The following is a 56101-nucleotide window of genomic DNA, read 5'->3' on the forward strand; positions in this document are numbered from 1 at the left end:
GGCATGTCCATCGAGATGCGCGACACCGACGAGGACGTCTTCCGCGCGGCGGAGGAGCTCGGTATCGACCTGTCCCGGCGTGAGCCGAGCAGCGTCGAGGAAGTCTGACGGGTCCACACGTGCGGCCCGCGCCGGAGGGGCACTCCGGCGCGGGCCCGACACATTTCAGGAGCTTGTGAGCACGGCGAGCCGCTGGGTCGCCCGGGTCATCGCGACGTAGCGGTCGACCGCTCCCTCGATGCCCTCCCCCCACCTTTCCGGGTCGATGAGGACGACCAGGTCGAACTCGAGCCCCTTCGACAGCTCCGGGGTCAGCGACCTTACGCGGGACGTCGCCCGGAACGTGGGATCGCCGATGACGCAGGCGGTCCCGTCGGCGTGCGCGGCGAGCCAGGTGTCGAGGATCGAGCCCAGATCCGAAACGGAACCGTGCTCGACGGGCACCCCGCCGCTGCGGATGGAGGTCGGCACGTTGGCGTCCGGGAGCGCGGCCCTGATGACCGGCTCGGCTTCCGTCATGACCTCTTCCGGCGTCCGGTAGTTGATGCTCAGGGAGGCCAGGTCGATCCGGTCGAGCCCGACCCGTTCGAGCCGTTCCTGCCACGACTCCGTGAACCCGTGCCTGGCCTGGGCACGGTCGCCGACGATGGTGAAGCTCCGGGACGGACACCGGAGCAGCAACATCTGCCACTCCGCGTCGGTCAGCTCCTGCGCCTCGTCCACGACGATGTGCGCGAACGGGCCGGCGAGCCGGTCCGGGTCGGCGCCGGGCAGCGCGGTCTCGTCGATCAGGGCGTCCCGTACGTCCTGTCCGTGCAGCATCGTCACCACGCCTTCACCGTCGTCGTCGGCCGCCAGCAAGTCGTCGACGACCCTGGCCATGCGCTCCCGTTCGGCGGCGACGGAGGCTTCGATGCGGCGCTTACGTCGTGACGCCTCCGGGTCGCCGAGCCGCTGCCGTGCCGCGTCCAGGAGCGGCAGGTCGGACACCGTCCAGGCCTGGGCGTCCTCGCGCTGCAATCTGCGGACCTCATCGGGGCTGAGCCAGGGAGCGCACATCCGCAGGTACGCGGGCACCGACCAGAGGTCTCCGACGAGGTCGGCCGCTTCGATCACCGGCCACGCGCGGTTGAAGGTCGTGAGCAGCTCCCTGTTCTGCAGCAGCGACCTGCGGAGCAGGTCAGGCGAGACGTCGTCGTCGTGCTTGTCCAGCAGGATCGTGAGCAGCTCCTGCCAGATCCGGTCGCGCGCCTCGTTGTGCGGAGTGCCGGGTTCTGCCGCTTCGAACGCCTCGGCCCAGTCCGCGGGGCTCAGCGAGATGTCCGACCAGTGGGTCGTGACCGTCATCCCCTTGGTGGGCGGGTTCTCGTAGAACCTGACGGCCGGCTCGATGGCCTTCACCAGGTCCGCGGACGACTTCAGGCGGGCCACGTCCGGATCGGTCTCGACCGTGGCCGCGGCTCCCTCGGCGACGAGGTCCCGCAGGGTGCAGGTCTGCACGCCCTCCTCTCCGAGACTGGGCAGGACGTCGGCGACGTAGGCCAGGTAGGGCTGGTGCGGGCCGACGAACAGCACGCCGCCCCGGCGATGACCGAGCCGAGGGTCGGAGTAGAGAAGGTAGGCGGAGCGGTGCAGGGCGACGACGGTCTTCCCGGTGCCCGGGCCGCCGTCGACGACGAGAGCGCCCCGGGAGCCCGCGCGGATGATGGCGTCCTGGTCGGCCTGGATGGTGCCGAGCACGTCGCGCATCCGCGGCGAACGGCTGCTGCCCAGGCTGGCGATGAAGGCGGACTGGTCGTCGAGCGCGGCGTGCCCCTCGAACCCGTCCGAGGTGAACACCTCGTCCCAGTAGTCGCTGATCCGGCCGCGGGTCCAGCGATACCTGCGGCGGCTGGCCAGACCCATCGGGTTGGCGTGCGTGGCTCCGAAGAACGGCTCAGCCGCGGGGGAGCGCCAGTCGAGCAGCAGCCGGCGGCCCGCGCGGTCCGTGAGGCCGAGTCGTCCGACGTACACGGGCTCGGGGTCGTCCGCGCTGACCATCCGTCCGAGGCACAGGTCCAGACCGAAGCGACGCAGCGCGCGCAGCCGAGCGCTCAGCCGGTGGATCTCCAAGTCCCGGTCGAGCGCCTGGCGGCCTTTGCCGCCGGGCGCCTTGCGCGCGGCGTCGAGGCGGTCGGACAGGTCGGCGATCGACTGATCGAGGCTCTCCGCGATGGCCGCGAAGTGTTGCTCATCGCCGGCGATCAGCTGCGGGTCGGCCTTGGGGGAGAGGTGGTCGGGAAGGTCAAACGCGCTGGTGGTCAGCGGGTTCACTACGATGGGCTCCGATCTGAGTTCTCTTGCGCGCGGGGCGCCCGAATCGTGGCCATGACCGGCTGGACCCCGAGGCCGTTGCCGGTTCTGGTGGCAAAGGTTCTGGTGGCAAAGGTCTGGCTCGACGATCTCACGCGGACACGGGCGGCTTGTCAGGGTCGAGCAGCAGCTTGGCGGCCACCGTCGCACCGTCGGCGCGGATCATGCCGGCCACGGCGGTCGCTCGTTCGCGGGTCTCGGGGGTCAGGGCCGTCTTGAGCGCGGTCGACAGCGACTCGGCGGTGGGCTCCGGGCCGTCGTGTGCCGCGCCGATGCCCAGCTCGGCCACCCGACCGGCCCAGTACGGCTGGTCCGTCGCCTGGGGGACCACCACCTGGGGCGCGCCGGCCCGGGCCGCCGTCGTCGTGGTGCCCGCGCCGCCGTGGTGCACGACGGCGGCCACCCGGCCGAACAGCGCCTGATGGTTGACCTCGCCGACGACGAAGCAGTCGTCCCGGTCGTCGATCAGCGCCAGGCCGGCCCAGCCGCGGGAGACGAGGACGCGGCGGCCCTGCGCGCGGATCACCTCGATGGCCACCTGGGCGGCGTCCGTCGACGCGCGCATGGGCATGCTGCCGAAGCCCACGTACACCGGCGGCGTGCCGGCGTCCAGGAACGCCGTCAACTCGGCCGGGAGCGGGCGAACGTCCGGCAGGATCCACGCGCCGGTCTGGACGACGTCGAGATCCGGCGTCTCCTGCCACCGGTCCAGGACCGGGTCCGTCGCCAGCAACGGCCGGTCGCCGATGACGTAGTCGCGAACGTCGTCCACCGGGGGCAGGCCGATCGATGCCCGATGGGTGTTGAGCGCCGTACCGAACAGCGCGTTGATGCTCTGGGCGTCCAGCTCCCACAGCACCCGGTTGTCGGTCACGTCCGGCGGGAACGGCCGGCCCGGATACGCCAGTGGCGGGTGGTGCGGCGACGGCAGCGTGAGCTGCTGGAACGTCGCGTGCACGCAACGGATGCCCAGCTTCTCGGCCACCGAACGGGCGCCGGCGGCGGCCGGCATCATGCCGGTCGCCACCAGCACGTCACATCCCTCGGCCGCGGCGAGGACCACGTCGAGCTGGCCGGCGATCAGCTCGGCCGCGCGCCGCGGCAGGTCCGCCGGTGACGGCTGAGCGGTCGTCAGCGCCCGCGCCGACCGGCCGAAGGGCACCATCGGCACGCCGACATCGGCCAGCCGCTGAGCGAAGTCCTCGTCCGGCGGTGCGCACACCCGCACCTCCGCGCCGAGCTCCCGCAACCGCACCGCGAGTGCCACCAGCGGTTCGACGTCCCCGCGCGACCCATACGTCGACAACAACACACGCACTTCTCGTCCCCCCGGTTTGCGCAGCTCCTGGCCTTGGCCGACGATTCTCCGGCACGACCCGGGTCTTGCCGCAAGCCCCCCGGTGCGCTATACGTTGAGAGTGGAAAGGGTGGGGGCTCCTCTTTCCGCTTCCTCAGCCGCTCGGCGGTCAAGCGTCCGGCGTTGCCGGCAAACCGGTCGCGCGTGCCTTGAGCAGGTCTGCGACGTCAGCGAGTCCGACCTCGATGCGTCCGTAGATGCGGGGGTTGAGCAGTCTCGTACCGTCGAAGTCCCCGGCGGATGCGAAGAACGCGACGGGCACGGTCAGCGCCTGGAAGAAGGCGAACAGCGGCCGCAGCGCGTGCTCCAGGACAAGCGCATGGTGGTCGCCTCCGCCCGTCGCGGCAAGGAGGACGGGCTTGTTCGCGAGCGCGTACTGGTCGACAAGGTCGAAGAAGTGCTTGAACATGCCGGGGTACGTGCCTCGGAAAACGGGTGCCGCGGCGATGAGGAGATCGGCATCCTCGGCCAGCCGGAGCGCGGCCTCGACCTCGGGCGTGACGTCGTCGCGCCCGATCGCTCCGGTGAACCCCGGGCCCAGGCGGTACACGTCGATCCGAGACGTCTCCATGGGGAGCATCCCGCCCAGCATGTCGAGCACGACGTCGACGAGACCCATCGTCTTGGACGGCTGATTCGGGCTGCCGTTGACGACGACGACTCGCAGCGCCGCGCCGTCCACGCGCGCGGCCGGTTCCGCGTCGACGACGGACGTGGTCATGCCGCCCTCCCCTCACGCGCCGCGACCTCACGGCGCACGACCGGCGCCACCTCTGTGCCGAGCCGCTCGATCGCCTCGAGGTGCTCCTTCTGCGGAAGCCCGCCGAAGCCCATTTGCATGATGGCGCGGCTCACACCGTACAACTCGTGGTAGGCGAGCAGCTTGTCGATGATCTCTTGCGAACTGCCCACCAGCAAACCGGCCCCCGGCGACGACTGCGCGTCGAACGCGGCCCGCGGAAGCAGCAGCCCTTTGCCCCGTTGGTGGTTGTTGTCCGCCATGCCCTTCGCGAAGTAGGGGTACATGACGTCTCTCGCCTCCTGACTGGTGCGCCCGACGTACCCGTGCGCGTTGATGCTGATCCGCAGCGCGTCCACGTCGTGCCCCGCCTTCGCGGCGGACTCCCGGTAGAGAGCGACGGTCTGCTCGTGGAAGGTGATCGGCCCCAGCAGCAGGGCCAGCGCCATCGGCAGACCGAGCCGGCCGGTGCTGACGGCGGACGCCGGCGACCCGCCGACCCCCACCCAGATCGGGATCGTGGCGCCGTCCGCGCGGGGCGCGATGTCGGCGTCGACCAAGGGGGCGCGGAAGCGTCCCTTCCAGGTCAGCGGGTTCTGCTCGCGGATCTTGAGCAGCAGGTCGAGGTTCTCGCGGAAGAGGTCGGCGTAGTCACTCAGGTCGTATCCGAAGAGCGGGAAGGATTCCGTGTAGGAGCCGCGTCCCGCGATGATCTCGGCTCGGCCGGCCGACAGCAGGTCGATCGTCGCGAACTGCTCCCAGACGCGTACGGGGTCCTCCGAGCTCAGCACGGTGACGGAACTCGTCAGCCGGATGCGCTTCGTCTGCTCCGCCGCGGCCGCCAGCAGGATGGCCGGTGCGGATCCGACGAAGTCGCTGCGATGGTGCTCACCGACGCCGAACACGTCGAGACCCACCTCGTCGGCGACTTTCGCCTGCTCGATCGTCTCGCGGACGCGTTGCCGCGGAGATGGGAGGGCACCGGTGGTGAGATCCGCGGTGATCTCACCGAAGGTCATGATTCCGATCTCGAATGCCATCTCTGTTCCTAGGTCGTCGGTGATGCGGACGGTGGGCAATAACTTGTCTGCGCAAGCAGATATTCCGGCCGATGATTTGCCTGCGCAGACAGCATCTGGATAGCGTGCCGCCATGGCGACCGACCGTCTGGGAGACCTTGAGCAGGAAGCTTGGGAAGGGTTCCTGCGGGCGCACGAGCGGCTCTGGCGTGCTATGGAGGCGGGGCTCGCTCCGCTGAACGTGAGCATGGCCGAGTACAGCGTGCTGTCTCTGCTCTATTCCGCCGGCCCCGAAGGCAGGCGGATGTCGTACCTCGCCCAGCGCCGCCTGATGTCCAGCGGCGGGTTCACCCGCCTCGCCGACCGGCTCGAAAGCCGCGGGCTGATCGAGCGACGGCGGTCACCCGTTGACGGGCGCGCCTTCGATGCGGTTCTGACCAGTGATGGGCGGGCGCTCATGCGCAAGGCGCGGCGCCGGCATCACAGCGATCTGCGCGAACTGTTCTTCGACCGGCTCGACGACGACGACCTCCGTCGTCTGGCCGACATCTGGGCCCGCCTCGATCCCGCCGTCGAGACTGACCGCGGCGACGACGCGTAGCCGTGTGATCGGGTGCTACGCGGCCAGCCCGGTCCGGAGAGCGGCGGCGACCTGGACGACGCGCTCGGCCTGGTGGCGGGCGGCGTTACGGGTCTGGTCGCTGATCGGGTTGTTGCCCTGCGCGTCGACGTGGGAGGTGCCGTAGGGGTTGCCGTCGATGAACTTCACCGGGTCGGTGTAGCCGGGCGAGACGATCAGGCCGCCGAAGTGGTGGATGGAGTTGTACAAGGCCAGCAGCGTGGATTCCTGGCCGCCATGGGCGGTGGCGGTGGTGACGAACCCGCTGTAGACCTTGTCGGCCAGCAGGCCCCGCGCCCACAGCCCGCCCAGGGCGTCGATGAACTGCTTGAGCTGTGAGGAGACGTTGCCGAAGCGGGTGGGCGTGCCGAAGATCACGGCGTCGGCCCAGGCGACGTCGTCGGCGGTGGCCACGGTGACTCCGGCGCTGGCGGCGGCGTGTGCGGCCCAGGCTTCGTTGGAGGCGATCGCCGCCTCCGGGGCCAGTTCCGCGGCCTTGCGGAGCCGTACTTCCGCGCCGGCCTTCTCGGCGGCCTGGGCGACCTCCTTGGCGATCTCGGCGCTGAAGCCGGTGGCGGAGTAGTAGATGACAGCGACCTTGACGGGCGTGGTCATGAGGGGTTCTCCCATCGATGACTGGCGAGGAGGAAAGGCTCGAAGTTAGTTGAAACTTAAATCTCTTTGATTGAAATGTCAACTAGTTCGGGACGCGGCGGCCGATCACCGCTGTGGGTCGCGCGGGCCCGCTAGGCGGGTACGGCACTGTTCTTCTGGCCGGCCAGTGGCGGGCTCGCTGGTGCTGTGACCGGATAGTTCGCCGGTTTGGTCAGGCTGCGGCTGCCAGGGAGGCGCTGCCTTTGCGGCGCCGGTCGGCGTCCACAGGTGATCGTCGCGACGGAATGGCAGCCGTGGAAGTACCTCGCGCCGTGGGCGCGGACGGGTCGCCGGCAGGCGGGCGGGCTTGCCCTGCTCGCCCGGCGGGAGCGCCGCGGTGGGGCGGATCACTGGAGGGCCCGAATCCGGCGAGAGCGAAGAGCCGGTCCGGGAGCGTTCCAGGGCCTCCTCGATCCGGATCGCGTCCGGGTCGGGCGATTCGTTTCAGGGCTGGTGTGCTGGAAGGTGCTGCCGCGGAGCGGCAGCGGGCACCGTAAGGCTTCCCCGCCGATGTGGACGCGGCCCAAGGCAGGCGGCGAGTTTGCGGATCGACCAGCGGGTGAAGGGCCGGCCGAGCTTGGTGCGGCGGGTGGTGGCCGTCCGGACGTCACCACCCATCCGACCGCTCCCGTCGCCCAAGCCGTCACGAACCCATGTGGTCGCGGCGCTGGCCTTCGATGATCCGATCGAGCCAGTCGCTCAGCAGTTGGCTCTCGGAAGGGCTGAGGACCTTCAGGTCCCCGAGAGCGGCCCTCAGGGTGATGGCGCCGGCCACGACGTCGTCCCCGGTCCGCGTGGAGCCGGTCGTGGCGGGTTCGGTGATCGCGTGGATGACCGCTTCGCGGACGATCCGGGCGGCGTCCATGTCGCGTTCCGCCTCTGGTGTGGCGATCAGGGCCAGCGTGGTGCCCCGTCCGGCCGCGTGGATCACGCGCGCCGCCCGCTCCTCCGGCACGCGGAGCCGACCGGCCAGGGCGACGCGGTGCACCAGCCCGGCGAGGATCTCCGCGGCCTGCTTGGCCCCGTCGGGCTCGGTACCCGGTCGTGGGCTCCCGTAGATGAGCGAGTACAGCGTGGGCTCGGCGAGGCCGAACCCGACATGCAGCTCCCAGCCGCGCCGCAAGTCCTCCACGGGGTCGCCGCTGGGCGTCAGGTTTCGCTTCTCGGCGAGGTACGCCATGAGCCCTCGACTGGCCACGGCATCCAGCAGACCCTGCTTGTCGCCGAACAGCCGGTACAGGATCGGCGCCTGCACGCCGGCGGCCTTGCAGACCGCCCTGGTGGAGACGGCGTCCCTTCCCTCGCGCGCCAGCAGGTCCGCTGCGGCGTCGAGGATCGCTTCACGCTTGTCGATGCTGGACATGTAGCGATGCTAACAGGCCTTCCCCTTAATCGGTAACAATAAGTGCTAACACTCTCTTGTTATCGGTGAAGAACTGGTGCTAACTTGCAATCGTTAGCGCTTGAACGAGGAGGATGTTCATGAATACCGCATCACGCATCGCCATCGTCACCGGGGGCTCGCGGGGGATCGGCCGCGCCGTCGCCTCCAGGCTCGCCGCGGCGGGCCTGGACGTCGCCGTCGTCTACGCGTCCAACGCCAAGGAGGCGGACGCCGCCGTCGACGAGATCGAGGCGGCCGGCAGCCGCGGGATCGCGCTGCAGGCCGACGTGGCCGACGAGGTCGCGGTCGCCGTCGCGTTCGACACCGTCGAGGAACGCCTCGGCCCCGTCGACGTCGTGGTCAACGCAGCGGGTGTGATGGCGCTGCAGCCGACCCGTGAGCTGGACCTGGCCCAGCTGGACCGGCAACTGCGCATCAATGTCCGGGGCACGTTCGTCGTGGCCAGGCAGGCCGCGCGCCGCATCCGGTCCGGTGGCGCCATCGTCGCCTTCTCCACCAGCGTCACCCGACTGCACCATCCGGCCTTCGGCGCGTATGCCGCGAGCAAGGGGGCGGTGGAGGCCCTCGTTCCGATCCTGGCCAGGGAACTGGGCGGCCGAGACGTCACGGTCAACGCGGTGGCACCGGGCCCCACGGCCACGGAGCTGTTCTTCGACGGCAAGTCACAGCAGGACATCGAGCGGATCGCCGGCCTGAGCCCGATGAGGCGGCTCGGCACCCCGCAGGACATCGCGGAGGTCGTCGCCTTCCTGGCCGGCCCCGGCCGATGGGTCAACGGCCAGATCGTGTTCGCCAACGGCGGCGCAGCCTGACTCCGCACTCGACCATCTAGGAGGAACCCCCCATGGAGACGCGTACCAGCATCACGGCGCACCCCGCCGTAGATCGGCCCACCGCCGGCCGGTTCGTAGCCTTCACCGCCATCGCGGCCGTGGTGGCGGCAGTCGCCGCCTACACCAGCACAGCCCTGGGCCTGCAGGCCTGGGTCATGTTCGCGGGCTGGGTGGCGTGGTTCACCCGGCCCACCTCTGCCCGCCTCGGCGTCCACGCCGTCATCTGTCTATGGCTCGGCATGGTGCTCGCCGTGCTCGGCCACACCATCGTCGAGCTGACCGGCCCCTTCGCGGGCGCCGCGGCGTTGCCGCTCGCGGTCCTGGTCCTGGCCACGGTCGTTGTCGGCCTGCGCACGACGCCCGTACTCGACAACATGCTCGCCTGGTTCGTGGGCCTGGTGACCTTCTTCGCCGCGGAACCGGAGCAGGTGCTCCCGGGACTGCTCACCCTGATCGCCGGTAGCGCCCTGGGCGCCTTCGCCGGCTTCGCCTGCCAGCGGCTGCAGCACCGGTTCGCCACGTAGGGGCCCGAGCGGGGGGACGGAGCCCGTTCCCCCGTTCGCCTGACAGCCAGGAAGGACAGCTCAGCCATGCTTCTCATCCCACGTACCGGCGGCCGCCACAGCGCCGTCGCCGTTCTCCTCAGCGCCCTGGTCCTGGTGGCCGGTTGCGGCACACCAGGACCCGGCATGTCGCAGGACCTTCCGGGGCCGGGCACGTCGCAGAACACCCCAGCCCAGGTCGCGGGCGGCCTGGTCCCCGGAGAGGTCACCGAGATCGCCGGCGGCCTGACCATGCCTTGGGGCCTGACGTTCCTCCCGGACGGCTCCGCCCTGATGTCCGAACGGTCGACGGGACGGATCGTGCACATCCGGCAGGGCCGGGATCCCGAGCCGATCGGCGCGGTTCCCGGGGTCGAGGTGAGCTCCGAGGGCGGCCTGCTCGGGCTGGCCGCCTCGCCGTCCTTCGACAGGGACCGCACCGTCTACGCGTATGTGTCGGCCTCGCCCACCAACCGCGTCGTGGCGCTGCGCCTCGCCCCCGACCTGCGCTCCCTGCGCCAGGAACGGGTGATCCTGGACGGCATCGAAACCGCCGACCGCCATCACGGCGGGCGCCTGCGCTTCGGGCCGGACGGCAACCTCTGGATCGGCACCGGCGACGCCTTCTCGCCCGAGAACGCGGCCGACGACGAGTCACTGAACGGCAAGATTCTGCGGATTCGGCCCGACGGATCCGTGCCGCCGGACAACCCCTCGGGAACCGCCGTCTACTCCACCGGCCATCGCAACGTGCAGGGCATCGCGTTCGGCCCCGACGGCACCGCCTACGCATCCGAACTCGGTCACCGCACGTGGGACGAGCTGAACGTCCTGCGCCCGGGACGCGACTACGGATGGCCCGAGTCCGAAGGGCAGGACGGCTCGCACGGCGAACGCCCGATCTTCACCCTTCACCCCGACGACGCCTCGCCGTCCGGCATCGCCATCGCCGGTGGGGCCGTCTGGATGGGCGCGCTCGGCGGACAGCGGCTCTGGCGCCTGCCCGTCGACGGACCCCGGGCGGACGGCGAGCCCGTCGCCTACTTCACCGAGCGCTACGGACGGATCCGCACAGTGGAGCCGGCACCCGACGGCTCCTTGTGGATCACGACCTCCAACACCGACAGAGCGACGTGGGGTGGCACCGACGCCCGGCCGGGCGACGATCGCATCCTGCGCGTCGAACTCGTCCGCCCCACCTCCTGATTTCCTTCGAACGGAGAATCGTCATGTCCACCATCCTCATCACCGGAGCCTCCACCGGCATCGGCAACCTCACCGCCCAGGCACTCACCCGCGCCGGGCACACCGTGTGGGCCAGCATGCGCGACCCGTACGGACAGGACGACGTCCACCGCCGAGAACTGCTCGACTTCGCCGCACGGCACGGCGCGACCCTGCACGTCGTCGAACTCGACGTCACCTCGCAGGAATCAGCCGACGCGGCCGTCGGCACCGTCCTGCGGGACGGCGGCGACCTCGACGTCGTGATACAGAACGCGGGGCACCTCTACGTCGGATACACCGAGGCGTTCACCGCCGAGGACATCGCCCGCCTCTTCGACATCAACGTCATCGGCGCCCACCGGGTGAACCGCGCGGTCATGCCTCATCTGCGCAACCGCGGCGGCGGCACCCTGCTGTACGTCGGCAGCACCATCATCGTCACCACGCCGCCCTTCCTCGGCCCGTACGCGGCCTCCAAGGCGGCTTTCGACACCCTGGCGGTGGCCACGTCGTACGAGGCCAACCCGTTCGGTGTCGAGACCTGCATCGTCATGCCCGGTGCGATCACCAAGGGCACCCAGCACTTCCCCAACGCCACCCGAGCCGGCGACTCAGCCGTCTCGGCCGCCTACGCCGAACTCGACCCGCTGGTCGCGCGCAATGAGGAGGTGACCTCCGCGCTCTTCGTCCCCGGAGTCGACCCGAGCCCCGTCGGAGTCGCCGAGGAGATCACCCGGATCCTCGCCCTCCCGCACGGCGCCAAGCCTTTCCGCAGCGTCGTCGACTACACCGAATCCGGCGTGGAGGCGGTCAACGACGTCGCTCGCGCCACACGCGAGAACTTCGTCCGGCGCATGGGGTTCGGCGAGCTGCTGACCCCGCGGAAACAGCGGCACGCCGCCGGCGGGCCCGGCACCGGATCGGCGTGACCGGCCGTACCTGACGCGCCGGGCCCCCTGGACGACAGGCGGACAGCTGCGCGGGCCCCCTCCGGAAGCGGAGGTTCGTGAGGCGGGCCGACGCCGGTCAGGTGAGGCCCGCGTCGTGGGCGAGGAGCGCGATCTGGGTGCGGTTGTCCAGGGCGAGCTTGGTCAGGATGCTGGAGACGTGGGCCTTCACCGTCGTGACGCCCATGGCAAGGTCGGCGGCGATGTCGGCGTTCGTCCGGCCCTGGGCGATCGCCAGGGCCACCTCGTGCTCACGCGGGGTGAGGGCGGCCAGCGCGGCGCGGGCCCGCTCGTAGGCGCCGGCCTGAGCGACGGTGCGGTCCATCAACCGCCGGGTGATGCGCGGGGACAGGATCGGGTCTCCCGCGGCGACGCGAGTGATCGCCTCCACGATCTGCGGTGGCGGGGTGTCCTTGAGCAGAAACCCGGCGGCACCGGCGCGGAGCGCGTACAGGACGTTCTCGTCGGTGTCGAACGTGGTCAGCACGATCACCTCGGGCGGCCGGGCGCGGGCGCGTAGCCGGCGGGTGGCGGTGATGCCGTCCACGCGAGGCATGCGCAGGTCCATCAGGACGACGTCGGGGGCGTGGGCGTCGGTGGCGGTGACGGCCTCCTGACCGTCGGCCGCCTCGGCGACGACGGTGATGCCGGCGGCGCCGTCGAGCATCATGGACAACCCGGCGCGGACCAGGGCGTCGTCGTCGACCAGGAGCACGCGGATCACGCCGGCCATGGTAGCCGGGCCTGGAGCCGGAACTCTCCGTCGGTGCTGTGGTGGTCCAGCTGCCCGCCGGCCAGCCGTACCCGCTCGGTGAGCCCGACCAGCCCCAGCCCGCTGCCGGGCCCGCTGCCGGGCCCGCTGCCGGGCCCGCTGCCGGTCGCGAGGGAGTCCGCGTCGGCCGAGGGCAGCGGGTTGCGGATGTCGATCACCAGGGGCGTGCCGGGAGCGCCGCGCAGCACAACCTCGATCGGCTGGCCGGGGGCGTGTTTGCGGGCGTTGGTCAGCCCCTCCTGCACGACGCGGTACGCGGTCAGCGACGCCGCCGCCGGCAGGGTGGCGACGTCGGTGACCTCCTCGCGGAGCCGTACCGGCTGGCCGGCCTGCCGTGCGTCGCTGATCAGGGCGGGCAGATCGGTCAGACCTTGCCGGGGCTCCAGCTCGTCCAGGTGGTCGTCCTGCTCGCGGAGCAGGTTGATCACTTCGCGCAGCTCCTCCAGCGCCTGGTGGACACCGGCGCGGACCACCCCGGCGGCCCTGGCGACCTGGTCGGGGGAGGAGTCGGGGCGGTATTCCAGTGCCCCGGCGTGGGTGGCCACCAGGGACAGGCGGTGGGCCAGCACGTCGTGCATCTCTCTGGCGAGCCGGCGGCGTTCGGCCATGCGGGCCTCGGCGATCCGCCTGCCCTGCTCGGCCTCGGCGCGGCGGGCGCGTTCGCGCAGGGAGTGGAGCAGGGCGCGGCGGGAGCGGGCCAGCGCGCCCCAGCCGAGCAGCGCACCGTAGGAGGCGCAGATCAGCAGCAGCCACCAGCGCAGGGAGATGCCGGAGCTCGGCCGCCACAGCCCCTGGACCAGGTGGGCCAGGACGCCCGCGGCCGCCATCGCCGCCGCGACGGGGAAGCGCCTGCGCTGGGCCACCTGGAGCGCCCCCATCGTCGCCGCCGGCGTGGCCACCGGAGAGAGCGTGGCCAGGAGGGTGGCGGCCAGCGCCCCGGAGGCCGGCCACCGCAGCTGGGCGAGCGCGGTGGCCAGGCTCACCGCCGCGACCGCGACGTCCAGCCCCCAGGTGGGCCGGCCGGCCAGGCCCCACAGCGTCACGGCGTTCAGCGCGCCCACCACAAGGACCACGCCGGCCACCGCCAGGCGGTACGGGGGTCGGATCTCGCTCACCGGGCCAGGTTAGTGGCCGGTACGGGGGACCCATCACCTACCAAAGGAGGACCCGTACCCCGCCGGGGGAGGACAGGGCGCGACCGCGCGCCCGATGCGGCGGACCAGGCCGGCGGGCGAGGCTGACCGGCATGAACACCTCACTCAGAAGACTTCTGCTCACCCTGATCGGCGCGCCCGCGGCCGCCCTGGCCGTCTGGGCCCTGGCGGTGCCGGTGGCCGGGACGGCCCTGACCGTTCGGGCGGGCGGCGGCACGCAGCCGGTCGGGCCGGTATCGGTCGTGATGGCGAGCCTGCTGGCCGGGCTGGCGGGCTGGGCGCTGCTGGCCGTCCTGGAGCGGTTCGCGTCCAGGCCCGGCCGGGTCTGGACGGTCGTCGCCCCGGTCGTGCTCGTCCTGTCGCTGTTCGGCCCGGTAGGCGGCGCCGTCGGTATCGGCGCGACGCTGGTGCTGGTCCTGTTGCACCTGGTCGTCGGCGCCGTGCTCGTTCCGGGGCTGGCGCGGCGATGAACATGCCGGTCGCCGGACACGACACGCTCGGGGCTCCCCGAGCTCAGGGACAGGAGACATGACATGACGGTCCTCGCCAGAGCGATCGAGGCCAGCCGCCGCTACGGCGACGTGCTCGCGCTCGACCGCGTTTCGCTCGACATCAGGGCAGGCGAGCTGGTCGGGCTGCTCGGCCCGAACGGCGCGGGCAAGTCCACCCTCATCAATCTCTTCGTGGGGCTGCGCCGGCCGACGTCGGGCGCGATGGAGCTGTTCGGCGGCTCGCCGCAGGACCCGGCCCTGCGCCGCGGCATCGGTGTGACACCGCAGGAGACCGGGTTGCCGGAGTCGTTACGCGTGGGCGAGATCGCCGACTTCGTCTCCGCGCACTTCCCCGAGCCCCTCGGCACGGCGGAGCTGCTGGCCAGGTTCGGCCTCAGCGACCTGGTGAGGCGGCAGGTCGGGGGACTGTCCGGCGGGCAGCGGCGGCGGCTGGCGGTGGCACTCGCGTTCGCGGGCCGGCCGCGACTGGTGTTCCTCGACGAGCCCACGACCGGGCTGGACGTCGAGGCCAGGCGGGCGCTGTGGGACGGCATCAAGGCCTTCCACGAGGACGGCGGCACCGTGCTGCTCACCAGTCACTACCTGGAGGAGATCGAGGCTCTGGCCCACCGGGTCGTGGTGGTCGGCCACGGCCGCGTGCTGGTCGACGACACCGTGCGGGCCGTCCGCGACATGGTGGCCGCGCGGCGCGTCTCCCTCGTCGCCGATGACCTGCCCGAGCTGCCCGGCGTGCTCGGCTCCGAACGCGCGGACGGCCGGATCGACCTGGTCACCACCGACCCCGACCGGCTGGTCGTGGAGCTGGTGCGCAAGCGCGTGCCGTTCTCCGGCCTGGAGATCAGGCCGGCCACGCTGGAGGAGGCCTTCCTCGCCATCACCTCGAAGGAGCCCGCGAATGTCTAGCCTGGTCCTCGCCCATACGCGCTATCTCATGATCGAGCAGATCAGGGTCCCGATCGGCATCCTGGCCAGCTCCTTCTTCCCGGCCATCTCGATGCTGGCGTTCGTGGTGCCGTTCGCGGGCCAGGACGTGAGGAGCGCGACGACGGCGACAGGCTCGCTGATGTTCTTCGGCGCCATGTCCGCCGCGCTGACGGGGCTCAGCTCCACGGTCTCGCAGGACCGCGAAGGGCCGTGGAATCCGTACCTGCGCACGCTGCCCGCGGGCCCGGTCCCGCGCTTCGCCGGGCGAATCCTGTCGACACTCGCCGTCATGCTGATCTCGGTGATTCCCGTGCTGGTGATGGCCGCGCTGTTCACGGAGGCGACGATCACGCCGACCGGGCTGCTGCTGGGGCTGGGCGCACTGGTCGCGAGCATTGTGCCCTTCATGCTGATGGGGTTGTTCGTCGGCTTCATGCTGGTGTCGAAGGCCGCGACGGCCGTGTCGCAGCTCCTGTTCTTCCCGATGGCCATCCTCGGGGGGCTGCTGCTGCCGCCGCAGATCCTGCCGGGGTTCCTGCAGGTCGTCTCGCCGTACGTGCCCACCCGGGGCGCGGCCGAGCTGATCTGGTGGGCGATCGCCGGGATCGGCCCGAGCGCGGTGTCGCTGGTCATGCTGGCCGTCTGGACCGTTGTCATGGCGGCCGCCGCCGCCTGGGCCTACCGCCGCGACGAGGGCAGGCGATTCTCCTGACCCGCCCCGCTACCGCGGTGGGAAGGGGCGGACCAGCTCCTTTCGACTCGGTGACGGCGATGCCGCCGGTCCTGTCGGTTCAGGGAACTTACGCGCCGTCGGAGTACGGCACGCACCCAGCCGTGGGTTCGATCCGATGCCGATGAGGTCTTCGGCCTCATTCGCGGCACAGCGCGGAATCTAGGCTCCTGGCCACACCCCTGTCCCTCCGGAGGCCTCCATGCCTGGGCCCCTGCACACGGCGCGGTGGAGGCCGGCCGCCGAGCCAGGCCATGTCCCGCAATCAGGAGGCGAACCGACGAGTGACCACGATGGAGCACGTCGAACGGCTACGCGAACATGGAGTGCCGTTCCGGAGTTCTCTTGACGCCGGACGGAACCTGGTGCGGCCGGCGTTGCCGGGCGTGCTGGTGCACGTGCCGCTGGTCACGCTGTCCTTTGCGGCGCTGATGCTGACGGCCGGTGGGTCCGCGGCGCTGGTCGACCAGCGGTTCCAGGTGATCGGGACGTCCGACGTCGCGCTGCTGACCTGGACGCTGGTGCCCGCGGCGGTCGTGCTCGCCGGGAGCCTCCTGGTGTTCCCCGCGACAGTGATCATCGCCGCGGGTCATCTGGTCGATCGGCAGGTTTCGCCCGTCGAGGCGCTGCGGGCGACGGTGCGACGGCTGCCCTCGCTGCTGGTCCTGCTCCTGGTGGCCGCGTTGGCGGCGGGGGCGACCTGGGCCGCGAGGGCCGGCGTGCTCATGGCGACCGACGAGCAGTGGCCGGCCGTTGTGGTGCCGGCGGTGGCCGCGTGCATGGCCATGCCGGGCCTGCTGGCCGTGCCCGCCATCGTGCTGCACGGCTGTTCGGGGCTGGGCTCGATCCACCGCGCTTATTGCCTGACGCGGCTGCGCTTGCTGCCGGCCGCGTCGACGCTGGCCTTCGGGGTCGTACTCGTTCCTGTCGCGGCGACGTGGGCTCTGGATGCGGGGCTCCGCCTGCTCCCCGGCCCGCTCACGACCCTCGGATGGGGCCTGGCCGGAACCCTGCTGGCGCTGTCCATGACGCCCTTCCAGGCCGCCGTGGTCGCGCGCCAGTTCCTCCACTGCATGGCGTGGCGCACCGAGGTGGACGACTCGGACCTGGCGCACGGCCTGCCCGACGCCTCGCCGCCGCGCCCGGTCACGCCCGGACTCCTGCCGGCGGCGCTGCTGCCCGGACTGCTGTTCAGCGGGGTTGTGCTGGTCAACCCGTTCGGGTGGCCGGAGATCGCCGAGACGAACGTGACGGAATCCTGGACGCCGCGGGAGTTCTCCGCCTCCTCCCGCGACCGCGGCCCGGAGCTGCGCCCCTTCGACCTGCAATCCCTGCACACCGGGCGCGGCGCACACCTGATCGTGGTGATGGACGGCTTCCAGGACCGTTCCAGCCTGCTGGCATGCGCCGACCCCTCGTGCCGGAGGACGAGTTTCGAGTGGGCCGAGCCGCGGGACGCCGGCACCCGATGGGAGGCGGGCGCGGCCGGCACACGACTGCCCGACGGGCGGCTCGCGCTGACCACCTGGACCGCCGGCGGGCTCGAACTGCTCACCTGCGAGGCGACCCGGTGCGTGCGCGGCAGTGGGACCGTCGCGACGACGCGCTCGCGGCCGGAGACGGTGGGGGTGGCGCTGGCCGTACGGCGGGGTGGCGGCCTGGTCGTGGCCTACGCCGAGAAAGACCCGGCGGGCGGTGACCAGCCGACCCACGACCTCGTGTCCTTCGTCTTCTGCGCGGACACGAGCTGCGCCCGCCCGGAGCGCAGGCAGGTCGCCCGTCTGGACGCGACCGCGTACTCCGCCACCGATCACAATCTGGCCGTCGCCGTCGGCCCGGGGGAGCGTCCGGTCGCCGCCCGGTACGACCCCGTCAACGGCCAGATCCAGGTGATCTCCTGCCTTGACGTCGCCTGCCGGCAGCCGCGCGTGAAGCCCGTGCCCCCCGTCCCGTCGAATCCCTACGACCTGCCCTGGACGTTCGGCCTGTCCATGGCCGTACGCCCCGACGGCCGCCCCGTCATCGCTTACCGGGACCTGCGCGACCAGGCGAACAAACTGCTCGACTGCCGCACCCCTGACTGCGCCCGAGCCGACGTGCGGCTGCTGGGCGCCGGAGACGAGCACCACGCGGTCCCGGCGCTGGTCCTGGACCGCGCGGGGCGGCCGGTGGTGGCGTTCGAGAGCCGTGAGCACCAACGGCTCATGCTCGCCGTCTGCACCGGCAATCGTTGCGAGAGCATCCCGGTGTCCAGGAACAGAGGCGGCTTCGGAAACAGGCTGGCCATGACCGTCAACGCCGAGGGCGACCCGGCGATCGCCTGGATCGACCACCAGCTCGCGCCGCCCGGCCTCAGCTGGAACCTGCACGTCACCACCGCACTCAACCTCACGCCGGACTGAGGAGGGCGGAGGTCGCGCCGCACCGTCGAGGACGCTCGGCCTCCATGGCGACGGCCCGGCGCGATCGCGCCGGGCCGTCGTGCACGTCCGCGCTCAGCTCGTGGGGCTGGAGACGGGGCTCAGGGTGAACGTGTCGAAGTCGGGGCTGTAGCCGGTGCCGCTGTCGAAGGTGAGGGTGTTGGCGCCGGCGCGCAGGGTGACGGTGGTGGTCAGGTCGCCGGGGGTGTCCCAGCTTCCGGTGGAGGGGAAGGACAGGCTGGTGGCCGGTCCGTCGTTGACGGTCAGGGACACGCCGCGGGTGGGGTCTCCCGCGATATAGCTGATGATCAGCAGGTACGTCCCCGCCGCGGGCACGGTGACGTCACCCAGTGTCAGCGCGCCGCCCTGGTAGAGGTCGCCGACCTTCTGGCCGCCGGAGCACGCCGTGCAAGACGCCACGCGTGCCCGGCCGCTCAGCGTGCCGGACTCGGCCTCGTAGCTGGTGCCGGGGGCGGCCGGGGTGGTCGTCACGGGGACGGCCGCCGACGGCGATGAGATGTTCCCCGCCGCGTCTCTGGCCCGGACCTCGAACGAGTAGGACGTGCCGGGGTTCAGACCGGTCATGGCCGCGGTGGTGCCGGTGAGGCTCGCCTTGACGGTGCCGTCCTGGTAGACGTCGTAGGCGGTGACGCCCACGTTGTCGGTCGAGGGGCTCCAGGACAGCGTGACGTCGGTGGCGGTGACGTCGGTCGCCCGCACGTCGGCCGGCGCGGTGGGGGCGGCGGTGTCCGGCGGCAGGACGGCCTTGGGCGTGATCCTGACCAGCCGGGAGCCGTGCGCCGGGATGGCGGTGGCCTGCCAGCTTCCGGTGGACTTGCCGAGGTCGCGGCGGGCGACCAGGTCACGCACCTTCGCCGGGCCGACGATGCCGAGGTCGGCCCAGCGCACGGTGATGTCGGCCGGTGAGTCGCCCAGGTTGTAGACGGCCACCGCGAGGCTGCCGTCGTCGAGCTGCTTCTTCCAGGTCTGCAGGGTGCCGCCGGTCACCCGGCTCGGGATGCGTCCGGCCTGGTCGACGGCGATCACCTCGGGGTTGGTGAGGATGGAGACGGCCTTGGCGTCCAGGTTGGCCAGGTCGCCGCCGACGTACAGGGGAGAGGACGCCATGGACCAGAACGTCATCACGCTCTGCCGTTCCACGTCGTTGATGCCGTCCTGGAGGCCCGTGCCGGTGTTGTTGACGATCGGCATGGAGTCGAGGTCCGGCCAGTAGTTCGGGCCGACCACGTCGAGCCAGGCCGGCAGGTCGTTCCAGCGGTCGTCGACCGAGCTGGTCCAGCTGGACACGGTGTCGCAGTAGCACTCGATGTCGGTGTTCACGCGGACGCTGTTGGCGTGCGGCTTCAGCCCTTCGCCCGCGGCGCGCGGCACCGGCCAGGCGCTGGCGGTCAGCCACATGGTGCGGCCGGCCCGGTCGATCGCCCGCGACCACGCCTCGATGTCGGCGACGTTGTCGGCCGTGGTGCCGTCGATCTTGACGAAGTCGACGCCCCACGACGCCATCCGGGCGACGATGGAGTCGATGTAGGCCTGCGCGCACGGCCGCGAGTAGTCGATCTTCCAGTTGCCGCCCCACATGTTGGTGGGCGTGAGCGGCTGCACGGCGATGTCCTGGGCACGGCAGTCCGTGCCGAGGATCGGGGAGTTGCGGTCGTAGACGGTCTTCTCCAGCCCGGCCGCCCCGTACAGGCCGATCTTGAGGCCCTTGCCGTGGACGTAGTCGGCGACGGGCTTGATGCCACGGGGGAACCTGGTCGGGTCGGGGTCGGGGATCCCGTTGCCGTCGAAGCCGAAGACCCAGTCCATGGTGGCGTTCCACCCGGCGTCGATGTTGATGTAGCGGTAGCCGGCCTTCTTGAGGCGGCCCGCCATGGCGTCGGCGGCCCGGCGGATGTTGGCCTCGGTCAGCCAGTCCGTCCCGTACCCGTCACGGGTGGAGGACTGGACGCTCCAGCTGCTCCAGCCCATGAAAGGACGGGCGGAGAAGTCGCTCTTCGCGAGGGCGGGACTGCCGTTCACCACGGCGAACGTGGCGGTCAGGCCCAGCACGGTGAGGAAGGTGAGAAGGGCACGGACAGGTGGGGAGTGTCGCATTCGGGTTCCTTGAGCTGGATCGAGCGGTGACGGGTCGTGAGGGCGTTCAGCCCTTCAGGCAGGACGTGGTCGTGCCCTGCACGATGTGCCGACGGCGGGAGGATCGTGATCACTGCGCCGGCCGAACAGGCCGGGCGGGCGGACAACGCGAGGGAAAGAGACAGGGCGGGCGTAGGGGTCAGAGGGTGAACAGGGTCTGCACGGCGACCGCCGCGGCGCCTCGCGCCCATGCCTCGAAGGGCAGGGGCCGGATGGTGAGCGGGCAGTTCGCGGCCGCGGCGAACGCCTGCGCCACGAAGGTCTGCCGGATCTGCTCCTCGAACAGGTCGTAGTTGGCGACGCCCTCGCCCGAGACCACGACGCGCTCCGGGCCGACGAGGTTGACCATGGCGGCCAGCCCCAGCCCTATGGCGTGCCCGGCACGGGCGAAGACCTCGCGGACGCCCTCGTGGCCGCCGCGGGCCAGGGCGACGGCGTCCTCCATGGTCAGGTCGCGGCCGGCGGCAAGGCGGGAGGCGGCCACGATGGCCTCGGTGGAGGCGATGGCCTCGACGCAGCCCCGCCCACCGCAGTGGCACGGCGGTCCTCCACCGGCCACGGGGACGTGCCCGATCTCGCCGGCCACGCCGTACGCGCCGGAGACGACCCGCCCGCCGACGACGAGGCCGCAGCCGATCCCGGCGCCCACCGTGACGAGCGCGAACGACGCCGTGTCCACACCTTCGCCGAACCACTGCTCGGCCACGGTCAGGGCTTTGACGTCGTTCTCCAGCGTGGTGATCAGGCCGGTCGCCCTGGTCAGGTGGGCGGCGAGCTCGACGTCGTTCCAGCCGATGAAGGGGGAGTAGCGGACCTTGCCCGAGGCCCGGTCCACGTCGCCGGACAGGGCCACCCCCATGCAGTGGGCCCGTTCGCGGTAGGCGGCGTTCTGCCCGAGCAGTTCGCCGACCAGGTCGACGATCTGGGCCGCGACGTGGTCGAACACGTGGGAGTCCAGCGCGCGGTGCCGGGAGTGCAGGATCTGCGCCCGCAGGTCGGTGACCACGCCGATCAGCTCGTCAGAGGTGATCTTGATGCCGACGAAGAACTCCCGGTCGGCGCGGACGGCGAGCGGGCTGGCGGGCCGGCCGGCTCCGGTCGCCGCCCGCTCGCGGTTGGGCAGCTCCTCGATGTAGCCGGCGTCGATGAACGGCCGTGCCGCCTTGGTCACCGCGGCCTGCGACAGCCCGGTCATCCGGGCGATGTCGACCCGCGAGATCGGCCCGCGGGTGAGGACGGTGGTGATCACGGTGGCCTCGGCGGGGCTGCCGATGGAACCCCGGGTGAACGTCGGCGGCTGAAACATGATCGTAACGTAGAAGCATTAATTAATTCTGTCAAGAATTGAATTGGGGAGTGGGGTGGCCACTTGTCGCTCTGATCAGGATCTTGCTGTCACGGGCAAGGGGCAGCTGCGCGCGATCTGATATATAACTAATAGAACAGACCGATTTGGGAGGGCGCATCATGCTGCAGGTACAGATCCACCGGGAAACGCTGACGGTCCACTTCGCCCCGTGGACGCGGTTGTTCACCAGGACCGGCTCCGTGAGCGTGCCGCTGACCCAGATCGCCGCGGTGGACCTGCTCGACCGGCCGCTTGGAGCTGCCACGGGAGTGCGCTACGGCCTGCTGGTCTCCGGCGTCATCAAGATCGGCACCTGGACGTCTCTGCGCGGGGTCAAGCGTCTGGTCGCCGCCCGCCGGCAGGTCAGCGGCGTGCGGATCGTCCTGAAGAGCCGGGCGTCGCACCACGACGAGCTGATCCTCAGCGTTCCCGACGCCGAACACCTTCAGCGCCGGCTGATCGCGGCGACGGCATGAACATCGAGGTGCGCGGCCTGACCAAGGCCTTCGGGTCGATCACCGCCGTCACCGACCTCAGCTTCGAGGTCGAGGCCGGCAGCGTGACAGGATTCCTGGGTCCCAACGGCGCCGGCAAGAGCACCACGATGCGGATGATGCTCGGCCTGGTCGCGCCGGCCTCCGGCACCGCCACGTTCGGCGGCGACCGCTACGCCGACCTGCCCCACCCGTCGGCCACCGTCGGAGCCGTGCTGGACAGCGCCGGCTTCCACCCCGCGCACACCGCCCGCGACCATCTGCGGGTCTACGCCCGCATGGGCCGGTACGGCACGGCCCGGGTCAAGCAGGTCGCCGACCTGACCGGGGTGTCGGCCTTCGCCGGCCGCCCCACGCGCACCCTGTCCACCGGCATGAGGCAACGCCTCAGCCTGGCCACCGCGCTGCTCGGCGATCCCCAAGTGCTGCTGCTGGACGAACCGAGCAACGGCCTCGACCCCGAAGGCATCGCCTGGCTGCGCTCCTTCCTCCGCGAGCTGGCCGCCGACGGCCGCACCATCCTCGTCTCCAGCCATGCGCTCGGCGAGATCGAGCACATGGCCGACCACGTGGTGGTGATCCGCGACGGGCGGCTGGTCACCACCGGGCCCGTCACCGGCCTGTACGGCTCAGCCACCGTGCTGGTCCGCTCCGCGCAAGCGGACCTGTTCGCCACCGAACTGACGGCCAGCGGGGTCCAGGTAGAACGTCCGCAACCGGATCTCCTGCGCATCCACGGCCTGAGCACCGCACAGGTCGCCACCGCAGCGGCCTCCCACGGTGTCACGCTGCGCGAGATCACCCGCGAACAACCCACCCTCGAACAAGTATTCCTGCACCTCACCGGAGGTTCCCGATGATCGCGCCGCCGGCCGCGCTCCTGGCCGCGGAGTGGACGCGCCTGACCAGCACCAGGCTCTGGCTGTGGGGTCTGCTGGCCGCGCTGGGCAGCGGAGCGTTCGTCGGCCTGCTCGCACTCGCCGGGCCGGAGAACTTCACCCCTCCGCTGCCCGGGCTGGACACCGCCCAAGGCACCCACGTGCTGCTGGGCCTGCTCGGCTGCACGGTCTTCGCCCCCGCGCTGCTCGGCACCGTCGCCGTGTCCTCGGAGTACCGGCATCGGACCATCACCACCACGACGTTGTTCGCTCCCAGACGCTGGACCTGGCTGGCGGCCAAGCTGGCGGTCCACACCGGGGCCGGGCTCGCCTACGGCGCTGTCGCCGCGACCGTGGCCGGCGGCGCTCTCTTCGGTGTGGCGGTGCTCAAGGGCATCACGCTCGGCCTGCCGACCGTCACGGTCGCGGCCCTGCTGGCCCGCATCGCCCTGACCATGGCGGTCTACACCCTGCTGGGCGTCGCCGTAGGCGCCCTCCTCCCCAACCAGGTGACCGCGCTCGTCGCTGTGGGCGCCTACTTCTACATGATCGAGACCGTGCTGATGCTCATCCCGGGCGTCAAAGAGCTCTATCCCTATCTCCCGGGCGGAGCCACTGCCGCACTGACCGGCTTCACCTATCTGGCGGACGCCCTGGCCAGCCAGACCGGTACCTCGGCGGCCCACGTGCTGTCCGCGCCGGCAGGTGCTGCCGTACTGGTCTGCTACGCCCTGATCGCGATTGCCGTCGCCGTGGCAGCGCCGCTGCGGCGAGACATCATGTGAGAGCCGGAGGGTCGGCCGGCAGGGGCGTGTCCAGTGATCGGCTCTGTCTCTCGCTTCCCTGTTTCCACGTCACAGGCGTCGGCCGACGGTGAGGACGACCGACCAGTGACGGGTGAGACGTCCGTCCGGGCGTGCGGCGAGATGGCGGCGTATCTCCTGGTAGAGGTGTTCGCGCTTGGCCGGCTCCATGGCGATGTGGCCGGAGAACGTCTCCAGCAGGGCGATGTGTTCATCAGCTGTGTAGCGCGATGCCCCTACATAGAGCCTCGTCCCGACCACGGTGAAGTGCCCGGAGGCGTCGAACTCGGCGGCGACGGGGTCGGTCTGGTCCTCGGGCGGTGGCGAAGGCCACGGGCCGCCGTGGCCTTCGCCGATCTCCTCGTAGACCTTCTGGATCTCGGTGAAGAACGGGTCGAAATCCGCCGGCATCGCGTGGTCGGCGTTCCACACGGCCAAGTGGCCGCCCGGGGTGAGAAGGCCGGCTGCTTTCGCGTACTTGACCTGCGAGTCCACCCACTTCCACGCCGTGGCCGCGTAGGCGAGCTCGATGACGACGTGATGACGGAGACGTCGGAGAATTCGGCGAGGCGGTGCCGGGCCTCGGCCGCGAGGGCGGCGCCGATGTCCACAGCGGTGATCCGGAAGCCCCTGCGCGCCAGCGGCAGCGTGGCTTTCCCCGGGCCGCATCCGAGATCGAGCAGGTGCGCGGGTGGCGTGACCCCGGTGATCGCGAGCAGATCGGAGTACAGCTCGGCCGGATCGTCGGGGCGTGCGTCTTGGTAGGTGGCAGCCGCTCGGTCGAAGGTGGCTCGCAGCCGAAGATCGCGGGACATGACCCGATCCTGACGGTGCGGCAACGCCGCTGTCACCTGCGTTTCCCGCTCTGGCCGGATGCCCCGGCCCGGGACGTTGCGGCCCGACGCAGGTTCACCGGGGCAGGAGACCGAGGGGGTGCTGACGCAGAGAACGCCATTCGACGTAGGACATCCTGATTCGCCTCTCGGTTGTGACGCTTGCCAGCATCCGCCATTCTGACGCTGGTGGGGTGGCGGGGGAGGTGGCGGGCTCTGCTGCGCCCTGGCAGCCGCCCGGTCGTGGCACCCCGTCCATCGACCGCCGGGACCTCCTCCCGCACGTCCTCGCACAGGAAGGCCACTGATCTCATGAACGCTCGGCTCGACGTTCCCGTGCTGTCCGGAACCGGCGTGCGACTGGAGCCGCTCGCGATGAGGCACGCCCCGGATCTGGCACTGGCGGCCGAAGAGGACCGCTCCTCCTACGACTTCACCGTGGTCCCCCGTGCCGATGAGGTGCGGTCCTATCTGCAGGCCCAGCTCGACCGCCCAGGGCTGACGCCCTTCGCGCAGGTGCGCGTGCGGGACGGGAGGGCGGTGGGATGCACGGCGTTCTGGGATCCCCGGGTCTGGCCTGGCCGGCCGGAGTTGCGCGCCGTCGAAGTGGGCTGGACCTGGCTCGCCGCCTCGGCGCAGGGCACCACGATCAACGCCGAGGCGAAGCTGCTCCTGTTCACCCACGCGTTCGAGATGCTGGGCGTGACCCGTGTAGACCTCAAGACCGATGCCCGCAACCAGCGGTCGCGCCGGGCGATCGAGCGCCTCGGCGCGCACTTCGAGGGCGTGCTGCGCAGTTGGTCGCCCTCGTGGGCGCCAGGTGAGGAAGGCCTGTTGCGGGACTCGGCCTTGTTCTCCGTGATCGCCCCGGAATGGCCGGCCGTCAAAGCCGGGCTGCGGGAGCGCCTCGCCGTCGCGACCACCGGCCGGCCGGGCGCGTGACACAGGCCGCGGGCTTCGCCGTCGCCCCGCACCGGATTCATCCCGAGCCGAGTGACCGGTACGGATCCCTGGCGCGGCACGGTCACGCTGCGGGGGGTGCCGGCGCACATGATCGAGGAGTACGCCCGGCACAACGGCGACGCCGACTACCTGCTGCCAAGGGATCGACGGCGCGGTGGGCGTAGGAACCTCGGCGCTCGCGACCCGCAGTGCGGCGCTGCTCCGCGTCTCGGCGGCGTCGTCATCGACGTAGCCGACCTCGATCTGCCGGCCGAACTCTGGAGCCGGCTGCTCGGGTAGGAGATCACCCGCCGGGAGCACGGGTGGATCAGTCCCCGGTCCGGCTCTCCAGCGTGTCCCCGAGGGTCGCCTCGACCCGCTTCCTGCGCCGGTCACCGGCGCAGGGGCCAGGTGCCATAGGCATTCCCTATGGCGTCTGCTGACATTTCGTCTTTGTGTCTCGTTCTTTTCCGGGCGTACCGTAAAAGAGCTCGACGAGGTGCTCACCGCGATTTCTCCGAAGATTCGCGCTGTGCGCACGTCGATTCTTTTTCGTCGAGCGGACGAACACACGACGGAAAGGGCCGTGGCATGACCACGATCGGAAACGGATCGGGAACGGGAGAACTCGCGGGAAAGCGGGCCCTGGTCACGGGCGGTTCTCGCGGAATCGGAGCGGCCGTCGTGCGCCGGCTCCTGGACGCGGGCGCCGAGGTGCTCACGACCGCCAGGTCGGCGGAGAGCACGGTACCGGAGGGAGCCACCTTCGTGGCGGCCGACGTGCGGACACGGGCTGGAGCCGAGACGCTCGCCGCGGCCGCGCGGGAGGCGCTCGGCGGGGTGGACATCCTGGTCCACAACGCGGGTGGGGCACGACCGCACAAGGACAGCTCGGCCATCCCCGACGAGGAGTGGCAGGACGCGCTGGACCTGAACTACCTGGCGTCGGTGCGGCTGGACTCCCTGCTGACACCGGAGATGCGGGAACGGCGTTCGGGGATGATCGTGCACGTCTCCTCGGCCGCTGTGCCCACCTCGGTAGGACCGTTCCTGCACTACACGGCGGCGAAGGCGGCGCTGGAGAACTACAGCCGGGGACTGGCCTTGGAGCTCGCCCCGTTCGGGATCCGGGTCAACACCGTGAGTCCCGGCAGAGTCGCCACCCCCGGCGGCGAAGCGACGCGGGAGCAGTGGGCGCGCATGGACGCGGCGCCGACGGGCCAGGACAACCCCGCCGTGCCGCTGGGTCGTGATGGTCAGCCCGACGACATCGCCGACGCGGTGCTGTTCCTCGTGTCCGGCCGGGCGAGCTGGCTGACCGGCAGCAATCTCGCAGTGGACGGCGGCGAATTCCCCAGGGGTTGACGCCGACCGCGTTCCGGAACGCCATTTTCGCCGGAAGAACTTATCGAGTCGCGCCGAAGTGAAAATCCGGCACACATCACCGAATCTTGAAAGAACGAAAGAGTCCTGGCATGGATAAGTACAGCGACAAGAATGTAGTGATCACGGGCGGCGGCAGCGGCATGGGGTTCGCGATGGCGAAACTGCTGGTGGACGGCGGAGCCCGCGTGGTGATCAGCGGTCGTTCCCAGTCCACGCTCGACGCCGCGCGGGAGCGGCTCGGCAAGAACGTGGTGGCCGTCCGGGGCGATGTGGCCTCACTGCCCGACCTGGATGCTCTGGCCGACCAGGTGAAGGGCGAACTCGGCACGATCGACGCCCTGTTCGTCAACGCCGGCATCGCACCCCTCACGCCCTTCGAGTCGACGACCGAGGAGATGTACGACGAGCTGTTCACGATCAACGTCAAGGGCGCCTACTTCACCGTGCAGAAGCTGGCCCCGCTGCTGAGCACGGGCGCCGGCGTCGTCCTCACCACCTCGATCGCGAACGTCATCGGCATGCCGGAGATCAGTGTCTACGCGGCCGGCAAGGCGGCGCTGCGCTCGATGGCCCGCACCCTCTCCCGCGAGCTGCTTCCGCGCGGAATCCGGGTCAACGCGGTCAGCCCCGGTCCCATCGACACGGGAATTCTGGAGAACACGATGAGCGAGGAGGCCGCCGAGCAGTTCAAGGCGCAGCGGGCCGCGGACAATCCCATGCGGCGTTTCGGCACCCCCGACGAGGTCGCCAGGGCGGCCGCATTCCTCGCCTTCGATGCCACTTACACCACCGGCGCCGAGCTCGTCGTGGACGGAGGCGCCACCCAGCTCTGAGCCGGCCCCGCCGTCCATGGGCTCAGGCCCGACCACGACCGAACGAGAGGTTTCATCATGACCGTGCAGGGACCATCCGCCGTCGTCCTGCGCGCGCATCGTACGGATCTGGCCCAGCCGCCCAGCTCGCTGCTCGACGTGGTCACGCTTCCCCCGCGGGAGCCGGCCGCCGGCCAGGTACGGGTGCGGAACCTGTTCCAGCAGGTGATCGCGGCGAGCGGCGACCTGATGTTCGAGACCACCCAGATCCCGGTGCCCACCTTCCGGGTCGGCGAGCCGATCTACGGCACCGCGATCGGCAGGGTCGTCGAGTCACGTGCCGACGACCTGCCGGTGGGAACCGTCGTGCTGCACATGTCGGGCTGGCGCGAGGAGAGCATCCTGGGGCCGGGCGAGGCGTTCCCCGTGCCCGACGGCGTCTTCCCCGGTCCCGAGTACCTGCTCAACCAGGGCGTGCCCGCCTACCACGGCATCGTCGACATCGCCGCCGTCGGCGAGGGGGACGTCGTCCTCGTCAGCGGAGCCGCCGGCGGCGTCGGGTCGATGGCCGCGCAGATCGCCAAGGCGCGTGGCGCCGCGTACGTCATCGGTATCGCCGGCGGACCCGAAAAGACCCGTTTCCTCGTCGAGGAGCTCGGCCTCGACGCCGCCATCGACTACCGCAACGAGGACCTCGACGACCGGCTCACCAAGCTCGCCCCCGACGGGGTCACCGCCTTCTTCGACACCATCGGCGGCTCCCCGTTCGAAGCAGCGCTCCGGCACGCGGCGTTCGGCGCCCGCTTCGCGCTGTGCGGCACCCTCGCCGGACAGGTCGGCGGAGGCGACGGCGGACATCCCCGCCTCGACATCATGACCGCGATCGTCCGCGAGGTGCAGATCCGGCCCTTCACCACCAGGCACACCCCCGACCAGGTCCAGGCCTGGAACACCCACTACGCCCAGTGGTACGCCGAAGGCCGGATCAGGTTCGCGCACACGCTCCTCGAAGGCACCCTCCAGCGCGCCGTCACCGCCCAGGACGAGCTCCTCGCCGGAGTGCACCGCGGCAACGTCATCGTGCGGCTCGCCGGGTAGGCGAACCGCAGCTCGTCGGAGAACGGGTCATCGGGCGAAGACGACGGCACCGGCGGCCCGGCACTCCCTTCTCGGCCGTCAGGACACCGGTGAGACCGAGGCGGTGTTGTACCAGGTCTCCTGACGCAGGAGTTCGAGCAGGGCCGTCTCCGCCGGGCCCGCGGCGGCCCGGACCACCGCGATGACGGGCTGGGACACGACCGGGAACACCGGGCGAACGAGGTGCTCGTGACCGGGAGGCACCGCGGAGGCCGGGACGAGCGTCACCCCCAGCCCGTGAGCGGCCCAGCGCACGGCCGTCGCCGTCTGGGACACGCGGGCGACCGTGGTCGGGGTCAGCTCGTTGTCCCGTAGCACGTCCCGCAGCACGCCGTCGAGCGCGCTTTCGCGGTCGAACCTCACCCACGGCTCCCCCTCCAGTTCGCGCAGCTCGACCCGGTCCGCGGCGAGCTGCCGGTGCCCGGCGCCCAGCACCACGACGAACTCCTCGTCGCCGAGGTGGTGGGCGTCGGCGGGGGACCGCTCGCACGCCGCCATCAGGGCGAGGTCCAGCACCCCGCGGCGGCACAGCCGCTCCAGCTCGGCGGAGCTCGGCTCCTCGAAGACGGTGACCTCCAGCCGCGGGAAGCGACGACGCAGCGCGCCCAGCGCGCCAGGCAACTGCCGTGTGCCAAAGCCCATCTGCGCCGCGACCACCAGCTCGCCCACCAACTCCTCGGCACCGGCTCGCGCCGTCGCTCTCGCCCGCCGCGACGCGCTCACCGCGACCTCCGCCTCCCGCAGGAACGCGCGGCCGACCACGGTGGGCACCAGTCCGGTCGGCGTGCGGGCGAACAGTTTCACGCCGAGTTCCCGCTCCAGGCCGCGGATCTGCTGGGACACCGACGGTTGAGCGACGTGCAGCAGCTCCGCCGCCGCCGTCACCGAGCCCTGCTCGGCGACGGCCAGGGCGTACTCGAACTGACGAAGGCTCATCGGCTCCCGTCTCCTCCCTGCGGTGGACCGCGGTCCACCTCGGCGTCATCGTCGTCATCGCGTAAGTCAGCTCGTGCAACGCGAGGAGGATCGGAACTGATTCCTGCGTCAGCACCGAAGCGGGCCGGACCGCGCGATGCACTCGGGCCATCCGGTTGCGGACTTGCTGGGGTGAGCTGAAGCTACAGGGCCGCCGCCGGAAAACCGATTGAGCCTTGCTTCCGCGTTCCCGTACGTTGCCTGCGGCACCGTCGTAGTGAGGACAGAGGACAAACCGCGTGACCCCGCCTGCTCTTCAGATCTGACACCTTCTTCCGCTCACCTTCAAGCCGGCCCTCTCGTCGGCTCTGCCGGGCTGCCCGTGTGCGCCCGGTCATCCAGCGTTTGAGGCCGCGCGCGATCGGCCTCGTGTCAGGTCTAGAGAGATCATGTCTTCACCACCTCATACCGTGCTGCCCTGGATCGTTCGTCGGACCAGGCTGCCGCTGCTGTCGTTGCGATGCGTGGACTGCCGGTCGGAGTCGGCCACCACCGGCGAGGGCAGGTTCCGCGTCAATGCCAACCGCAAGCTGCTGGACGTGTGGCTGCTGGTCCGCTGCGTGTCCTGCGATCGGACGAGCAAGCTCACCGTGCACGAGCGAACGCCGGTCAGCTCCTTCGATCCGGCCGAGCTCGACGGCTACCACGCCAACGATCCGGAGTTGGTGGCGTCCAGACTGGATCCGCTGCTCGCCCGGCGCAACCGCTTCACCCTGGACTGGAAGGGGGCCTGGCGGCTGGACACCCCGTCGGCATGGCTCGACGAGGCATGGCCGGTCCAGGTGGAGGTCGTTTTCGAGAATCCGGTGCCGCTGCGCCCGGAGCGGCTCATCGCGCAGGGGCTCGGCCTCAGCAGGAACGAGGTGCTGCGCCGGATCAAGTGCGACGTTCCGTTGCGCCGTCCGACGAGCTCCGGGTTCACCTTCACCGTGATGGCCGGGGACTAGCGAGGACGTAGCCGCGGCGCGCGATCCCCTCGACCATCCGTGCGAAATACGCCCCGTCCAGCGGCGGCTCCGGTGGCATGGCGCCACCGCTGGACGGCCACGGTGTGCGCGGAGCGGGCCGCCATCACCGCTCTGATGGACGCATGCGTCGATCAACGCAGTCGTCGGGGCAGCCTTCCGATGGTCTGCCGGTCGCTCATGCGGGTGGACCTTCGGCCACGGGGCGATGAACCGTCCGGGGCAGCAGGACCATCAGCCCCACCAGGGCGGCGGCGGCCGGGGCGCCCCAGAACAGCACGTCGGGAATCGCCGCGGCGGTCACCGCGGGGCTCGCGACGCGGTTCACGAGTTCGCGGGAGAGAAGCATGCCGAAGCCGGCCACGCCGAAGGAGAGACCCAGACCACGGACGGACACCACGGCGGAGGTCACCGCGGCCAGATCCGCCGGGGAAGCGGCGTTCTGCGCGATGACCACCAGGTTCTGCATCAGCAGTCCGAAGCCGACGCCCAGCACCGCGAGCTCCGCGGCGAGCACGACGTAGGGAGTGTATGGGGTGAGCCGGCTCAGCAGTGTGAATGCCAGCACCACGATCGCCGATCCGGCGATCAGGTACGGCTTGAAGCGGCCGCTCGCGCCGATGCGGGCACCGGCGAGCGAGGAGACCGCCATGAACGTCAGGACATAGGGGTTGAGCGCCAGGCCCGCCTGGGTGGCGCCCATGCCGTACGCGGCCTGCAGATAGGTGGGCAGGTAGACGATCGAGCCCCCGAGCAGCGCGCCCAGCAGCGCGGTGGCGGGCAGCGCTACCCGCAGGACGGGATCGGCGAAGAGCCGCAGCGGCAGCAGCGGGTTGGCCGCGCGGCGTTCCCACCCCACGAACAGCGCCACCGGCAGCACCGCCGCCCCGACCAGCGCGAGGATCACGCCAGACGTGTAGGTGCGCACGTCCCATCCGGCCACCAGCAGCAGGCTCACCGTCGCGCCCGCGATCAGCACGGCCCCCGGCAGGTCGACCTTGCCGTCCCCGCCCGCCTTGGGCAGGCGCAGCGCGAACGTGGTGAGCGCCATGCCGAGCAGGCCGAGCGGCAGGTTGACGTAGAAGATCCAACGCCAGCCCCAGGCGTCGGTGATGGCGCCACCGGCGAGCGGCCCGCCCACGCCGGCCAGGGCGAAGACGCCGCCGGTGAAGCCCTGTACCTTGCCGCGCAGCCGCTGCGGGTACAGCTCCGACAGCGCGATCGTGGGCAGCACGAACAGCGCTCCGGCGCCGACGCCCTGCAGGGTTCTGGCGGCGATCAGCTGGGGCGTCGTCTGGGCCAGGCCGCACAGGGCAGAGCCCGCGACGAAGACGGCGATGGCCGATGTGAAGACCGTGCGGCGGCCGAACCTGTCGCTGAGCCGGCCGTAGAGCGCCCCGGTGGCGGTCGAGGCCAGCACGTAGGAGGTGACGATCCAGCCGATCGCGTCCATGTCGCCCAGGTCGGCGGCGATGTCCGGCAGGGCGATGGCGACCACGGTCTGGTCCAGGACCGACAGCAGCATGCCGATCAGCAGGCCGGCCGTGGCGAGCGGTACGTTGCTCGCCCGTACCGGAGTCTCTGTGGGGTTCGTCGACACCGCGGCCTCAGCCTCTTGCCTGCGCGAACCGGTGGGACGGCCCGAAGTCGCGCACGTTGTCGGTCGGGGCGTCGCGGCCTGGCCCGGTGTCGATCAACAGCACTGTGCGGTGGACGCGTTCCAGGATCAGGTCGGCGGCTGGGCGGCCGCTGACGATGACGGCGTCGTACATGTCTGCCTCCGTGAGCAGTGATCGCTTGACGTGGAGGCAAGTCTGGATGTTAATGTCAACATGAAGTCAAGTGATTCGATGCGGATCGGGGAACTCGCCGAGCGGTTCGGCCTGGCCCCGCACGTCCTGCGGCATTGGGAGGCCATGGGCCTGCTGGCCCCCGCCGCCAGGGTCAACGGCCGCCGCCGCTACACGCACGACCACCTCATCCGCGTGATGACCATCATTCGGGCCAAAGCGGCGGGGATGAGCCTGGAGCAGATCCGCGAGATCCTCACCAGCTCGGGCCAGGCCGAGCGGCGCACACTCCTCCAGCGGCACCACGCGGAACTGGAACGCAGACTTCAGGAGATATCGGCTTCGAAGGCGCTGATCGAACACCTCATGCGGTGCACGGCCGACGACTTCACCCAATGCCCCACTTACCGCCGCATAGCTGAGACCCCTACCGCACTCCAAGGCCTGCACGCGAGTGACTGCGTGATCTGAACGGTGCCCTCGTCGCCCTGCTGGAGAGATTCACGCTGGGGGAGCGGTGGCCAATCTGCTCCGGTCGCGGGGTGTTCGAGGGCGGGGCCGGCCGCGGCGGACCGCGGCTGCGTTGGCGCGTCGGTCTCGCCATGGTGGCGAGAAGGAGGGCCCGCCAGTATCCGCGCGGAGCATGTGCAGGGGCGTTGACGGCGGCGTCGTGGGTGAGAGGTTCTCCGACTGAAGCGCTCAAGTAAATCTACAATGTAAAGGGCACGGCTGAAGACAACAATCGCACCCGTACGCCCTCAACACCAGCACCAGGGGCGAGAGGGCTGGACGTTTCCCGGTTCGCCTGGTGACCGCACGAACGTGCGACGGACCTGGGCGGGATCGGCTGAGGTTCACCCGGAGAGACGTCCAGCGCCGCCTGTCCGGGCAGCGGCCGGTCACCCCAGTGCTGGAGGCCGGAAAGGCCGTCCCGGCCGGTGGTTGCTCCACCGGCCGGGACGTCGGGAAAGAATCGGAGGCGCTTCGGCGGGGCTGGTCAGAGACCGGCCCTGCGCGCGGCCTGTTGACCGCCGACCAGCGGCACCTGGAAGTTGCTGATCCTGGTCGTCACGCTGATGTTCGCCCGGGTCTGGTCCGCGACGCTGGAGTAGCTGCGGTAGCTGCCGACCACGATCAGACCGAGTCGGTGGCCCGGCGCGAACACGTGGTCGACCGGTAGCAACGGCAGGTTGAAGTCGTACTTCTCACCCGGGACGAGCGGCTCAGGAGTGGTGAGCGAGTTCCGGTTGAGCGCGTCCATGACGCCCTTGCTGACTCGTTCCCGGTCGCTGGTCACGATGTTCTTCGCCGTCTGCTTGTAGCAGGCGTCGTCGCTCGGGCTGCTCTCGCCCCAGCAGTCCTCGGTGGTCAGCGTCCTGATGCCCTCGCCGGAGGTCTCCCAGCTGACCCGGGTCTGCGGGCCGTAGTCGACCAGGACGGCGCCGAAGTTGGTGTCGGTCTGGTCCGCCGAGGCGTTCAGCCGTACGACGGGGGTGCCGGAGACGTGCAGTGGCTCGGTGAGCGGCTCGGTGAGGAACACCAGCCGGTTCGGTCCGACGGTGGAGGTGTCGCTGACCATCTGGGTCTCGGTCTGGGTGGGGTTGTCCTGGAAGGTGAGGTCGGCGGGGTTTCCCTTGGCGTGCTTCACGGACAGGCCGGTGGGGCCGCCGGCGACCTCGGCGGGCTGGAACCAGAGGCTGGTCTTCTTCGCGCCGGGGACCGGCCAGTCGCGGTAGGACTCGAAGACGTCCGGTGCCCGTTCGATGTCGACCCGGGGCTCCTTCATGATCTTGTTGGGTACGCCCTGCAGCCAGTTGTCGAACCATCGGTGCAACGTGTCCACCCATGCCGTGCGGCGGAAGTCGAACGGGTCGACGTGCCCTTCCTGCGCGAGCAGCAGCTTGCGCGGCACGTTGTGCTCGGCGAGCTCGGTCCAGAACTGGCTGAAGTGGTCGGGCCGTACGTTGTCGTCGTTGAGGCCGTGCACCATGAAGACGCTGGCCCGCACGTTCGCGACGTCCTTGACGTAGTTGCGCTCCGCCCAGAACTCCGAGTAGTCGCCGGTGGCGTCGCCGTCCGCCGCGCTGATCTCGGCCCGTACCGGAGCGCAGTGCTCGCGCCGGTCGGGGTCGGTCACGGTGTTCGCGAGGCTTGCCACGTAGTGGTTGCCGCGGGTCACGACGCCGTTCTTGCGGGTGTAGTCGTAGTAGTTCGACGGGCCGGCGATGTCGACGATGGTGCTGAGGCCCTCGACCCCGGTCACCGCCGTCGCGAGCGCCAGGTTGCCGTCGTAGGACTTGCCGATCATTCCGGTCTTGCCGTTGTGCCAACCGGGGGAGGCGATCACGTTGCCGTCGGCGTCCCGCGCGGTGCCCCGGCCGTTCAGCCAGTCGATGGCGACCTTGGCGGACAGGTTGTCCGGTGTGCCGTTGGTGGTCGGGCAGCCGGTGGAGTTGTTGGTGCCCACCATGTCCAGCAGGACGACGGCGTATCCACGGGGCACGAAGTAGTTGTCGTAGAACAGCGGCCACTTGTCGAGCAGGCCGTCGCCGTCGGTGTCCTGCTTGAGCTCGGATTCGTTGCCCCGGCCGAGCGTGGAGTAGTACGGGCTGGCGTCCATGATGACCGGTGCTTTCAGGCCCTGTTCGGTGGCCCGCGGACGCATGATGTCCACCGAGATCTGGTCGTTGACCCCGTCATGGTCGCTGTCGAAGGGGGCGTCCACCCAGACGTGTTCGCGGATCGCGTCGGCGTAGCCGAACACCGGTTGCGTGACACCGTTCTCCACCACGATGCCGGGCCGGCTGTCGGCGGCGGCGAACGTGGTCTGGCCTTGTGCTACGAGCAGTGACGCGGCGGCGATCAGGCCCATGCCGAGTGCCGTCCTGCGGCGTACCGGGCTCATGCGTGTTCCGCCGATGACGCGACTAACAGGGATATCATGCGAGGAACCGTACAAATGACTGTTCTGCGGAGCACTGGTCGTTTGCCGCAAACGCGCGCCGTCGATTTCGACGGTTGACGAATCCCGCGGCCGGGTGCCTGATCACCCGGACGGCGCACCACGTCGTGCGGGTGAAGGGTGCGATCTGGACAATGCGACCTGACCAGCTTGAAGACACCGCGAACGCCGCCGCGCTGCGCTCCCGGCTCGGGCACGTCTACTGGATCGGTGGCGGGAGCGGCGCCGGCAAGTCGACCATCGCTCGTCGCATGGCGGCTCGGCACGGGCTGCGTCTCTACGCCACCGACGATGTGATGGCGGATCACGCCGGCCGGAGCACACCTGAGGAGTGTCCGTTCCTGAGCGAGTTCGTCGCGATGGACATGGACGAGCGATGGGTGAATCGATCTCCGGAAGTCATGCTGGAGACGTTCCACTGGTTTCGGGGTGAGGGCTTCGGCCTGATCGTCGACGACCTCCTCCGCCTTCCGAGGGACCCCGGTGTGGTCGTCGAGGGGTTCCGGCTGTTGCCACGTCTCGTGAAGCCACTCCTCGCCATGCCTGGTCACGCCGTTTGGCTCCTGCCGTCGCCCGACTTCCGCCGGGCCGCCTTCGGCAGTCGAGGCTCGCTGTGGGAGATCGCCCGAAAGACCAGCGATCCAGCGAGGGCGCTGCGCAACCTTCTCGTCCGCGATCAGCTGTTCACGGAACGTCTCCATGGGGAAGCGCAACGTGTCGGACTCGACGTCATCGAGGTCGGCACCACGATGACGGAGGACGACCTGGCCGAGCGAGTGATGGCGGCGTTCGGACTCCGGGGCTGAGCTCGAGGAGGGTCGCGCACCTCAGCCGGCCGGAGCCGCACCAGGTCGCCGAACTGCAACACCAGCGGGGACGCGACCGGCTGTCAGGCGCTGAAGCCGCCGTCGACGTTCAGCGTGGCGCCGGTCACGAAGCCGGCCTCGGGGCCGGCGAGGAACGCGATGGCGGCGGCCATCTCCTCGGGCCGGCCGAACCGTCCCAGGGCGTTCATCGAGCGCTGCATATCGGCGAACGACCCGACATCGGGGTTCATGTCGGTGCTGATCGAACTGGTCTGCACCGCGTTGACGGTGATGCCCCGCCGACCGAGGTCTCGCGCCCACGCACGGGTGTAGGCGGTGATGGCAGCCTTCGTCGCGGAATAGTCGCCGAGGTTCGGGAAGACGGCACGGTCGGCAGCCGTGGAACTCAAGGAGACGATCCGGCCTCCCTCGCCCATCACCTTGGCCGCGGCGCGCGTGACGGCCACGACTCCCGCGACGTTGACGGCGTACTGCCGGTCCATGGCCTCCAGGTCGGTTTCGGCCGCGTCGATGGGGCCGGTCACGAAGATTCCGGCGTTGTTGACGAGGATGTCGAGCCGGCCGAACGCCGCCATGACCTTGTCGACCAGGCTCGCCGCCTGTTCCGGGTCGGCCTGGTCCGAGGCGAAGGCCGCACCCCGGGCACCGCGCTGCTCGATCCTCGACACGACGCTCTTCGCCTGCTCGGCCGAGGACACGTACGTGATGGCGACGTCCGCTCCTTCGTCGGCGAGCCGCAGGGCCGTGGCCTCTCCGATGCCACGCGAGCCGCCGGTGACCAGTGCCGCCTTTCCCGCCAGGGGTTGATGAGACATGACGTTCGGTCCTTCTTTCCTTCAGGGGTTTTCGGCACGGGGTGGGCCGCCGGGCGGTCTCGCGAACGGACCGGGACGCCGGGCCCGCGGGTCAGCCCACCTTCACCAGGTGGTGTGCGGGGAGCGGGCCACCGGGGAACTGGAGGAGACGGGATCCGACGGCGAGCGGACCGAGGTCCAGGCTGAAGAAGCCGAGGCGATCGATCAGCGCTCGCACCGTCTGCCGCGCCTCAAGGTCGTCTGCCGACAGGAAGAGGACCCGGCGACCGCCGTGCGCGACGGGATCGGCGGTGAGCAGGTCGGGAGTCAGGTGGCTGAAGGCCTTCACGACACGCGCGCCGGGGACCATGTCCGCGAAGACCTCGCTCGACGTCCTGCCGTGCAGTTCGAACGGCTGGAACAACGGTGCCTCGATGGAGTTGTTCGTGTCGATGACGATCCGGCCGTTCCAGTCGGGCAGGCCCGCCATGGCGCGCGGCAGTTTGGACCAGTTCACCGCGACGAAGACGAGGTCCTGCCCGGCTGCCTGTTCCCGGGTGCCCGTGTGGACGTGGGGTCCCAGACGCTTCGCGAGATCGGCGAGCGTGTCCGGCCCGCGGCTGTTGGCGATGGTGACGTCGATGCCGGCTCGGGACAGGATCTCGGCTATCGCCGAACCGATGGCGCCGGCGCCGATGATTCCGATGCTCATATGAGCGTGCTCCTCAGGTGGTTGACGCTGGACCGGCGAATCGCCAGACGTTTCCGCGGCTTCCGGCGCGCCGTCAGTGCTGGCCAGTAGGTGATCGAACGCTCTCCGGCCAGGATTTGAGAGCGTTCATTCTCAAATGGGACAGTACAGGTTTGAGAGCGAGCGTTCAAATTGCGGTATCGTCGGATCATGGCCCGACCGCGAACCTTCGACGAGCAAGATGTCATCGACCGCGCCATGGAGCTGTTCTGGACGCGGGGCTATGAGACGACGTCGGTCACGGACCTGACCTCGGCGCTCGGCGTACATCCGGGCACGCTCTACCGCACCTTCGGCGACAAGCGCGCGCTCTTCCTGCGCGCACTCGCCCACTACCACGAGCGTCTGGCTGCCGGTCTCGCTCCCACGCTGCTGGAGGGAGGCCCGGTCCTGCCGCGGATCCGGGCCGTGCTGATCGGCTGGATCGACCTGGCCGCGCAGCAGGACCAACCCCGCGGCTGCCTGATCGCCAACACCGCCGGCGAACTGCTCCCCGGAGACGAAGAGGTCGCCCGTAGCGTGCGCGGCGTCCTGTCCGCCGTGGAGGACGGCTTCCTGCAAGGGCTGCGAGCCGCCGCCCGGCAGGGAGAGATCTCCCCTGAGCTCGACCTCCCCGCCGCCGCCGCCATGCTCACCATGCTCCTCGAAGGGCTGCAGGTGGTCGTGAAGGCCGACCCCGACCCACGCCGGCTCGTCGCCGCCGTGGACACGGCCCTGCTCGCGCTTACGTCGGCACGCGGCTGAGCGCGCCGGTGGGATGGCGGGGTTCGCGGGCGCGGAGGTACGCCTCCAGGTCGGCGGCGCCCTGGAGCATGGCGCGGCCTCGGGCGGACAGGCGGGCCTGCCAGTCGCGCAGGGTCGACTCCAGCGGGGCGACGCCTCCGGCGGAGCGGACCTGGGCGATCAGCGGGGCGATCTGCTCCAGCAGGTAGCCGCCCCGCCTGAGCTGGTGGGCCAGCCGGACGTCGCGTACGTCGGCGGCGCTGTAGACGCGGTAGCCCGTCTGCGGGTCGCGGCGCGGCCGGATCAGCCCGGCGTTCTCCCATTTGCGCAGGGTGGCGGGGCGGATGCCGAGCCTCCTGGCCAGCGGGCCGATGAACGTGTCGCCGCGCTCCTGCGGCACGGGCGCCAGATCGCGGAGCGCGGCTTCGACGGCCTGGAGGGTGCGACGGTCGTCGAGGAGCTGGCCGTGACTCTCGTCGATGAGCCGCAGCGCGTCCTCGGTGTCACCCCGGTTGACCGCCTGCATGATCGACGTGGCCGTCTGGTGGCCGTGCCCGGGCACGAGGGCGAGGAACGCGCGCAGCGCTTGCGCGTGCAGCGGCGTGTAGGTGCGATAGCCGTGAACGGTGCGTTCGGCGGCGGGCAGGATGCCGGCGTCCTCGTAGTTCCTGATCGCCTGGGTGGACAGGCCGTGCTCACGCGCCAGATCAACGGGCCTCATGGATGTATCACCGATTGAAGGTTTTTCGCGGCCGGAACGGGGGTTTTCCCGGAAAGTTTACACCGAAAGTTCAACGATACCGTTGAAGGCATGGACATCAAGGACATGGCCCGTCCCCTCGACGGCGCGGGCGTCTCGGCGTTCCTGCGGTCGCTTCCCGCCAAGCCCCTGCTGCTCGGCCTGGGCGAGGCCAGGCACTTCGTGGGGGAGCTGGGCGAGTTGCGCAACGAGATCTTCCGGCATCTGGTCGAGCACGAGGGCTACCGGTCGTTCGCCATCGAGAGCGACTGTCTCATGGGCCTCGTGGTCGACGACTACATCGCGACGGGCGCGGGCACGCTCGACGACGTCATGGAACGCGGCTTCAGTCACAACTTCGGTGCGTCCCCGGCCAACCGCGAGCTCGTGCGCTGGATGCGGACGTACAACGAGGAGCATGACGAGAAGCTGCGGTTCTTCGGGTTCGACGGCCCGGTGGAGTATTGGGCTCACAGCCCGCGCCAGGCGCTCACCGCCCTGTACGCCCTCCTGGACGGCCCGCTGCCCTGGACCAGGGAGACCCTCGACGCGCTGCTGGGCCCGGACGACCGATGGGCGAACGAGGCCGCGGCCATGGATCCGTCGCAGTCGATCGGCCAGTCCGCCGAGGCGCAGCGGCTGCGATTGATCGCCGACGACCTGGTGGCGTTGCTCGACACGCAGGCGCCGCGGCTGAGCGCGCAGGACAGGGAGCGGGCGGCACTGTACGCGCGCACCGCCACCGGCCTGCTCCGCTACCACTACTGGATGGCCGACGCGTCCCCGGCACGGTGGCCCCGGCTGTCGGCCCTGCGGGACGCGATGATGGCCGCCAACCTGCGCGCCGTCGCCGAACAGGGCCCGGCCCTGGTCTTCGGCCACAACCTCCACCTGCAGCGGAACAAGAGCCTCATGCCGTTCGGCGACCAGCTGATGGAGTGGTGGGGCGCGGGGGCGATCACCGGGACGCACCTGGGCGACCGGTACGCCTTCCTGGCCTCGGCCCTCGGCGCGGTCGGCGACGACACCCCGCCCCCGGACACCGTCGAGGGTGTCCTGTCCACGCTCCCGTGGGACCACTCGCTCGTCGACGCCCGCCGCCTGGCCGAGGCCGTCACAGAGCCCGTCCCGCGCGTCTCCCACGATTTCCGCTATTTTCCGCTGGACCCGGCTCAGCTCGGCATGATCGACGGCGTCGTCTTCCTCAAGCAGGTCGTCAGACTGGATTGACAGTGTTCTTGCGGCCCGCGAGGCGGCCGAAAGCGATCGTGAACGGCTGAACCCCACGCGAGAAGATCCCGGCGACATCACGTCGCCGGGGTCTTGGCGTGCGGCATGCCGGATTGGTGCGCGTGCCGGGTCTGATGGGGTCAGCGCATCGCGCTCAGGGCACGTTCGATCTTCTCGTTCGGATACGGCGTCGTCCTGCTGGTGCCGTACAGGTCCCAGTAGAAGTCGTTCATGGCCGCCGCCACGGGTGCGTACCGGCGGATCACCGCGGCGACAGCCGGCGGGGCACCGGCGGGGTCCGCGCCGTCCGCGCACGCGCGGATGTAGTCGTTACGTTCTCCCGGGATGCCGTTCGGCGGCACCGTCACCCCGCAGACATTGACGACCAGCCAGTTGACCAGCCGCATCATCGCGTACCCCAGGTCGTGGGTCCGGTTGCGCTCCAGGAATGCGATCTCCTGCTCGGACAGGTCGAACCGGGAGGAGGTCGCCAGTCCGAGGTCGGCGATGTACAGGCGTTCACCGTCGGTGAGAATGTTGCCGAAGTGGCCGTCGAAGTGCACCAACTCCTGGCTGTTCATGAAGGCCACGTCGGTGAGCAGGCACGACTCGACCATGGCGCTCGCCGCTACCGCAGCGTCCTGGCCGGCGCCGCGCTGAGCGGCGAGCCAGTTGTCGAGGTTGTGCGGGATGAACTCCTGAAACAGCACGATGCCGGCCGAGGCGCGGGCAAGGGCGTGGAGACGATCCCGTACGGCTGGTGATCCATCCCAGTACCGCACGGCCGCCTCGACGTCGGCGTGCACATCGGTGGGTGGCGGCGCTCCCGGCAGCACCCGCCAGTGATACAGCAGCGGGAAGGCCGCACTGCGCCCGGCCAGGACCCAGTTGGTCGTCATGACGGCGGCCGCGAGTTCGCGCCAGGCACCGAAGCCGGGCGTGCCGATGGCGGCGATTCCGTACTGGCAGAACGGAGGCAGCCCGAACAGGTTCGCGGTGGACATCACGTTGCCCGGGCGGCGCTCCAGGTCGGTCAGTGGGATGCGTTTGGCGAAGACCGGCACGCCATCGATGTCCAACAGCACCGAGGTGCCACCGATCCCGGAGCCCAGAGTCTGCGCCTGCTCCAGCGCCTCGCCGAGCTGCCGGTCGCTGTGCAACGCCAACGCGCCGGCGACCTCGCTGTATCTGCTGACACGCTCACCTTGCGACATGTCCAACGGTGTGTCTTGCGGTTCCAACGGCGGGCACCCCTCTGATCGACTTCGCGTGGGAGACGCTACGCCGGGTGCCGTAAGAAACGTGTCATGAGCCCCGGACGAGCGGCTCTGAAAGCTCGATCGCCGCCCCGAAAAGGCGCTGGACTTCCTCAGGCCCGGCCCCTTCACCATCACCCGCCTGTCGCGCGCGTGGGCACCCTCGAAGGACCGGCCTCGGCCCGCGCGCGCGGCCACCCGCCGGCCCCGGACGCCCGCGGTGTGGAGATGACGCGCGGGCTGTACGGGATGAAGGGTGATGACGACAAGCGCCGCCACAGCCGGGTTCGGTGGGGGAGGAGCATCGTACGACGATGTGGCCTTCCGGCTTGCTGTCACGACAGTCGAACGCAACCACGGCAGCGCTGTTTCCGGCATGGTGCCACACATGTGGCCCGAGAACTTCGGGAAGGTCGCGAAGCGCGTGGAGGTGCGGCCATGGACACATCCGCGTATATGAAGGCCGTTGTCGAGCAGACGGGCACGTTCGCCGATTGGCTGGACACGATGATGTCCCGCGGCTATCGGGAGAACAGGCCGGACTTCGCCGATGCGATGCGCGGGAGCGGTCAGACTCTGCGTTTCCACGCGACCGACGCGCCTGGGAGTGGGTGGCGCGCCGCGAACCGGACATGGTCGTGCTGGAGCGCACGCACACCAGGGCGGACGTCGTGGTACGCGGCCCAGCCGTCGAGCTGCTGCTCGTGATCAGCAGGCGTCGCCCACTGGATGCGGCTCCTGCGCTGCGATCACAGGGGGATCGGGCGCTGCTCGACCACTGGATCGAACACATGGACTGGGTCACCGACGGATGACCCACGCTTGGAGTCGGCGATGAAGGTCGCCGGCGGGGGCCGCGGCTCGCGGTGTGGATCAGGTGCCCGCTGGATGTGGTGCGGCAAGCTCGGAAGCGCGGGTCACGAGTCCGGGATTCGCCCGCCGGTCTCGCACGCCTGGGCGATGGTGCGGGCCACCCGCTCCGCCGCCACAAAGCACCGATGGATCGAGCCGCTGCCGCCCGCGGCGTCCCCCACCCGATGTACGCCCAGCCGAGGCGGTCGCGCTCCGGCCGCGAACAGGTCGGTGCGCGGTGTGACGCCGTGGGATATCAGCAGGGGACCGGACATGGCCCACCATTCCTCCCGACCGTCGGTGCGAACGAGGAGACGATCGGGCTCGATGGCCGAGATCGTGGACGCCTGGAGAATGCGCACCTTCGGGTTCCCCATGAGCCGCGGTACTACGAGGATCTTGGCGCGGCGCCCGACGTCGGGGGCGAGGCTCGGCTGAGAGCCGATGAGCAGGACCCGCGCCCCGTTGACGGCGAGGTGGTCGGCTACGGCGACGCCCTCGCGGTCGGCTCCCCAGACGGCACAGGTGTGGGGAACGCCTGTGCTGTCTGGGGAGCCGAGGGCGAGCCAGCGGCGTACCTCGAAGACGTGCGGCAGGCCGACGCCCGGGACGTCGGGCAGGCGACCGGTGCTGCCGGTGGCCAGCACGATGGCGTCCGCCTCCTGCCGTGCCAACTCCTGCTCCGTGACCCGAGTGCCGGTGCGGACGGTGACGCCGAGCCGGTCGAGTTCGCCGGTGCACCACTGCAGGATGCGGTGATATTCCGGATACGCATGGAGACGGGAGGCAAGCGCGAATTGGCCTCCGACGTGCTTCTCGCGCTCCAGTACCCGCACGTGGTGACCTTGCTCGGCCAGTCGCCGTGCCGTCTCCAGCCCGGCGGGACCCGCGCCGACCACCACCACCGACGCCTTCGTGACGGGAGCTCCCGGCGGGCCGAGGTGTTCGCGGCCCGCCTGGGGGTTGACCGAGCAGGGGATCGGCTCGCCGCTGCCGAGCTGATCGATGCAGTGGTTGCAGGCGATGCACGGTCGGTACGAGCGACCGGCGAGAGCACGGCGCGGGAAGTCCGGGTCGGCATGGAGCGTACGCGCCAGGGAGACGAAGTCGGCCTGTCCGCCGGCGACGATCGCCTCGGCGCTCTCGGCCGTGTTGATCCGGCCGGCGACGCCGACCGGTAGCCCCAGCGCGCGATAACGCTCGGCGTACGGGGCGAGCAGGCCACGTGGCCATTCGCCGGACTGGATGATCCACTGCCCCGCCTCGTAGGACCCGGCTGAGACGTCGAGGAAGTCCAGCAGGTCCAGGCGGATGCGCGAGATCAGCTCGAAGGTGCGGTCAGCGGTCAGGCCGCCCTCGAATCCCTCATGGGCGGAGAACCTCAGTCCGACGGCCATCCCGCTGCCCGCCCGCCGGCGGACCGCCTCGACGACCAGGTCGAGAAAGCGGGTCGGATCGGCGAACTCGTCAGTACGCAGGTTGAAGGCCGGGGAAAGGAACTGGTGCACCAGATAGCCGTGCCCCCCGTGGATCGAGATCGCGTCCACGCCCGCCTCGCGGCACCGGCGGGCCGCCTGTCCATAAGCCTCGACCAGGTCGTGCACCTCCCCGGTGGCCAGTTCCCTGGGCATCTCGCCACCGGCCGGCGAACAGGGGACGGGGGAGGGGGCGACCGGCCGCAGACCGCTGACCACGCTCTGCGCGGTCCGGCCGCCATGGTTGAGCTCCACGCCGAGCAGCGCGCCCTCGGCGTGGACGGCCGCGGCCAGCCGGGCGATGCCGGGGATGCGAGCGTCGACGTCGACGCCCATCTGGCGCAGCCGGCCCTTGCCGTCCGCGCGGACATAGCTCGCCTCGGCGAACACCAGGGCCGCGCCGCCGCGCGCCCGCTGGGCCAGGTACGCCTCGTAGCGGCCGGTGACGGTGCCGTCGATGGTGCAGTAGTTGCGCTCCATGGGAGCGGAGACCAGCCGGTTGCGCAGTCGCCTGGGACCAAGCGCGAGGGGGCGGGCCAGCGCGAGGGGTGGGCTCGGGGCGGCGTGGTCGTCATCGTTCATGAGCGAAGCCCTCCTTGTTCGCCGGCCGCTGCCGGGGCCCGCCGGCGGGCGGAGCGCGCGAGGCTGAAGTCCGCCCGTCGAGAGGCCAAGGCCGGCCCGCGTCTAGCCACCTAACTCACTAGTACGTACATTAGGGAATCATGTCAAGCGTCCTGGTCCTGAAGGGGTTCTCCCGCACCCTGCTCGGCCGCCGCGAGCTTCCCCCGGAGGGTGGCGCCACTCCGGCGGACGCCGAGGAGGTCTGCCGCGACACCGCTGCCGCGTGCGGGCCGGCCGCTGATGACCCGTCTGTCGCGCTTGCTGGAAAGGAAAACGATGGCCTCATTCCTGGTTGGGCTGATCGGCGCGGGCATCGGGCCCTCCTTGAGCCCGCCGCTGCATGAGCGGGAGGCCGCGCACCACGGGTTGCCCTACGTCTACCGGCTGCTCGACACCGACCGGCTCGGGCTCGACGTGGGCGGGCTGGTGCGCACGGCCCGCCGGTTCGGCTTCGACGGCCTCAACATCACCCACCCGTGCAAGCAGAGCGTCATCCCGCACCTCGACGAGCTGTCGCCGGACGCCCGCATGCTCGGCGCCGTCAACACCGTGCTCTTCGACGGCGAGCGGGCCGTCGGCCACAACACTGACTGGACGGGCTTCGCCGAGTCGTTCGCCCGTGGCCTGCCCGACGCTCCCACGCATCGCGTCGCGCAGCTGGGGGCCGGAGGCGCGGGAGCAGCCGTGGCGCACGCGATGCTCACCATGGGCGCCGACCTGGTCACGATCGTGGACGTCGATCCGGTACGGGCACGCGCCCTGGCCGGGAAGCTGGCCGGTCGCTTCGGGGCCGGGCGCGCGTGCCACGCGACCGCGTCCGAGCTGCCGGAGCTGCTGGCCGCGGCAGACGGCCTGGTGCATGCGACCCCGACGGGGATGGCGCACCATCCGGGGATGCCGTTGCCGGCCGGGCTGCTGCACCCGGGCCTGTGGGTGGCCGACATCGTCTACCGGCCGCTGGAGACGGAGCTGCTGCGGCAGGCGCGGGCGCTCGGCTGCCGCACCCTCGACGGCGGCGGCATGGTCGTCTTCCAGGCCGCGCACGCCTTCCGCCTGTTCACCGGCCGTGAGCCGGACGCCGAGCGGATGCTCGCCCACCTGACCGAACTCGTCGCCGTCTGAAGGAGAAATCGGTGCGCAAATCCATCGCTACCGTGTCGGTCAGCGGCACGCTCATCGAGAAGCTGGAGGCGATCGCCGCCGCCGGCTTCGACGGTGTGGAGATCTTCGAGAACGACCTGCTCGCCTGCTCGCTGCCGCCGGAGGAGATCCGGGCCCGCGCCGCCGACCTGGGGCTCACCATCGACCTCTACCAGCCCTTCCGTGACTTCGAGTCCGTGCCGGACGACCTGCTGGCCAGGAACCTGCGGCGGGCCGAGCACAAGTTCCAGCTGATGGAGCGCCTCGGCACGGATCTGCTGCTGGTGTGCTCCAACGTCTCACCCGGCGCGATCGGCGACGACGACCTGGCCGCCGCACAGTTGCGGACGCTGGCCGAGCGGGCCGCCGAGCACGGCATCCGCATCGCGTACGAGGCGCTGGCCTGGGGCCGGCATGTCAACGAGTACCTGCACGCCTGGCGCGTCGTGCAGATGGCCGACCACCCCGGCCTCGGCACCTGCCTGGACAGCTTCCACATCCTTTCTCGCGGTTCCGACCCCATCGGCATCGAAGCCATCCCCGGCGAGAAGATCTTCTTCCTCCAGCTGGCCGACGCACCGCTGCTGGCCATGGACGTGCTGCAGTGGAGCCGCCACTACCGCTGCTTCCCCGGCCAGGGGAACTTCGACGTGGCGGGGCTGGTGAGGCACACGCTGAACGCCGGATACACCGGCCCGCTGTCGCTGGAGGTGTTCAACGACCACTTCCGCCAGGCCGACACCCGACGCACCGCGAGGGACGGCATGCGCTCGCTCATCGCGCTGGAGGCGGAGCTGAAGGGCGCCACGCGGCCCCCCGTCCCGTCCGGGTTCGCCTTCGCCGAACTGGCCGACACCGGCGCGCTCGGCGAAGTGCTGTCCGCGCTCGGCTTCGCGCGTACCGGGGGGCATCCCACGAAGCCGGTCGAGCTGTGGGAACAGGGCGGGGCGCGGCTGCTGCTCAACGCCACCGGCGCCGCCCCCGCTCTCGTCGCCCTGGGGCTGGAAAGCCCCGACCCGGCCGGGGCGGTCAAGCACGCCGAATCACTGCTGTCACCGGTCCTGCCCCGCGAGCGCGCGCCGCAGGAGGCCCGGCTGGACGCCATCGCCGCGCCGGACGGCACCCAGATCTTCTTCTGCGACGATTCCTGGCTGTCGGACTTCGCCCCCGACCCGGACGGGCGGTCCGGGGAAGAGATCATCGGCATCGATCACGTGGCGCTCACCCAGCCGTGGCATTACTTCGACGAGGCGGAGCTGTTCTACCGCAGCGTGCTCGGCCTGCGCCCGCAAGGCAGCCTGGAGCTGCCCGACCCGTACGGACTGCTGCGCAGCAAGGCCATGTCCGCCCGCGATGGCGCCGTCCGCATGGTCGTCAACATCGCGCAGGTCGGCGCCGGCGACATCCCGTGGCAGCACGTCGCGCTGGCCTGCGACGACATCCTGGCTGTCGCCCGCAGGCTGCGCGCGGAGCATCCCGGCCTGCTGCTGCCGATCCCCGGCAACTACTACGACGACCTGCAAGCCCGCTACGAGGTCGATCCCGAGCTGCGTCGTCTCGGCGTGCTTCATGACCGCGACGAGGACGGCGGCGAGTTCCTGCACCTGTACACCGTCACCGTGGGCCGGGTGTTCTTCGAGCTCGTCCAGCGGATCGGGGGATATGACGGCTATGGAGCCGCCAACGCTCCCGTCCGGCTCGCCGTACAACATTCCGGAGATCACTAAGACAGGCAGGTGACAGCCTCCGCCTCATCGCGGTGCTGGAGAGGGCCTACACCGAGGTCAGGGCGGTGGAGCGCACGGTCGGCGTGCACCACCTGGCCCCGGTGGAGGCCATTCGCACGCTGGCCGAGCCGGCCTTCGACCACCACGACGCCCATCGCGACTTCATCAAGCCGGTCGCGATCGAGAACATCCACCAGGCTGAGCCCAGGGCCGTAGCAGCTGATCAAGGAGCGCGCGCCTCAGGCGGGCAGGACCTCGATCTTGCCCGTCGGCCGGGGACTGTGGGTGTCGTTGAAGAAGTACTCGCCGGGCCGGGTGAAGGTGTACTGGAAGGACTCGCCCGGCCTGAGCCTGACGTCGAACAGGCCCTCGAAGAACTGCGTGGCCCCGTGGACGTGGACGTTGTCGGCGGGGTTGCGGAAGGTGACCGTGGTGCCGACCGGCACCCGCAGATGGGTGGGCGCCATGGCGTTGACGGCCGTGGACTCGACCGTGCCCACCTGCCCGTTCTGGTACGTGCGGGCCAGCACGACGGTGTTGCCGACCGCGCTGCCGTCGACGGGTGAGCCGGAGACCGGCCGCCGGATGACGGGGGCGGGCGGGGTGGCGGCAGGCGGCACGGTGCCTCCCAGTTTGAGGGCCCACAGGTGGTCCCCACGAGGGGCCGAGTTGCCGTACGGGATGCTGGTGCCGCCCGCGAAGACCGCGACGTACTGCTCGCCGTCGATCTCGTAGGCGATCGGGCTGCTGCTGATCGCGGCGCCGGTCTGCCAGCGCCACAGCTCACGGCCGTCGCGGGCGTCCAGGCACAGCAGGTTGCCGTCGGGCTGGCCGATGAACAGCAGATCGGCGGCGGTGGTGAGGATGCCGTTGCCATGGGCCAGCGAGTACGGCATGTTCTTCTTCCACCGCACCCGGTTGGTGCTCGGGTCGACGGCCACGATGCCCCCGGTCTGGTACTCGCCGGGAGGCCGCAGGCCGTTGGACGATTCCGTCAGGGAGTGCGCGGCCGCGACGTACCCGAAGCCGGTGTAGACCAGGCGGGTGCTGTGGCTGTAGGACTGGTGACTCCAGTCGGCGCCGCCGCCGTGGCCGGGGATGCTGAGGATCGGCTCGTCCCAGTGCGGGGCGAACAGCGAGCCGATGGTGTAGTTGGGGACGGCGCGGTGCGGCGCGCCCGGGATCTCGGTGCCGAGTGGTTGGCGGACCGGCGTCAGCTCCGTCCAGCCGCCCTGGCGCGGGAACGGCTGGGTGGGCCAGGTCTTCTGCCGGGGCTCCTGCGGCACGGGCAACTCGTCGATGCCGAGCGGCGCCGAGCCGTCGGCGCGGTCGAGGATGTAGTACATGCCGGTTTTGCTGCCGTAGACGACGAGCTTACGCACCCGGCCCCGGATGCGGGCGTCGACCAGGACGGGCGCCATGACGTTGTCCATGTCCCAGATGTCGTGGTGGACCGACTGGAAGTGCCAGCGGTAGGCGCCGGTCTTCAGGTCCATGGCCACGATCGAGTTGGCGAACAGGTTCTGCCCGCCGCGGCCGGAGCCGTCCTGGGAGGAGTTGGCGCCCCTGGCGTTGCCGAACGTCCAGTACACCAGGCCGAGCTCCGGGTCGATGGCGCAGTGCATCCACGGGGTGGCGCCGCCGGTCTGCCAGGAGTCTCCCTCCCAGGTGTCGTTGCCGAGTTCGCCTGGCCCCGGCACGCCCCAGAAGTGCCAGATCATGTCGCCGGTCCGGGCGTCGAACGCGAGCGCGGCGCCGCGCGGGCCGTCGTTGGTGCCGCAGTAGAGCATCCCGTCGTGGTAGGTGACCGCGACCTTCTCCAGGTTGCCGTACCCGTTGTGCTGGCGTTCCCAGAGCACCTGGCCGGTGCGCTGGTCAAGGGCGATCAGCCAGTTGCCGTTGGCGCACGTGTAGACCTTGCCGTCGCCGATCGCCACCCCGCGCCGGGTGACCGAGCCGCGGGTCTGCTCGTACGTCCACAGGGTCCGGCCGGTACGTCCGTCCACGGCGAACACGTTGCCCAGCGCCGACTCGATATAAAGCACGCCGTCCACGGCCACGGCGGTGCTCTGGTTGTTGCCGGTCGTGAGGCCGCCCTCGATGTGGTTCACCCACGCGCCGCGCAGCCGCCTGACGTTGCCGCGGTGCACGGAGCGCAGCCGGCTGTAGTTCTGGTTGCCGAGGTTGCCGCCGATCTTGGGGAAGTCCCGGCCGGCGCGGTGGGTGGCTGCGGCGGCCGGCGTCTGCGCGGCTCCCGCAAGGGCGACGGCGGCGACGGCGCCCGCGAGTAACTCTCTCCGACGGACCATGGCCATCCCTTCATGTTCCACTGGGTGGACTGTTACTTCCATCTGATGGACGCACCATAGATCGCGGCGAAGAAGCCGTCAACGGACCATTCAATCCACCTGGCGGACCATGATCCAGCGCACGCCCAAGAGGCGAGGGAGCTGTCAGAGACCGAGATAGATACGCCGGACCTGGGGGTCGTGGCTCAGCTCGGCCGAGGTGCCGCTGGCGGCGATCTCGCCGTTCTCCATGACCAGGCAGGTGGTGGTGACATCGAAGGTGAGCTTGGCGTTCTGCTCGACGAGCAGGATGGCCAGGCCCGCGGCGTTGAGCTTCTTGAGCACGCCGGCGATGTCGCCCACAAGTTTGGGAGACAGCCCCATCGAGGGCTCGTCCAGCAGCATCACCTGGGGCCGGCACATCATGGCCCGGCCGACGGCCAGCATCTGCTGCTGGCCGCCGGACAGGGCGCCGGCCAGGCGGCCGCGCATCTCGCCCAGCACCGGGAACAGGTCGAACACCTCGTCGATCGGGGTGCGCTTCCAGCTGATGGTGTACGCGCCGAGCAACAGGTTCTTCTCCACCGTGAGCCCGGGAAAGACGTGCCGGCCCTCGGGGACGTAGCCGATGCCGTGCCGCACCAGCGTGTGCGCGGGCGCGCGGAGCAGGTCGTGCTCGCCGAAACGGATGGTCTTGGCCTGCCGCGGGGCCAGCCCCATGACCGCCTTGAGGGTGGAGGTCTTGCCCGCCCCGTTCGCGCCGATGATGCCCAGCGACTGGCCGGGTCCAAGGGTGAAGGACACGTCGTGGGCGGCACGGACGCCGCCGTAGTGAACCGACAGTGCTTCCACGGTCAGCGTGGTCATCGAGCGGCCTCCTCGGCAGCGGCTTCGGCGGTGGCCTCGGTCGGTGCGGACATCGAGTCACCGAGGTAGGCGGCGACCACGTCGGGGTGGACGGCGACCTCGGCCGGCCGGCCGTCAGCGATGACCTTGCCGTTGGACAACACGGTGACCTGGTCGCACAGGGACATCACCAGGCCCATGTTGTGCTCGATGATGATCACAGTGACGCCGGAGTCCCTGATGGACCGGACGATCTCCGCGAGCTGGCGCACCTCTTCGCCGTTGAGGCCGGCGGCGGGTTCGTCGAGCAGCAGCAAGGTGGGGGACATGGCCATGGCGCGGGCCAGCTCGATACGGCGCTGGATCCCGTACGGCAGCGAGCGCGGTTCGGCGTCGGCGACCTCGGCCAGCCCGAAACGGCCGATGAGGTCCTCCACCCGCCGCCGCAGCGCCCGCTCGTAACCCAGCACCTTCCACGGCACGCTCGGATAGCGCCAGATCCACCAGGTACGGGTGCGGTCCAGGCCGAGGAGCAGGTTCTCGCGCACGCTGAGGTCCTCGAACAGGCGCAGGTTCTGGAAGGTCCGGGCGACGCGGCGCTGCGCGAGCCGGTACGGAGCGAGCCCGGTCACCTCGCGCCCGCGCAGGAGCACCGATCCTTGGCTGGGCGAGTAGAAGCCGCTGACCACGTTGAACAGGGTCGTCTTGCCCGAGCCGTTGGGACCGACGATGCCGCGGATCTGACCCGCTGGAACGGTGAGGGACACCTCGTCGAGCGCGACCAGGCCCTTGAACCGCATCGTCACGTCCCGGATCTCCAGGACGTCCTCCTCCGTGGCTCGTGGCGCGGGGTCGTAGGGCTGGAACGGGCCGAGCTGGGCACGCGAGCCGCTGCCGCGCCCACGGAGCAGGGACCGGATCTGCTCGGGCAGGCCCGCCAGCCCCTTGGGCGCGAACACCACCACGAGCACGACCACGAGGCCGTAACCGAGCTGGGCGAAGCCGGAGGCGTCCAGCAGCGCCTCCCTGACCAAGGCCAGCGCGACAGCGCCGACCACACAGCCCAGGATGCTGCTGCGGCCACCGATGATCACCATGGCGAGCAGCAGGAACATGTTGGCGATGTTGAACGACTCGGGGGCGACGAAGCGGATCAGCCCGGCGTACAGGATGCCGGCCAGCCCGCCGTACAGGCCGGACAGCACGAACGCGGTCATGCGCAGCAGCGGGATCTCCGCTCCGAGAGATCCGGCGGCCAGGTCGTCGTCGCGCATCGCGCGCAGCCGGCGACCCAGCGGCGAGCGGGTGACCAGGAGGGCGAAGGCCAGCGCCACGGCGAAGACGATCAGCTCGACGTAATAGAAGAGGTAGCCGCTGGACAGATCGATCCCGAACATCGGCGGCACCGGGATGTCGCTGATGCCCTCGGCGCGGCCGGCGATGTGGGCGTTGGTGACCCAGTTCGTGAACGCCAGCGCCAGGCCGAGGGTGACGATGCCGAGGTAGTGCGACTGCATGCGCAGCGCGGGGATGCCCACCAGGACACCGAACACCACGGCGGCCAGCAGAGCCAGCACGGACGCCGTCCAGAATCCGAGCCCCGCCTGCGTGGTGAGGATGGCGACCGTGTAGGCGCCGACGCCGAAGAAGGCGACCTGGGCCAGGTTGATCTGCCCGGCCACGCCCATGGTCAGGCCGAGCCCGACGGCCAGGATCGCGAAGATGATCGCGACATCGACGACGTGGATGGCGTAACCACCCAGACCGTAGGGCAGCAGCCACGCGGCCACCACCACGGGCACGAGCCACATCAGACGTTTCATGCGCGGTTCACCGTGGCCTCTCCGAAGATGCCGGTGGGGCGGACCATGACGATGACGGCGAACACCAGGAAGGTGACCAGCTCGGAGTACTCCTGGAAGTTGCCGGCGGCGAAGGAGTCGAGCAGGCCGAAGACCAGGCCGCCGACGATCGCGCCGGGCATGCTGCCGAACCCGCCGAGCATGGCCGCGGCGAAACCTTTGATGCCGAGGGTGCCGCCCATCGTCGGGTTGACGTACAACATGGGGCCGATCAGGCTGCCGGCCAGCGCGGCCAGACCGGCGCCGATGGCGAAGGCCATGGCGTTGCTGCGCCCGACGTGGATGCCGACCGCGGTGGCGGCCTGGTGGTCCATGGCGACCGCCTGCATGGCCGCGCCGCGCTTCGTGCGCTGCAGGAACAGCGCCAGCAGGCCGGTCGCCGCCGCCGCCACGGCGATGACCATCAGGCTGTAGGTGGGAATGCGGATGCCCGCCACGTCGATCGGACCGGTCGCGACGGGGGACGGCACGGCATGCCCGGTCGCGCCCCAGACGAGCACGGCCCCTGCCTCCAGGACCGCGCCGAAGCCGATCGTGCCGATCAGCATCAGCGTGAAGTCCTTGTTCTCCAGCGGGCGCAGGAAACGTTCGATGACCAGGCCGATCAGCGCGGTGACGGCGATGGCCACGATGATCGCCACCGCGAACGGCAGCTTGCTGGCCATGTAGAAGGTGGAGGCGGCGTACGCGCCGATCATCACGACGCTGCCGTGGGCGAAGTTGACCAGCCCCATCGTCCGGTAGACGATCGAGAAGCCCATCGCCACCAGCGCGTACACCGCTCCGAACGTGACCCCGCCGATCAGGGTCTGAAGGAAGACCTGCACGTCAGCTCGCGGCCTCGGGCACGACCTTGCCGTCCTTGACCAGGCCGATCTTCGTCTCGTGGATGCCGACGCCGTTGGCGTCGTAGGTGTAGTTCCCCAGCAGCCCGGCGCGCTTGACGCCGCGGATGGCGTCGGCCAGCTTCTGCCCGCCCTCGCCGTTGGTCTGCTTCAGCGCCTCGATGAGGATGGAGGCGCCGTCGTAGGCCTTGGCCACGTGCATGCGGGCGTCCTCGTTGTAGGCGGCCTTGTACTTGGCGGCGAACGCCTTGATCTCCTCGCTGGCGTCGTTGCTGAGGTACGGGGAGCTGACCACCGTGCCCTCGGCGTTCTCCAGCCCGGCGGTGGTGGCGTACACGTCGGTGCCCATCGGGGCGCCGCCCGCGAAGACCGCTTTCAGCCCCAGCTCGCGGGCCTGCTTGGCGATCAGGCCGGACTGCACCTCCTCGGCGCCGATGAACAGCACCTCGGGGTCCTGCTCGCGGATCTTGGCCAGGTTGGCGTTGAAGTCCTTCTGGTCGGGGGTGACGACCTCGTCGGCGGACGGGGTGACGTTCCTGCTCTTGAGCGAGGCGAGGAACGCGTCGTGCTCCCCGGCGCCGTAGGCGCCGTTGTTGCTGATCAGGGCGATGTTCTTCAGGCCCTTGTCGTCGACGAGGTACTTGGCCAGCGTCTCGTCGAAGGTGACGCTGGTCGGGGCGTTCAGGAACAGGAACGGGCTCTTCAGCTCGGCGAGCTTGGGCGACTGGCCGGAGGTGATGTTCGGGATCTTGGCGTCCTTCAGGATGGGAGCCATGGCCAGGGTGACCGCGCTCTCGGCGGTGCCGAGCATGGCGACGTAGCCCTCGCTGGAGATCTTCCTGGCCACGTTGGTGCCGATCGTCGGGTCACCCTGGCTGTCGAACAGGTCGAGCTGGATCTGCCGCCCGTTGACGCCGCCGGCCTTGTTGGCCTCGTCGATGGCGAGCTTGACGCCCTTGTGCTCCCACTGCCCGAGCGAGCTGAGCTGACCGCTCTGCGCGTTGACGTTGGCGATCTTGATGGGACCGGTGGCGTTCGACTCGGAGCTCTGGGACTGGCCGGGAGGGGCGCAGGCGGCGAGTGTCATCAGAGCCGCGGCTGCGATGGAGAAGCTCGTGAAACGCACGGTTCACCTCGTAGGGGGGTGGTGAGAGTTAATTCACGGACTTGTTCGTTCGTTATAACGCCAGGATGCGACTCGGGGAATCTCGAACGTGCAACGGTTTCGGCCGGATCAGTCGGTGAAGAGACCCTGGTAGATGTCCTTGATGTTCCAGTGGCCGGGGGTCGGCACCGGTTCGTTCACCATGGGTACGTCGATCACGGCGGGGCGTCGGCTCGCGACGGCCTCGCGTAGTGCCACGCCGAGGTCGGCGGGCGTGGCGACGGTGTGGCCGTCGGCGCCGCAGGCCCTGGCGAGCGCGGCGAAGTCCGGGCTGTAGGGCCGTCCGTCAGGGCCGGTGAAGTCGCAGCCGTAGCTGCGGCCGTAGTGCGACGACTGCAGGTCGGAGATCGTGCCGTGCGCGCGGTTGTTCATCACCACGAAGACCACCGGCGCGGCCTGCTCGACCGCCATGGGCACGGCCGGCAGCTGTGCGCTCATGCCGCCGTCGCCGATGAGCGCCACCACGGTCCTGCCCGGCTCGGCGAGTTGCACGCCCACCGCGGCGGCCGGGCCGAAGCCCATGGTGGAGGCGCCTCCCGGCGTGATGAAGCGGCCCTCGGGCGGCAGCTCGTAGCACTGCGCGACGCCGTTCTTGTTCCAGCCCACATCCGTCACCAGGACGGCGTCCGCGGGCAGCGCCTCCCGCACGTCCGCCAGAATGCGTTCGGGTCGCAGCGGGAAGTCCTCGCTCGTGCCGCGTTCCTGACTGGCCGAGAACAGCTGTGACCGAGCCTGCAGGATCTGCTGCCGCAGGTCGGGCCTGCTGCGCGGGGCGTGGGACTTGGCGGCGTCGGCGATCGCCCTGACCGCGAGGCCCACGTCGGCCACCGCGCCGATCTCCGCCGGGTAGTTGCGGCCGATCTCGGCCGGGTCGATGTCGATCTGGATCAGCGTGCTCCCGCTGAAGTCCCAGGTGAAGCGGGGGTCCCACGAGCTGGCGTCGGTCTCGGCGAACCTGGTGGCCAGGGCGAGCACCACGTCCGCCCCGCGGGCGTAGGCGTTGGTCAGCTCCAGCCCCCAGAAGCCCGGCATCCCGAGGACCAGCGGATGGGCGTCGGGCACCGTGCCCTTGGCCATGAGCGAGTGGGCGATGGGCACATCGAGGTGCTCGGCCAGGCGGACCAGGGCTTCGGCGTCCTCGCGCAGGCCGCCGCCCACGTAGAGCAGCGGACGCTCGGCGGCGGCCAGCCGGGACGCGATCAGCTCCGCGGTGGCCTCCGGCAGGCCGGGCGGGGCCGCGTGGCTGATCGGCGGGAAGGGCGCGGCGGGCCGGGA

Annotated in this window: 51 protein-coding genes and 2 pseudogenes (1 of these 53 cut by a window edge); 26 read left to right on the forward strand and 27 right to left on the reverse strand. The window is 70.4% G+C overall.

Features of this window, described 5'->3' with window-relative positions; translation table 11 throughout:
• Positions 1–165: 165 nt before the first annotated feature.
• The 4 genes from helR to ACIBP6_RS06195 form a co-directional block, all read right to left on the reverse strand.
• On the reverse strand, positions 166–2313 hold the full coding sequence (gene helR / locus ACIBP6_RS06180; protein WP_397049339.1) for an RNA polymerase recycling motor ATPase HelR: 2148 nt from the start codon (positions 2311–2313) through the stop codon (positions 166–168).
• A 130-nt stretch (positions 2314–2443) separates the two neighbouring features.
• A complete protein-coding gene (locus ACIBP6_RS06185; protein WP_397051466.1) occupies positions 2444–3664 on the reverse strand; it encodes a glycosyltransferase in 1221 nt (406 codons plus the stop codon).
• Positions 3665–3818: 154 nt separating this feature from the next.
• Entirely contained in the window at positions 3819–4430 is a 612-nt protein-coding gene (locus tag ACIBP6_RS06190; RefSeq protein WP_397049341.1) for an NAD(P)H-dependent oxidoreductase, read from the reverse strand.
• Entirely contained in the window at positions 4427–5602 is a 1176-nt protein-coding gene (locus tag ACIBP6_RS06195; RefSeq protein WP_397049343.1) for an LLM class flavin-dependent oxidoreductase, read from the reverse strand. Before ACIBP6_RS06195 ends, ACIBP6_RS06190 begins: the two co-directional genes overlap by 4 nt.
• On the opposite strand from ACIBP6_RS06195, the gene ACIBP6_RS06200 reads away from it, so the two are divergent.
• The gene (locus tag ACIBP6_RS06200) at positions 5601–6068 is read left to right on the forward strand and encodes a MarR family winged helix-turn-helix transcriptional regulator (RefSeq protein ID WP_397049345.1); all 468 of its coding nucleotides are present in this window, start codon (positions 5601–5603) and stop codon (positions 6066–6068) included. The two genes, ACIBP6_RS06195 and ACIBP6_RS06200, sit on opposite strands and share 2 nt — an antisense overlap.
• Before the next feature lie 15 nt (positions 6069–6083).
• Here the strand turns inward: ACIBP6_RS06200 and wrbA are convergent, their stop codons facing one another.
• Both wrbA and ACIBP6_RS06210 read right to left on the reverse strand, forming a co-directional pair.
• The gene (wrbA, locus tag ACIBP6_RS06205) at positions 6084–6701 is read right to left on the reverse strand and encodes an NAD(P)H:quinone oxidoreductase (RefSeq protein ID WP_397049347.1); all 618 of its coding nucleotides are present in this window, start codon (positions 6699–6701) and stop codon (positions 6084–6086) included.
• A 682-nt stretch (positions 6702–7383) separates the two neighbouring features.
• Positions 7384–8103: a TetR/AcrR family transcriptional regulator gene (locus ACIBP6_RS06210; RefSeq protein ID WP_397049349.1), complete on the reverse strand. Its 720-nt coding sequence runs from the start codon at positions 8101–8103 to the stop codon at positions 7384–7386.
• A 113-nt stretch (positions 8104–8216) separates the two neighbouring features.
• Here ACIBP6_RS06210 and ACIBP6_RS06215 point away from each other — a divergent pair, with 113 nt between their 5' ends.
• The 4 genes from ACIBP6_RS06215 (at position 8217) to ACIBP6_RS06230 (ending at position 11676) form a co-directional block, all read left to right on the forward strand.
• Entirely contained in the window at positions 8217–8957 is a 741-nt protein-coding gene (locus tag ACIBP6_RS06215) for an SDR family oxidoreductase (RefSeq protein ID WP_397049350.1), read from the forward strand.
• Between the two features lie 32 nt (positions 8958–8989).
• Positions 8990–9502 (forward strand): DUF1097 domain-containing protein, encoded by a 513-nt coding sequence (locus tag ACIBP6_RS06220; RefSeq protein ID WP_397049352.1) that lies wholly within the window; start codon positions 8990–8992, stop codon positions 9500–9502.
• A gap of 66 nt (positions 9503–9568) precedes the next feature.
• Complete coding sequence (locus tag ACIBP6_RS06225; protein ID WP_397049354.1) at positions 9569–10726, forward strand: PQQ-dependent sugar dehydrogenase; 1158 nt, start codon at positions 9569–9571, stop codon at positions 10724–10726.
• 23 nt (positions 10727–10749) lie between these two features.
• Positions 10750–11676 carry an SDR family NAD(P)-dependent oxidoreductase gene (locus ACIBP6_RS06230; protein WP_397049356.1) on the forward strand — a complete coding sequence of 309 codons (927 nt, stop codon included), beginning with the start codon at positions 10750–10752 and terminating at the stop codon, positions 11674–11676.
• 97 nt (positions 11677–11773) lie between these two features.
• Here the strand turns inward: ACIBP6_RS06230 and ACIBP6_RS06235 are convergent, their stop codons facing one another.
• Both ACIBP6_RS06235 and ACIBP6_RS06240 read right to left on the reverse strand, forming a co-directional pair.
• Positions 11774–12427 carry a response regulator gene (locus ACIBP6_RS06235; protein ID WP_132610016.1) on the reverse strand — a complete coding sequence of 218 codons (654 nt, stop codon included), beginning with the start codon at positions 12425–12427 and terminating at the stop codon, positions 11774–11776.
• Positions 12415–13581 carry a sensor histidine kinase gene (locus tag ACIBP6_RS06240; RefSeq protein WP_397049358.1) on the reverse strand — a complete coding sequence of 389 codons (1167 nt, stop codon included), beginning with the start codon at positions 13579–13581 and terminating at the stop codon, positions 12415–12417. Before ACIBP6_RS06240 ends, ACIBP6_RS06235 begins: the two co-directional genes overlap by 13 nt.
• Before the next feature lie 131 nt (positions 13582–13712).
• Here ACIBP6_RS06240 and ACIBP6_RS06245 point away from each other — a divergent pair, with 131 nt between their 5' ends.
• From ACIBP6_RS06245 to ACIBP6_RS06260, 4 genes are all read left to right on the forward strand, one after another.
• Positions 13713–14090: a DUF6069 family protein gene (locus ACIBP6_RS06245; RefSeq protein WP_397049360.1), complete on the forward strand. Its 378-nt coding sequence runs from the start codon at positions 13713–13715 to the stop codon at positions 14088–14090.
• A gap of 63 nt (positions 14091–14153) precedes the next feature.
• Complete coding sequence (locus ACIBP6_RS06250; RefSeq protein ID WP_397049362.1) at positions 14154–15035, forward strand: ABC transporter ATP-binding protein; 882 nt, start codon at positions 14154–14156, stop codon at positions 15033–15035.
• A complete protein-coding gene (locus tag ACIBP6_RS06255) occupies positions 15028–15768 on the forward strand; it encodes an ABC transporter permease (RefSeq protein WP_397049364.1) in 741 nt (246 codons plus the stop codon). The genes ACIBP6_RS06250 and ACIBP6_RS06255 overlap by 8 nt, the downstream gene beginning before the upstream one ends.
• A 302-nt stretch (positions 15769–16070) precedes the next feature.
• Complete coding sequence (locus tag ACIBP6_RS06260) at positions 16071–18188, forward strand: hypothetical protein (RefSeq protein ID WP_397049366.1); 2118 nt, start codon at positions 16071–16073, stop codon at positions 18186–18188.
• 93 nt (positions 18189–18281) lie between these two features.
• Here ACIBP6_RS06260 and ACIBP6_RS06265 read toward each other — a convergent pair whose 3' ends face one another.
• Both ACIBP6_RS06265 and ACIBP6_RS06270 read right to left on the reverse strand, forming a co-directional pair.
• A complete protein-coding gene (locus ACIBP6_RS06265) occupies positions 18282–20321 on the reverse strand; it encodes a fibronectin type III domain-containing protein (RefSeq protein WP_397049368.1) in 2040 nt (679 codons plus the stop codon).
• Positions 20322–20499: 178 nt separating this feature from the next.
• Entirely contained in the window at positions 20500–21666 is a 1167-nt protein-coding gene (locus ACIBP6_RS06270; RefSeq protein WP_397049370.1) for an ROK family transcriptional regulator, read from the reverse strand.
• 161 nt (positions 21667–21827) lie between these two features.
• On the opposite strand from ACIBP6_RS06270, the gene ACIBP6_RS06275 reads away from it, so the two are divergent.
• The 3 genes from ACIBP6_RS06275 to ACIBP6_RS06285 are packed head-to-tail and all read left to right on the forward strand — an operon-like array spanning position 21828 to position 23865.
• Positions 21828–22184, forward strand: coding sequence for a hypothetical protein (locus ACIBP6_RS06275; RefSeq protein ID WP_397049372.1), 357 nt, complete (start codon positions 21828–21830; stop codon positions 22182–22184).
• Positions 22181–23062 carry an ABC transporter ATP-binding protein gene (locus ACIBP6_RS06280; RefSeq protein WP_397049374.1) on the forward strand — a complete coding sequence of 294 codons (882 nt, stop codon included), beginning with the start codon at positions 22181–22183 and terminating at the stop codon, positions 23060–23062. Before ACIBP6_RS06275 ends, ACIBP6_RS06280 begins: the two co-directional genes overlap by 4 nt.
• Positions 23059–23865 (forward strand): ABC transporter permease, encoded by an 807-nt coding sequence (locus ACIBP6_RS06285; protein ID WP_397049376.1) that lies wholly within the window; start codon positions 23059–23061, stop codon positions 23863–23865. Before ACIBP6_RS06280 ends, ACIBP6_RS06285 begins: the two co-directional genes overlap by 4 nt.
• Before the next feature lie 69 nt (positions 23866–23934).
• On the opposite strand, the gene ACIBP6_RS06290 is transcribed toward ACIBP6_RS06285, so the two are convergent.
• Both ACIBP6_RS06290 and ACIBP6_RS06295 read right to left on the reverse strand, forming a co-directional pair.
• Positions 23935–24378 carry a hypothetical protein gene (locus tag ACIBP6_RS06290; protein WP_397051529.1) on the reverse strand — a complete coding sequence of 148 codons (444 nt, stop codon included), beginning with the start codon at positions 24376–24378 and terminating at the stop codon, positions 23935–23937.
• Between the two features lie 104 nt (positions 24379–24482).
• Positions 24483–24698 (reverse strand): annotated as a pseudogene (locus ACIBP6_RS06295) (methyltransferase domain-containing protein); the annotation flags it as partial.
• 330 nt (positions 24699–25028) lie between these two features.
• Here ACIBP6_RS06295 and ACIBP6_RS06300 point away from each other — a divergent pair.
• The 5 genes from ACIBP6_RS06300 to ACIBP6_RS06320 all read left to right on the forward strand — a co-directional run bounded on the left by ACIBP6_RS06300 (position 25029) and on the right by ACIBP6_RS06320 (position 28954).
• The gene (locus ACIBP6_RS06300) at positions 25029–25658 is read left to right on the forward strand and encodes a GNAT family N-acetyltransferase (RefSeq protein WP_397049378.1); all 630 of its coding nucleotides are present in this window, start codon (positions 25029–25031) and stop codon (positions 25656–25658) included.
• 51 nt (positions 25659–25709) lie between these two features.
• On the forward strand, positions 25710–25958 hold the full coding sequence (locus tag ACIBP6_RS06305) for a mycothiol transferase (protein WP_397049380.1): 249 nt from the start codon (positions 25710–25712) through the stop codon (positions 25956–25958).
• 291 nt (positions 25959–26249) lie between these two features.
• Positions 26250–27023 carry an SDR family oxidoreductase gene (locus ACIBP6_RS06310; RefSeq protein WP_397049382.1) on the forward strand — a complete coding sequence of 258 codons (774 nt, stop codon included), beginning with the start codon at positions 26250–26252 and terminating at the stop codon, positions 27021–27023.
• 110 nt (positions 27024–27133) lie between these two features.
• Entirely contained in the window at positions 27134–27877 is a 744-nt protein-coding gene (locus ACIBP6_RS06315; RefSeq protein ID WP_397049384.1) for an SDR family oxidoreductase, read from the forward strand.
• A 57-nt stretch (positions 27878–27934) separates the two neighbouring features.
• Positions 27935–28954, forward strand: a complete 1020-nt coding sequence (locus ACIBP6_RS06320) for a zinc-binding dehydrogenase (protein ID WP_397049386.1) — start codon at positions 27935–27937, stop codon at positions 28952–28954.
• A gap of 78 nt (positions 28955–29032) precedes the next feature.
• Here the strand turns inward: ACIBP6_RS06320 and ACIBP6_RS06325 are convergent, their stop codons facing one another.
• Entirely contained in the window at positions 29033–29929 is an 897-nt protein-coding gene (locus ACIBP6_RS06325) for a LysR family transcriptional regulator (protein WP_397049388.1), read from the reverse strand.
• 428 nt (positions 29930–30357) lie between these two features.
• Between ACIBP6_RS06325 and ACIBP6_RS06330 the strand changes: the two genes are divergently transcribed.
• Positions 30358–30915 (forward strand): DUF1062 domain-containing protein, encoded by a 558-nt coding sequence (locus ACIBP6_RS06330; protein ID WP_397049390.1) that lies wholly within the window; start codon positions 30358–30360, stop codon positions 30913–30915.
• 196 nt (positions 30916–31111) lie between these two features.
• Here the strand turns inward: ACIBP6_RS06330 and ACIBP6_RS06335 are convergent, their stop codons facing one another.
• Positions 31112–32533 (reverse strand): MDR family MFS transporter, encoded by a 1422-nt coding sequence (locus tag ACIBP6_RS06335; RefSeq protein ID WP_397049392.1) that lies wholly within the window; start codon positions 32531–32533, stop codon positions 31112–31114.
• Between the two features lie 7 nt (positions 32534–32540).
• Positions 32541–32705: a hypothetical protein gene (locus ACIBP6_RS06340; RefSeq protein WP_397049394.1), complete on the reverse strand. Its 165-nt coding sequence runs from the start codon at positions 32703–32705 to the stop codon at positions 32541–32543.
• Positions 32706–32783: 78 nt separating this feature from the next.
• Between ACIBP6_RS06340 and ACIBP6_RS06345 the strand changes: the two genes are divergently transcribed.
• On the forward strand, positions 32784–33194 hold the full coding sequence (locus tag ACIBP6_RS06345; protein ID WP_132610052.1) for a MerR family transcriptional regulator: 411 nt from the start codon (positions 32784–32786) through the stop codon (positions 33192–33194).
• 526 nt (positions 33195–33720) lie between these two features.
• On the opposite strand, the gene ACIBP6_RS06350 is transcribed toward ACIBP6_RS06345, so the two are convergent.
• Positions 33721–35628: a CocE/NonD family hydrolase gene (locus ACIBP6_RS06350; RefSeq protein ID WP_397049396.1), complete on the reverse strand. Its 1908-nt coding sequence runs from the start codon at positions 35626–35628 to the stop codon at positions 33721–33723.
• A 170-nt stretch (positions 35629–35798) separates the two neighbouring features.
• On the opposite strand from ACIBP6_RS06350, the gene ACIBP6_RS06355 reads away from it, so the two are divergent.
• Complete coding sequence (locus tag ACIBP6_RS06355) at positions 35799–36491, forward strand: hypothetical protein (RefSeq protein WP_397049398.1); 693 nt, start codon at positions 35799–35801, stop codon at positions 36489–36491.
• 83 nt (positions 36492–36574) lie between these two features.
• Here the strand turns inward: ACIBP6_RS06355 and ACIBP6_RS06360 are convergent, their stop codons facing one another.
• Both ACIBP6_RS06360 and ACIBP6_RS06365 read right to left on the reverse strand, forming a co-directional pair.
• Complete coding sequence (locus tag ACIBP6_RS06360; RefSeq protein ID WP_397049400.1) at positions 36575–37327, reverse strand: SDR family NAD(P)-dependent oxidoreductase; 753 nt, start codon at positions 37325–37327, stop codon at positions 36575–36577.
• 91 nt (positions 37328–37418) lie between these two features.
• Positions 37419–38105: an NADPH-dependent F420 reductase gene (locus tag ACIBP6_RS06365; protein WP_397051468.1), complete on the reverse strand. Its 687-nt coding sequence runs from the start codon at positions 38103–38105 to the stop codon at positions 37419–37421.
• 102 nt (positions 38106–38207) lie between these two features.
• Here ACIBP6_RS06365 and ACIBP6_RS06370 point away from each other — a divergent pair, with 102 nt between their 5' ends.
• Positions 38208–38801, forward strand: a complete 594-nt coding sequence (locus ACIBP6_RS06370; protein ID WP_397049402.1) for a TetR/AcrR family transcriptional regulator — start codon at positions 38208–38210, stop codon at positions 38799–38801.
• Here ACIBP6_RS06370 and ACIBP6_RS06375 read toward each other — a convergent pair.
• Complete coding sequence (locus tag ACIBP6_RS06375; protein ID WP_397049404.1) at positions 38782–39501, reverse strand: TioE family transcriptional regulator; 720 nt, start codon at positions 39499–39501, stop codon at positions 38782–38784. The two genes, ACIBP6_RS06370 and ACIBP6_RS06375, sit on opposite strands and share 20 nt — an antisense overlap.
• A 90-nt stretch (positions 39502–39591) precedes the next feature.
• Here ACIBP6_RS06375 and ACIBP6_RS06380 point away from each other — a divergent pair, with 90 nt between their 5' ends.
• On the forward strand, positions 39592–40749 hold the full coding sequence (locus ACIBP6_RS06380) for an erythromycin esterase family protein (RefSeq protein ID WP_397049406.1): 1158 nt from the start codon (positions 39592–39594) through the stop codon (positions 40747–40749).
• A gap of 140 nt (positions 40750–40889) precedes the next feature.
• On the opposite strand, the gene ACIBP6_RS06385 is transcribed toward ACIBP6_RS06380, so the two are convergent.
• On the reverse strand, positions 40890–42284 hold the full coding sequence (locus tag ACIBP6_RS06385; RefSeq protein ID WP_397049408.1) for a serine/threonine protein phosphatase: 1395 nt from the start codon (positions 42282–42284) through the stop codon (positions 40890–40892).
• Positions 42285–42616: 332 nt separating this feature from the next.
• On the opposite strand from ACIBP6_RS06385, the gene ACIBP6_RS06390 reads away from it, so the two are divergent.
• On the forward strand, positions 42617–42820 hold the full coding sequence (locus ACIBP6_RS06390) for a hypothetical protein (RefSeq protein WP_397049410.1): 204 nt from the start codon (positions 42617–42619) through the stop codon (positions 42818–42820).
• Between the two features lie 102 nt (positions 42821–42922).
• Here the strand turns inward: ACIBP6_RS06390 and ACIBP6_RS06395 are convergent, their stop codons facing one another.
• Positions 42923–44914 (reverse strand): oxidoreductase, encoded by a 1992-nt coding sequence (locus tag ACIBP6_RS06395; RefSeq protein ID WP_397049412.1) that lies wholly within the window; start codon positions 44912–44914, stop codon positions 42923–42925.
• A gap of 315 nt (positions 44915–45229) precedes the next feature.
• On the opposite strand from ACIBP6_RS06395, the gene ACIBP6_RS06400 reads away from it, so the two are divergent.
• The 3 genes and pseudogenes from ACIBP6_RS06400 to ACIBP6_RS06410 all read left to right on the forward strand — a co-directional run.
• On the forward strand, positions 45230–46075 hold the full coding sequence (locus ACIBP6_RS06400) for a shikimate dehydrogenase (RefSeq protein WP_397049413.1): 846 nt from the start codon (positions 45230–45232) through the stop codon (positions 46073–46075).
• An 11-nt stretch (positions 46076–46086) separates the two neighbouring features.
• Positions 46087–47820 (forward strand): bifunctional sugar phosphate isomerase/epimerase/4-hydroxyphenylpyruvate dioxygenase family protein, encoded by a 1734-nt coding sequence (locus ACIBP6_RS06405; protein ID WP_397049415.1) that lies wholly within the window; start codon positions 46087–46089, stop codon positions 47818–47820.
• A 101-nt stretch (positions 47821–47921) separates the two neighbouring features.
• Positions 47922–48011: pseudogene (locus tag ACIBP6_RS06410) on the forward strand (hypothetical protein); the annotation flags it as partial.
• 48 nt (positions 48012–48059) lie between these two features.
• Here ACIBP6_RS06410 and ACIBP6_RS06415 read toward each other — a convergent pair.
• The 6 genes from ACIBP6_RS06415 to ACIBP6_RS06440 form a co-directional block, all read right to left on the reverse strand.
• Entirely contained in the window at positions 48060–50129 is a 2070-nt protein-coding gene (locus tag ACIBP6_RS06415; protein ID WP_397049417.1) for an outer membrane protein assembly factor BamB family protein, read from the reverse strand.
• Positions 50130–50273: 144 nt separating this feature from the next.
• Positions 50274–50975, reverse strand: coding sequence for an ABC transporter ATP-binding protein (locus ACIBP6_RS06420; protein WP_397049419.1), 702 nt, complete (start codon positions 50973–50975; stop codon positions 50274–50276).
• On the reverse strand, positions 50972–52777 hold the full coding sequence (locus ACIBP6_RS06425) for a branched-chain amino acid ABC transporter ATP-binding protein/permease (RefSeq protein WP_397049421.1): 1806 nt from the start codon (positions 52775–52777) through the stop codon (positions 50972–50974). Before ACIBP6_RS06425 ends, ACIBP6_RS06420 begins: the two co-directional genes overlap by 4 nt.
• Positions 52774–53643, reverse strand: coding sequence for a branched-chain amino acid ABC transporter permease (locus tag ACIBP6_RS06430; protein WP_132610096.1), 870 nt, complete (start codon positions 53641–53643; stop codon positions 52774–52776). The genes ACIBP6_RS06425 and ACIBP6_RS06430 overlap by 4 nt, the downstream gene beginning before the upstream one ends.
• A 1-nt stretch (position 53644) precedes the next feature.
• Complete coding sequence (locus ACIBP6_RS06435; RefSeq protein ID WP_397049423.1) at positions 53645–54787, reverse strand: ABC transporter substrate-binding protein; 1143 nt, start codon at positions 54785–54787, stop codon at positions 53645–53647.
• Positions 54788–54895: 108 nt separating this feature from the next.
• Positions 54896–56101, reverse strand: partial view of a thiamine pyrophosphate-binding protein gene (locus ACIBP6_RS06440; RefSeq protein ID WP_397049425.1) — the 3' portion only. The gene runs 510 nt beyond the window's last position; only the last 1206 of its 1716 coding nucleotides appear in the window; its start codon lies beyond the right edge, outside the window — the gene reads right to left on this strand; its stop codon occupies positions 54896–54898.

The sequence above is a fragment of the Nonomuraea terrae genome, from assembly GCF_044465245.1.
Taxonomy (GTDB): Bacteria; Actinomycetota; Actinomycetes; order Streptosporangiales; family Streptosporangiaceae; genus Nonomuraea; species Nonomuraea terrae.

Bases quoted from the DNA above. Each gene is read 5' to 3' on its own strand.
- ACIBP6_RS06190 (WP_397049341.1), bottom strand. From the start codon at position 4,430: ATGACCACGTCCGTCGTCGACGCGGAACCGGCCGCGCGCGTGGACGGC.
- ACIBP6_RS06200 (WP_397049345.1), top strand. From the start codon at position 5,601: ATGGCGACCGACCGTCTGGGAGACCTTGAGCAGGAAGCTTGGGAAGGG.
- ACIBP6_RS06195 (WP_397049343.1), bottom strand. From the start codon at position 5,602: ATGGCGGCACGCTATCCAGATGCTGTCTGCGCAGGCAAATCATCGGCC.
- wrbA (WP_397049347.1), bottom strand. From the start codon at position 6,701: ATGACCACGCCCGTCAAGGTCGCTGTCATCTACTACTCCGCCACCGGC.
- ACIBP6_RS06210 (WP_397049349.1), bottom strand. From the start codon at position 8,103: ATGTCCAGCATCGACAAGCGTGAAGCGATCCTCGACGCCGCAGCGGAC.
- ACIBP6_RS06215 (WP_397049350.1), top strand. From the start codon at position 8,217: ATGTTCATGAATACCGCATCACGCATCGCCATCGTCACCGGGGGCTCG.
- ACIBP6_RS06220 (WP_397049352.1), top strand. From the start codon at position 8,990: ATGGAGACGCGTACCAGCATCACGGCGCACCCCGCCGTAGATCGGCCC.
- ACIBP6_RS06225 (WP_397049354.1), top strand. From the start codon at position 9,569: ATGCTTCTCATCCCACGTACCGGCGGCCGCCACAGCGCCGTCGCCGTT.
- ACIBP6_RS06230 (WP_397049356.1), top strand. From the start codon at position 10,750: ATGTCCACCATCCTCATCACCGGAGCCTCCACCGGCATCGGCAACCTC.
- ACIBP6_RS06235 (WP_132610016.1), bottom strand. From the start codon at position 12,427: ATGGCCGGCGTGATCCGCGTGCTCCTGGTCGACGACGACGCCCTGGTC.
- ACIBP6_RS06245 (WP_397049360.1), top strand. From the start codon at position 13,713: ATGAACACCTCACTCAGAAGACTTCTGCTCACCCTGATCGGCGCGCCC.
- ACIBP6_RS06250 (WP_397049362.1), top strand. From the start codon at position 14,154: ATGACGGTCCTCGCCAGAGCGATCGAGGCCAGCCGCCGCTACGGCGAC.
- ACIBP6_RS06255 (WP_397049364.1), top strand. From the start codon at position 15,028: ATGTCTAGCCTGGTCCTCGCCCATACGCGCTATCTCATGATCGAGCAG.
- ACIBP6_RS06265 (WP_397049368.1), bottom strand. From the start codon at position 20,321: ATGCGACACTCCCCACCTGTCCGTGCCCTTCTCACCTTCCTCACCGTG.
- ACIBP6_RS06270 (WP_397049370.1), bottom strand. From the start codon at position 21,666: ATGTTTCAGCCGCCGACGTTCACCCGGGGTTCCATCGGCAGCCCCGCC.
- ACIBP6_RS06275 (WP_397049372.1), top strand. From the start codon at position 21,828: ATGCTGCAGGTACAGATCCACCGGGAAACGCTGACGGTCCACTTCGCC.
- ACIBP6_RS06280 (WP_397049374.1), top strand. From the start codon at position 22,181: ATGAACATCGAGGTGCGCGGCCTGACCAAGGCCTTCGGGTCGATCACC.
- ACIBP6_RS06285 (WP_397049376.1), top strand. From the start codon at position 23,059: ATGATCGCGCCGCCGGCCGCGCTCCTGGCCGCGGAGTGGACGCGCCTG.
- ACIBP6_RS06300 (WP_397049378.1), top strand. From the start codon at position 25,029: ATGAACGCTCGGCTCGACGTTCCCGTGCTGTCCGGAACCGGCGTGCGA.
- ACIBP6_RS06310 (WP_397049382.1), top strand. From the start codon at position 26,250: ATGACCACGATCGGAAACGGATCGGGAACGGGAGAACTCGCGGGAAAG.
- ACIBP6_RS06315 (WP_397049384.1), top strand. From the start codon at position 27,134: ATGGATAAGTACAGCGACAAGAATGTAGTGATCACGGGCGGCGGCAGC.
- ACIBP6_RS06320 (WP_397049386.1), top strand. From the start codon at position 27,935: ATGACCGTGCAGGGACCATCCGCCGTCGTCCTGCGCGCGCATCGTACG.
- ACIBP6_RS06325 (WP_397049388.1), bottom strand. From the start codon at position 29,929: ATGAGCCTTCGTCAGTTCGAGTACGCCCTGGCCGTCGCCGAGCAGGGC.
- ACIBP6_RS06330 (WP_397049390.1), top strand. From the start codon at position 30,358: ATGTCTTCACCACCTCATACCGTGCTGCCCTGGATCGTTCGTCGGACC.
- ACIBP6_RS06340 (WP_397049394.1), bottom strand. From the start codon at position 32,705: ATGTACGACGCCGTCATCGTCAGCGGCCGCCCAGCCGCCGACCTGATC.
- ACIBP6_RS06345 (WP_132610052.1), top strand. From the start codon at position 32,784: ATGCGGATCGGGGAACTCGCCGAGCGGTTCGGCCTGGCCCCGCACGTC.
- ACIBP6_RS06350 (WP_397049396.1), bottom strand. From the start codon at position 35,628: ATGAGCCCGGTACGCCGCAGGACGGCACTCGGCATGGGCCTGATCGCC.
- ACIBP6_RS06360 (WP_397049400.1), bottom strand. From the start codon at position 37,327: ATGTCTCATCAACCCCTGGCGGGAAAGGCGGCACTGGTCACCGGCGGC.
- ACIBP6_RS06370 (WP_397049402.1), top strand. From the start codon at position 38,208: ATGGCCCGACCGCGAACCTTCGACGAGCAAGATGTCATCGACCGCGCC.
- ACIBP6_RS06375 (WP_397049404.1), bottom strand. From the start codon at position 39,501: ATGAGGCCCGTTGATCTGGCGCGTGAGCACGGCCTGTCCACCCAGGCG.
- ACIBP6_RS06380 (WP_397049406.1), top strand. From the start codon at position 39,592: ATGGACATCAAGGACATGGCCCGTCCCCTCGACGGCGCGGGCGTCTCG.
- ACIBP6_RS06395 (WP_397049412.1), bottom strand. From the start codon at position 44,914: ATGAACGATGACGACCACGCCGCCCCGAGCCCACCCCTCGCGCTGGCC.
- ACIBP6_RS06400 (WP_397049413.1), top strand. From the start codon at position 45,230: ATGGCCTCATTCCTGGTTGGGCTGATCGGCGCGGGCATCGGGCCCTCC.
- ACIBP6_RS06415 (WP_397049417.1), bottom strand. From the start codon at position 50,129: ATGGTCCGTCGGAGAGAGTTACTCGCGGGCGCCGTCGCCGCCGTCGCC.
- ACIBP6_RS06420 (WP_397049419.1), bottom strand. From the start codon at position 50,975: ATGACCACGCTGACCGTGGAAGCACTGTCGGTTCACTACGGCGGCGTC.
- ACIBP6_RS06425 (WP_397049421.1), bottom strand. From the start codon at position 52,777: ATGAAACGTCTGATGTGGCTCGTGCCCGTGGTGGTGGCCGCGTGGCTG.